At 41.5% G+C, this 57,671-nt stretch carries 61 protein-coding genes (2 of these 61 cut by a window edge); 48 read left to right on the top strand and 13 right to left on the bottom strand.

Translation table 11 applies throughout. The annotated features are described in order from the left end of the window. A protein-coding gene (gene lpdA / locus VK097_RS07450) for a dihydrolipoyl dehydrogenase (protein ID WP_324211175.1) crosses the window boundary here: on the top strand, nt 1-1,017 show its 3' portion. It extends 390 nt beyond the left edge of the window; only the last 1,017 of its 1,407 coding nucleotides appear in the window; its start codon lies beyond the left edge, outside the window; it ends in the stop codon at nt 1,015-1,017. Between the two features lie 263 nt (nt 1,018-1,280). Here the strand turns inward: lpdA and VK097_RS07445 are convergent, their stop codons facing one another. Both VK097_RS07445 and VK097_RS15420 read right to left on the bottom strand, forming a co-directional pair. Continuing rightward, nucleotides 1,281-2,903 (bottom strand): glycine betaine uptake BCCT transporter, encoded by a 1,623-nt coding sequence (locus tag VK097_RS07445; protein ID WP_324211264.1) that lies wholly within the window; start codon nt 2,901-2,903, stop codon nt 1,281-1,283. Between the two features lie 21 nt (nt 2,904-2,924). Then, on the bottom strand, nt 2,925-3,167 hold the full coding sequence (locus tag VK097_RS15420; RefSeq protein ID WP_414672166.1) for a BCCT family transporter: 243 nt from the start codon (nt 3,165-3,167) through the stop codon (nt 2,925-2,927). 266 nt (nt 3,168-3,433) lie between these two features. Here VK097_RS15420 and VK097_RS07440 point away from each other — a divergent pair, with 266 nt between their 5' ends. The 4 genes from VK097_RS07440 (at nt 3,434) to VK097_RS07425 (ending at nt 6,259) form a co-directional block, all read left to right on the top strand. Continuing rightward, a complete protein-coding gene (locus VK097_RS07440; protein WP_324211174.1) occupies nt 3,434-4,321 on the top strand; it encodes a polysaccharide deacetylase family protein in 888 nt (295 codons plus the stop codon). A gap of 467 nt (nt 4,322-4,788) precedes the next feature. Next, a complete protein-coding gene (locus VK097_RS07435; protein ID WP_324211173.1) occupies nt 4,789-4,893 on the top strand; it encodes a GapA-binding peptide SR1P in 105 nt (34 codons plus the stop codon). Nucleotides 4,894-5,014: 121 nt separating this feature from the next. Further along, nucleotides 5,015-5,971 carry an NAD(P)H-dependent flavin oxidoreductase gene (locus VK097_RS07430; protein ID WP_324211172.1) on the top strand — a complete coding sequence of 319 codons (957 nt, stop codon included), beginning with the start codon at nt 5,015-5,017 and terminating at the stop codon, nt 5,969-5,971. Between the two features lie 18 nt (nt 5,972-5,989). Continuing rightward, nucleotides 5,990-6,259 carry a UPF0223 family protein gene (locus VK097_RS07425; protein ID WP_324211171.1) on the top strand — a complete coding sequence of 90 codons (270 nt, stop codon included), beginning with the start codon at nt 5,990-5,992 and terminating at the stop codon, nt 6,257-6,259. Between the two features lie 241 nt (nt 6,260-6,500). On the opposite strand, the gene VK097_RS07420 is transcribed toward VK097_RS07425, so the two are convergent. Next, nucleotides 6,501-7,118: a YktB family protein gene (locus VK097_RS07420; protein WP_324211170.1), complete on the bottom strand. Its 618-nt coding sequence runs from the start codon at nt 7,116-7,118 to the stop codon at nt 6,501-6,503. Nucleotides 7,119-7,444: 326 nt separating this feature from the next. On the opposite strand from VK097_RS07420, the gene VK097_RS07415 reads away from it, so the two are divergent. Both VK097_RS07415 and VK097_RS07410 read left to right on the top strand, forming a co-directional pair. After that, on the top strand, nt 7,445-7,639 hold the full coding sequence (locus tag VK097_RS07415) for a YkzI domain-containing protein (RefSeq protein ID WP_324211169.1): 195 nt from the start codon (nt 7,445-7,447) through the stop codon (nt 7,637-7,639). A 204-nt stretch (nt 7,640-7,843) separates the two neighbouring features. Continuing rightward, nucleotides 7,844-8,653 carry an inositol monophosphatase family protein gene (locus VK097_RS07410; protein WP_324211168.1) on the top strand — a complete coding sequence of 270 codons (810 nt, stop codon included), beginning with the start codon at nt 7,844-7,846 and terminating at the stop codon, nt 8,651-8,653. A gap of 13 nt (nt 8,654-8,666) precedes the next feature. Here VK097_RS07410 and VK097_RS07405 read toward each other — a convergent pair whose 3' ends face one another. Further along, nucleotides 8,667-8,837, bottom strand: a complete 171-nt coding sequence (locus tag VK097_RS07405) for a DUF5325 family protein (RefSeq protein WP_324211167.1) — start codon at nt 8,835-8,837, stop codon at nt 8,667-8,669. 156 nt (nt 8,838-8,993) lie between these two features. On the opposite strand from VK097_RS07405, the gene VK097_RS07400 reads away from it, so the two are divergent. Next, nucleotides 8,994-9,299 carry a YlaH-like family protein gene (locus tag VK097_RS07400; RefSeq protein WP_324211166.1) on the top strand — a complete coding sequence of 102 codons (306 nt, stop codon included), beginning with the start codon at nt 8,994-8,996 and terminating at the stop codon, nt 9,297-9,299. A 294-nt stretch (nt 9,300-9,593) separates the two neighbouring features. On the opposite strand, the gene VK097_RS07395 is transcribed toward VK097_RS07400, so the two are convergent. Beyond that, the gene (locus VK097_RS07395; RefSeq protein ID WP_324211165.1) at nt 9,594-9,797 is read right to left on the bottom strand and encodes a YlaI family protein; all 204 of its coding nucleotides are present in this window, start codon (nt 9,795-9,797) and stop codon (nt 9,594-9,596) included. 135 nt (nt 9,798-9,932) lie between these two features. Between VK097_RS07395 and VK097_RS07390 the strand changes: the two genes are divergently transcribed. Then, nucleotides 9,933-10,232, top strand: coding sequence for a YbyB family protein (locus tag VK097_RS07390; protein WP_324211164.1), 300 nt, complete (start codon nt 9,933-9,935; stop codon nt 10,230-10,232). A gap of 106 nt (nt 10,233-10,338) precedes the next feature. Here the strand turns inward: VK097_RS07390 and VK097_RS07385 are convergent, their stop codons facing one another. Together VK097_RS07385 and VK097_RS07380 are read right to left on the bottom strand one after the other, a co-directional pair. After that, nucleotides 10,339-10,941, bottom strand: coding sequence for a YhcN/YlaJ family sporulation lipoprotein (locus VK097_RS07385; RefSeq protein WP_324211163.1), 603 nt, complete (start codon nt 10,939-10,941; stop codon nt 10,339-10,341). Nucleotides 10,942-11,053: 112 nt separating this feature from the next. Beyond that, nucleotides 11,054-11,551 carry a molybdopterin-binding protein gene (locus tag VK097_RS07380; RefSeq protein WP_324211162.1) on the bottom strand — a complete coding sequence of 166 codons (498 nt, stop codon included), beginning with the start codon at nt 11,549-11,551 and terminating at the stop codon, nt 11,054-11,056. A gap of 162 nt (nt 11,552-11,713) precedes the next feature. Between VK097_RS07380 and VK097_RS07375 the strand changes: the two genes are divergently transcribed. From VK097_RS07375 to pyc, 3 genes are all read left to right on the top strand, one after another. After that, nucleotides 11,714-11,995: an Fpa/YlaN family protein gene (locus tag VK097_RS07375; protein ID WP_324211263.1), complete on the top strand. Its 282-nt coding sequence runs from the start codon at nt 11,714-11,716 to the stop codon at nt 11,993-11,995. A gap of 328 nt (nt 11,996-12,323) precedes the next feature. Next, a complete protein-coding gene (gene ftsW / locus VK097_RS07370) occupies nt 12,324-13,529 on the top strand; it encodes a putative lipid II flippase FtsW (protein ID WP_324211161.1) in 1,206 nt (401 codons plus the stop codon). Next, nucleotides 13,496-16,939: a pyruvate carboxylase gene (pyc, locus tag VK097_RS07365; RefSeq protein ID WP_324211160.1), complete on the top strand. Its 3,444-nt coding sequence runs from the start codon at nt 13,496-13,498 to the stop codon at nt 16,937-16,939. The genes ftsW and pyc overlap by 34 nt, the downstream gene beginning before the upstream one ends. A gap of 25 nt (nt 16,940-16,964) precedes the next feature. On the opposite strand, the gene VK097_RS07360 is transcribed toward pyc, so the two are convergent. Further along, complete coding sequence (locus tag VK097_RS07360) at nt 16,965-17,882, bottom strand: COX15/CtaA family protein (protein ID WP_324211159.1); 918 nt, start codon at nt 17,880-17,882, stop codon at nt 16,965-16,967. Between the two features lie 596 nt (nt 17,883-18,478). On the opposite strand from VK097_RS07360, the gene cyoE reads away from it, so the two are divergent. From cyoE to VK097_RS07325, 7 genes are all read left to right on the top strand, one after another. Then, nucleotides 18,479-19,420, top strand: a complete 942-nt coding sequence (gene cyoE / locus VK097_RS07355; protein WP_324211158.1) for a heme o synthase — start codon at nt 18,479-18,481, stop codon at nt 19,418-19,420. A gap of 62 nt (nt 19,421-19,482) precedes the next feature. Further along, the gene (coxB, locus tag VK097_RS07350) at nt 19,483-20,538 is read left to right on the top strand and encodes a cytochrome c oxidase subunit II (protein WP_324211157.1); all 1,056 of its coding nucleotides are present in this window, start codon (nt 19,483-19,485) and stop codon (nt 20,536-20,538) included. 34 nt (nt 20,539-20,572) lie between these two features. Then, nucleotides 20,573-22,426 carry a cytochrome c oxidase subunit I gene (gene ctaD, locus VK097_RS07345; RefSeq protein ID WP_324211156.1) on the top strand — a complete coding sequence of 618 codons (1,854 nt, stop codon included), beginning with the start codon at nt 20,573-20,575 and terminating at the stop codon, nt 22,424-22,426. Nucleotide 22,427: 1 nt separating this feature from the next. Next, nucleotides 22,428-23,051 carry a cytochrome (ubi)quinol oxidase subunit III gene (locus VK097_RS07340; RefSeq protein WP_324211155.1) on the top strand — a complete coding sequence of 208 codons (624 nt, stop codon included), beginning with the start codon at nt 22,428-22,430 and terminating at the stop codon, nt 23,049-23,051. Nucleotides 23,052-23,054: 3 nt separating this feature from the next. Then, the gene (gene ctaF, locus VK097_RS07335; RefSeq protein WP_324211154.1) at nt 23,055-23,378 is read left to right on the top strand and encodes a cytochrome c oxidase subunit IVB; all 324 of its coding nucleotides are present in this window, start codon (nt 23,055-23,057) and stop codon (nt 23,376-23,378) included. Between the two features lie 203 nt (nt 23,379-23,581). Then, nucleotides 23,582-24,505 (top strand): cytochrome c oxidase assembly factor CtaG, encoded by a 924-nt coding sequence (gene ctaG / locus VK097_RS07330; RefSeq protein WP_324211153.1) that lies wholly within the window; start codon nt 23,582-23,584, stop codon nt 24,503-24,505. Nucleotides 24,506-24,731: 226 nt separating this feature from the next. Then, a complete protein-coding gene (locus VK097_RS07325; protein WP_324211152.1) occupies nt 24,732-25,187 on the top strand; it encodes a DUF420 domain-containing protein in 456 nt (151 codons plus the stop codon). Nucleotides 25,188-25,220: 33 nt separating this feature from the next. Here the strand turns inward: VK097_RS07325 and ytvI are convergent, their stop codons facing one another. Next, nucleotides 25,221-26,279, bottom strand: a complete 1,059-nt coding sequence (ytvI, locus tag VK097_RS07320) for a sporulation integral membrane protein YtvI (RefSeq protein ID WP_324211151.1) — start codon at nt 26,277-26,279, stop codon at nt 25,221-25,223. 300 nt (nt 26,280-26,579) lie between these two features. After that, complete coding sequence (locus VK097_RS07315) at nt 26,580-26,945, bottom strand: YugN family protein (RefSeq protein ID WP_324211150.1); 366 nt, start codon at nt 26,943-26,945, stop codon at nt 26,580-26,582. A gap of 148 nt (nt 26,946-27,093) precedes the next feature. Here VK097_RS07315 and VK097_RS07310 point away from each other — a divergent pair, with 148 nt between their 5' ends. The 10 genes from VK097_RS07310 to VK097_RS07265 all read left to right on the top strand — a co-directional run bounded on the left by VK097_RS07310 (nt 27,094) and on the right by VK097_RS07265 (nt 33,124). Then, nucleotides 27,094-27,522: a CBS domain-containing protein gene (locus tag VK097_RS07310; RefSeq protein ID WP_324211149.1), complete on the top strand. Its 429-nt coding sequence runs from the start codon at nt 27,094-27,096 to the stop codon at nt 27,520-27,522. Nucleotides 27,523-27,755: 233 nt separating this feature from the next. After that, a complete protein-coding gene (locus tag VK097_RS07305) occupies nt 27,756-28,814 on the top strand; it encodes a CAP domain-containing protein (RefSeq protein WP_324211148.1) in 1,059 nt (352 codons plus the stop codon). Between the two features lie 91 nt (nt 28,815-28,905). After that, nucleotides 28,906-29,301 (top strand): YlbD family protein, encoded by a 396-nt coding sequence (locus tag VK097_RS07300; RefSeq protein WP_324211147.1) that lies wholly within the window; start codon nt 28,906-28,908, stop codon nt 29,299-29,301. Nucleotides 29,302-29,311: 10 nt separating this feature from the next. Beyond that, nucleotides 29,312-29,545, top strand: a complete 234-nt coding sequence (locus tag VK097_RS07295) for a YlbE-like family protein (RefSeq protein ID WP_324211146.1) — start codon at nt 29,312-29,314, stop codon at nt 29,543-29,545. A 58-nt stretch (nt 29,546-29,603) separates the two neighbouring features. Continuing rightward, complete coding sequence (locus VK097_RS07290) at nt 29,604-30,038, top strand: YlbF/YmcA family competence regulator (RefSeq protein ID WP_324211145.1); 435 nt, start codon at nt 29,604-29,606, stop codon at nt 30,036-30,038. Nucleotides 30,039-30,095: 57 nt separating this feature from the next. After that, nucleotides 30,096-30,371 (top strand): YlbG family protein, encoded by a 276-nt coding sequence (locus VK097_RS07285; protein WP_324211144.1) that lies wholly within the window; start codon nt 30,096-30,098, stop codon nt 30,369-30,371. Between the two features lie 816 nt (nt 30,372-31,187). Further along, the gene (gene rsmD, locus VK097_RS07280; protein ID WP_324211143.1) at nt 31,188-31,736 is read left to right on the top strand and encodes a 16S rRNA (guanine(966)-N(2))-methyltransferase RsmD; all 549 of its coding nucleotides are present in this window, start codon (nt 31,188-31,190) and stop codon (nt 31,734-31,736) included. Nucleotides 31,737-31,750: 14 nt separating this feature from the next. Continuing rightward, entirely contained in the window at nt 31,751-32,227 is a 477-nt protein-coding gene (gene coaD, locus VK097_RS07275; RefSeq protein ID WP_324211142.1) for a pantetheine-phosphate adenylyltransferase, read from the top strand. A 147-nt stretch (nt 32,228-32,374) separates the two neighbouring features. Next, nucleotides 32,375-32,761 (top strand): VOC family protein, encoded by a 387-nt coding sequence (locus tag VK097_RS07270; RefSeq protein ID WP_324211141.1) that lies wholly within the window; start codon nt 32,375-32,377, stop codon nt 32,759-32,761. A 162-nt stretch (nt 32,762-32,923) separates the two neighbouring features. After that, nucleotides 32,924-33,124 (top strand): hypothetical protein, encoded by a 201-nt coding sequence (locus tag VK097_RS07265; RefSeq protein ID WP_324211140.1) that lies wholly within the window; start codon nt 32,924-32,926, stop codon nt 33,122-33,124. Nucleotides 33,125-33,313: 189 nt separating this feature from the next. Here the strand turns inward: VK097_RS07265 and ylbJ are convergent, their stop codons facing one another. After that, complete coding sequence (ylbJ, locus tag VK097_RS07260) at nt 33,314-34,519, bottom strand: sporulation integral membrane protein YlbJ (protein WP_324211139.1); 1,206 nt, start codon at nt 34,517-34,519, stop codon at nt 33,314-33,316. A 202-nt stretch (nt 34,520-34,721) separates the two neighbouring features. Here ylbJ and VK097_RS07255 point away from each other — a divergent pair, with 202 nt between their 5' ends. Further along, a complete protein-coding gene (locus VK097_RS07255) occupies nt 34,722-35,744 on the top strand; it encodes a SepM family pheromone-processing serine protease (RefSeq protein ID WP_324211138.1) in 1,023 nt (340 codons plus the stop codon). A 92-nt stretch (nt 35,745-35,836) separates the two neighbouring features. Here the strand turns inward: VK097_RS07255 and VK097_RS07250 are convergent, their stop codons facing one another. Beyond that, entirely contained in the window at nt 35,837-37,048 is a 1,212-nt protein-coding gene (locus tag VK097_RS07250; RefSeq protein ID WP_324211137.1) for a nucleotidyltransferase, read from the bottom strand. A 232-nt stretch (nt 37,049-37,280) separates the two neighbouring features. On the opposite strand from VK097_RS07250, the gene VK097_RS07245 reads away from it, so the two are divergent. The 4 genes from VK097_RS07245 (at nt 37,281) to VK097_RS07230 (ending at nt 39,849) form a co-directional block, all read left to right on the top strand. Then, complete coding sequence (locus tag VK097_RS07245) at nt 37,281-37,808, top strand: YceD family protein (RefSeq protein ID WP_324211136.1); 528 nt, start codon at nt 37,281-37,283, stop codon at nt 37,806-37,808. A 38-nt stretch (nt 37,809-37,846) separates the two neighbouring features. Continuing rightward, nucleotides 37,847-38,023, top strand: a complete 177-nt coding sequence (gene rpmF, locus VK097_RS07240; protein ID WP_135108195.1) for a 50S ribosomal protein L32 — start codon at nt 37,847-37,849, stop codon at nt 38,021-38,023. A gap of 486 nt (nt 38,024-38,509) precedes the next feature. Next, nucleotides 38,510-39,277, top strand: coding sequence for an enoyl-CoA hydratase/isomerase family protein (locus VK097_RS07235; RefSeq protein ID WP_324211135.1), 768 nt, complete (start codon nt 38,510-38,512; stop codon nt 39,275-39,277). A gap of 89 nt (nt 39,278-39,366) precedes the next feature. Further along, nucleotides 39,367-39,849 carry an RsfA family transcriptional regulator gene (locus VK097_RS07230; RefSeq protein ID WP_324211134.1) on the top strand — a complete coding sequence of 161 codons (483 nt, stop codon included), beginning with the start codon at nt 39,367-39,369 and terminating at the stop codon, nt 39,847-39,849. Nucleotides 39,850-40,000: 151 nt separating this feature from the next. Here VK097_RS07230 and VK097_RS07225 read toward each other — a convergent pair whose 3' ends face one another. Beyond that, the gene (locus VK097_RS07225; RefSeq protein ID WP_324211133.1) at nt 40,001-40,474 is read right to left on the bottom strand and encodes an N-acetyltransferase; all 474 of its coding nucleotides are present in this window, start codon (nt 40,472-40,474) and stop codon (nt 40,001-40,003) included. Between the two features lie 175 nt (nt 40,475-40,649). Here VK097_RS07225 and VK097_RS07220 point away from each other — a divergent pair, with 175 nt between their 5' ends. The 14 genes from VK097_RS07220 to ftsA form a co-directional block, all read left to right on the top strand. Beyond that, nucleotides 40,650-41,030, top strand: a complete 381-nt coding sequence (locus VK097_RS07220; protein WP_324211132.1) for a DUF3397 domain-containing protein — start codon at nt 40,650-40,652, stop codon at nt 41,028-41,030. A gap of 98 nt (nt 41,031-41,128) precedes the next feature. Further along, on the top strand, nt 41,129-42,754 hold the full coding sequence (gene bshC / locus VK097_RS07215) for a bacillithiol biosynthesis cysteine-adding enzyme BshC (RefSeq protein ID WP_324211131.1): 1,626 nt from the start codon (nt 41,129-41,131) through the stop codon (nt 42,752-42,754). 281 nt (nt 42,755-43,035) lie between these two features. Further along, on the top strand, nt 43,036-43,467 hold the full coding sequence (mraZ, locus tag VK097_RS07210; RefSeq protein ID WP_324211130.1) for a division/cell wall cluster transcriptional repressor MraZ: 432 nt from the start codon (nt 43,036-43,038) through the stop codon (nt 43,465-43,467). 26 nt (nt 43,468-43,493) lie between these two features. After that, entirely contained in the window at nt 43,494-44,474 is a 981-nt protein-coding gene (gene rsmH, locus VK097_RS07205) for a 16S rRNA (cytosine(1402)-N(4))-methyltransferase RsmH (RefSeq protein ID WP_324211129.1), read from the top strand. Next, nucleotides 44,471-44,848 carry a cell division protein FtsL gene (gene ftsL, locus VK097_RS07200; protein ID WP_324211128.1) on the top strand — a complete coding sequence of 126 codons (378 nt, stop codon included), beginning with the start codon at nt 44,471-44,473 and terminating at the stop codon, nt 44,846-44,848. The genes rsmH and ftsL overlap by 4 nt, the downstream gene beginning before the upstream one ends. A 16-nt stretch (nt 44,849-44,864) precedes the next feature. Then, nucleotides 44,865-47,051, top strand: coding sequence for a penicillin-binding protein (locus VK097_RS07195; RefSeq protein WP_324211127.1), 2,187 nt, complete (start codon nt 44,865-44,867; stop codon nt 47,049-47,051). Nucleotides 47,052-47,193: 142 nt separating this feature from the next. Beyond that, nucleotides 47,194-49,128, top strand: a complete 1,935-nt coding sequence (locus tag VK097_RS07190) for a stage V sporulation protein D (RefSeq protein ID WP_324211126.1) — start codon at nt 47,194-47,196, stop codon at nt 49,126-49,128. Nucleotides 49,129-49,368: 240 nt separating this feature from the next. Continuing rightward, on the top strand, nt 49,369-50,838 hold the full coding sequence (locus tag VK097_RS07185) for a UDP-N-acetylmuramoyl-L-alanyl-D-glutamate--2,6-diaminopimelate ligase (RefSeq protein WP_324211125.1): 1,470 nt from the start codon (nt 49,369-49,371) through the stop codon (nt 50,836-50,838). A 2-nt stretch (nt 50,839-50,840) separates the two neighbouring features. Next, a complete protein-coding gene (locus VK097_RS07180; protein ID WP_324211124.1) occupies nt 50,841-52,211 on the top strand; it encodes a UDP-N-acetylmuramoyl-tripeptide--D-alanyl-D-alanine ligase in 1,371 nt (456 codons plus the stop codon). Between the two features lie 39 nt (nt 52,212-52,250). Beyond that, nucleotides 52,251-53,231: a phospho-N-acetylmuramoyl-pentapeptide-transferase gene (gene mraY, locus VK097_RS07175; protein ID WP_414672165.1), complete on the top strand. Its 981-nt coding sequence runs from the start codon at nt 52,251-52,253 to the stop codon at nt 53,229-53,231. Next, nucleotides 53,228-54,577 carry a UDP-N-acetylmuramoyl-L-alanine--D-glutamate ligase gene (gene murD / locus VK097_RS07170; protein WP_324211122.1) on the top strand — a complete coding sequence of 450 codons (1,350 nt, stop codon included), beginning with the start codon at nt 53,228-53,230 and terminating at the stop codon, nt 54,575-54,577. Before mraY ends, murD begins: the two co-directional genes overlap by 4 nt. 119 nt (nt 54,578-54,696) lie before the next feature. Continuing rightward, nucleotides 54,697-55,809, top strand: coding sequence for a stage V sporulation protein E (gene spoVE, locus VK097_RS07165; RefSeq protein WP_324211121.1), 1,113 nt, complete (start codon nt 54,697-54,699; stop codon nt 55,807-55,809). Between the two features lie 240 nt (nt 55,810-56,049). After that, nucleotides 56,050-56,850, top strand: a complete 801-nt coding sequence (locus VK097_RS07160; protein ID WP_324211120.1) for a cell division protein FtsQ/DivIB — start codon at nt 56,050-56,052, stop codon at nt 56,848-56,850. A gap of 196 nt (nt 56,851-57,046) precedes the next feature. Next, nucleotides 57,047-57,671: the 5' portion of a cell division protein FtsA gene (ftsA, locus tag VK097_RS07155; protein WP_324211119.1), read on the top strand. It continues 656 nt past the right edge of the window; 625 of the gene's 1,281 nt are visible here — the first part of the coding sequence; it begins with the start codon at nt 57,047-57,049; the stop codon falls past the right edge of the window.

The raw sequence follows: 57,671 nt of genomic DNA, 5'->3' as shown, positions 1-57,671 counted from the left end.
GATGAAAAAAATTCACAATCGTATACATTCAATAACTGTATTATTGGAACCGGTTCGACACCGATTGAAATTCCAAACTTCAAATTCTCAGATCGTGTATTGGACTCCACCGGTGCATTGAACCTTCAGGAAATCCCTGAAAAGATGGTTGTTGTCGGTGGCGGTTATATCGGTATTGAACTCGGTACTGCCTATGCAAATTTCGGTACAGAAGTAACGATTCTGGAAGGGACAAAAGAAATTCTTGGCGCGTTCGAGAAACAGCTTAAACAGCCTGTTAAAAAAGGACTAAAAAACAAAAACGTCAATGTGGTTACCAAAGCAATGGCTAAAGGTGTTGAGGAATCGGAAGACGGCGTGAAAGTCACGTATGAAGTCGATGGCAAAGAAGAAACCGCTGAAGCGGATTATGTTCTCGTAACAGTCGGACGCCGTCCAAACACAGAAGAAATTGGACTTGAGCAAGTCGGCATCGAAGTAGATGATAATGGACTTATTAAAATTGATAAGCAATGCCGTACAAGTGTAGATAACATTTATGCCATCGGTGACATTGTTGAAGGGCTGCCGCTTGCACATAAAGCGTCTTATGAAGGAAAAGTGGCCGCAGAAGCTATAAGCGGTGAAAAATCAGAAATTGATTATCTTGCCATGCCTTCTGTTGTCTTCTCTGACCCTGAACTTGCCAGTGTCGGCTATACTGAGAAAGAGGCGAAAGATGCCGGCTATGAAGTGAAAGCTTCCAAATTCCCATTCGGGGCAAATGGCCGGGCATTGTCACTGAATAGCACAGATGGCTTTATGAAATTGATTACCAGAAAAGAAGACGGACTCGTAATTGGTGCTCAGGTTGCCGGGCCAAATTCCAGTGATGTTATCGCAGAAATCGGACTGGCAATTGAAGGTGGTATGACAGCTGAAGACATTGCACTTACAATCCATGCACATCCGACACTTGGTGAAGTGACGATGGAAGCGGCGGATGTAGCATTGGGAACGCCAATCCATACGATGTAAATAACAAAAAAACAAAACGGGTTGAATGAAGACCTGATAATTAAGCCACGTCCTGTTTTTACGCAACAGGACGTGGCTTATTGTTTATGGTTTCAATTAAGCGATTGAGATGTGAAAGGAAGAGATTTTGGAGCAGGAACTGGAGGCAGTCATGGATTCAGAAAAGAATAAAACAGTCGGGACTTCCAGCTTATAGTGGAAGAACTTTCATTCATGAAAAAGCTGTCCAGAAATGGAGACCCATTTCTGGACAGCTCTGTGCATTAAGATTCTCTTTCATCTTCAGCATCAGGTAGTGTTTCTTCAAATCCTTTACGCATTCTTTTGAGTTCTTTTTGTTGTTTTTCCCGGAACTCCGGATCATGCTCGCGCTGCTTTTTTTCCATCTGCAAAATATCATACTCGCTTTTTAGTGCTTTGAAGAGCGAAATACACATAAATATCATCAAAATCGCGAACGGAAATGCAGCAATCAGCATGGCCATTTGGAGCGCCGACAGCCCGCCGGACCACAATAGAACTGCAGCGATTGCAGCAAGGATAATACCCCAGATGACCTTAACTGCCATGCTTGGGTTTAATCTTCCTCCCGTGGTGAGCATGCCAAGCACAAACGTACCGGAATCGGCAGAAGTGATGAAAAAGGAGGAAATCAAGAGCACTGCAACACCGACGACAACAGCTGCCATAGGCTGTGACTCAAGAAATGCAAATAAAGCTACTTCATTGCCCATTTCATTCATTAACTGATGGATAACGCCGCCTTCAGCTCTATCCATTTCCAATCCGGCAATACCGAAAATAGAGAACCAGACAGCACTGAATATTACTGGTACTGCCGTTACCCCGAGGACAAATTCACGGATAGTCCTTCCTCTGGAAACCCGGGCAATAAAGGTCCCGACAAATGGTGACCAGCCGATCCACCAAGCCCAGTAAAAAAGTGTCCACGCATCAAGAAACTCCCTGTCACCGGTAAATGCGTTCATACTAAATGTCATGGTTGGAAGATTTTGCAAGTAGTTACCCATGGTTGTTGTAAACGAATCAATCATTTTTACAGAAGATCCGAGAATGAACACAAAGAGCATTAATCCGACGGCAAGAACAATATTTGCCCAGCTCAGGTATCGGATACCCCGGTTAATGCCTGTTGTAGCAGAAAGAAGAAATAATATCGTAACAATCAAAATGACAATCAAATTAGTTGTTAGTGTATTTGGAATGCCTTCAAAGGTATAGCTTAAACCGGCTGTAATCTGGGTTGCACCAAGTCCAAGAGATGTTGCAATACCAAATACAGTGGCAAAAACGGCCAGTGTATCAATAGCAATCCCCCAACCGCCTTTAGACCGGTCACCAATCAGTGGTGAAAAAGCGGAGCTAATCAGAGCAGGCGCCCGGTGACGGAATTTAAAATAAGCCAGTGTCAAAGCAACTACAGCGTATGTAGCCCAAGGATGGAATCCCCAATGGAATAAGGTGTATTGCATAGATTCTTCTGCAGCAGCTGCCGTTTCCGGATCAGCAGAAGGCGGTGAATAATAATGTGTTACAGGTTCCGTCACGCCGTAGAATACGAGACCGACCCCCATACCCGCTGTGAATAGAAATGCGAACCAGGTAAAATAACTATACTCCGGTCTGTCATCGGGTTTTCCAAGCCTGATTTTTCCATATGGTCCAAAAATCAGAAACAATGCGAACAAAACAAATGCTGTTGTAGATAATAAATAAAACCAGCCAAATGACTCTGAAATAAAACCGTCAACTAAACCTAATACGTATTCAACATTTGATGGAAAAAAAGCTCCCCAAATGATAAATACAGATACTAATGCAAGAGATACCCAAAAAACAGCTGTAATTTTTTTAGAATTAATAATAAGACCTCCCTATATTTTTTGTCAAAAATCACGAAGTATAACATAAAACAAAAACGGCTTCATGTCCGGTCTTCCAAGTTTGATTTTGCCGTATTTTGAGAACATCAGGTATGTCGAAAAGATCACAAATCCTGAATCACCAAAAAGGTAAAACCAGCTGAATTTATCAACTAAAAATCCTTGGTGGACATTTGTTGCCTCATTCATGTTCGAATTCGTATATATCCTCCATATAATGAAAATGATTGCGTCCATGGAGGGGATACAAAAGACGTTTGTGATTTTTTTTCATATCCTTTGCTCCTTTCTATGTAATTGTTCGGATCATTTCAGTTTGGCACAATTCAGTATTAAAACATAATAACAAATAGAATTCAACCAAAATATAGTTTTATTCTCCCCCCTCATATAGAATTCATACTGTATACTTATACCCAGACGGAAAGTTAATAAACCAAAATATATAGTCAAGTTTCTGTTTTATACTGTACAATAGAATCAGCAACTGGAAAATATAAGGAGGCAGATTATTGAAAAACAAGCTATGGCTTATCCTTGCAGTAACATTATTAATGACTGCCTGTGTAGACATGACATCAGGTGCAAAAGAGGAAACCGAACAGAATAATGACCATGAAAAGACAGAGGAAACGGAAAAAGACACTGTTGAAACGAGCAAGAATAAGTCGGAAAATAACGCAAATGAGGAAAAACAAATAGAAGAAAAGCAGGGGAACAAGAAAAAAACAGCTGAACCGGTTTATAAAATCGATGAGGAGACCTCTTCTGTCGTACCTGTAAATGAACAGGGGAATGAAAAAATAGTACTGCTGACAATCGATGATGCTCCTGATACATATGCAATAGAAATGGCAAAAACATTAAAAGATTTGGATGCAGGTGCTATTTTTTTCGTGAACGGCCATTTTCTTGACACACCTGAAGGGGAAGAGAAATTGAAAAAAATCCACAATATGGGTTTTGAAATTGGTAATCATACGTATAACCACGCATACTTGCCGGACGTGTCGACCGGGAAGCAAGAAAAGGAAATTGTGAGCCTGAATGATAAGATTGAAGGTATCATCGGGGAAAGACCGCAATTTTTCAGGGCGCCAAATGGTGCCAATACTGACTTTACGAAACAGGTTGCCAAGGACGAAGGTATGGTAACGATGAATTGGACGTACGGATATGATTATTTTGAACCGTATATGGATGCCGAGAAGCTTACCGAAGCTATGGTAACGGGTAAAGGTCCGGAAGTTGATGTTTCACACAGTCTGCTGAACCCGGGGGCCAATCTGCTGATGCATGACCGCGAATGGACTGCAAAGGCATTAGAAGATATTGTAACAGGGCTCCGTGATAAAGGATATGAAATTGCAGATCCTGCCTTGCTTAAGACAATAGAATAAAGAGAAACAGCCAGCTGATCACATGCAACTGGCTGTTTTTAACATATAACAACAGCTGACTGATCATAAATCATTCAGTGGGGAAAAACATCCCACTGAATGAAGTTTCGCTTTATCCCGCATGTAATGGACAGTAATCCGTCAAAATACGCCGGCTAACTGCCCCTAAATGTCCGATTCTGCTCAACTAACATTCAGTGGGGAAAAACATCCCACTGAATGAAGTTTCGCTTTACCCCGCATGTAATGGACAGTAATCCGTCAAGATACGCCGGCTAACTGTCCTTAAATGTCCGATTCTGCTCAACTAACATTCAGTGGGGAAAAACATCCCACTGAATGAAGTTTCGCTTTATGATCAAAACTTAAAATTTATAATGTGATATACTAATTAACAATTGACACGTTCAATATGACATACTATAATACTATTATACTAACAGATGAACGAGAAAGGGATGTTATAAGTGGGTACGATTATATGTCAGGATTGCCAGGGTGTTATCGAACATTTTAATGATGAAAAAGTAACAACATTTTACGGAAAGTGTCCAGCATGCGACCAAAAATGAATACGTTTTCAACTAAAAGCTGTATTTATTCCTGCAGCTTTTTTCTTTTTGTCATTTATCAGGTTGTATTAGCCATCCTGCATCATTATTGATATGATAATAAAGAAAAGGGGGATTTATGATGAAATGGGAGACGGAGATAACAGAACTATTACATATTGACTATCCGATTGTTCAGGGCGGACTTGCTTATCTTGCTTATGCAGATTTGGCCGCCGCTGTCTCTAACGCCGGGGGACTTGGGCAGATTACAGCTATGAGTCTTGGCACCCCTGATGCCTTACGTGATGAAATTCAGAAAGTGAAAGCACTGACAGACAGACCATTTGGTGTGAATTTTGCTATCGGTCAGCACGGCAGAGCTTATGAACATATGGTGCAAGTGGCAATTGATGAGGAAGTGCCGGTTATATCCGTAACGGGCGGTAATCCAAAAGGTGTTCTTGATTTGGTAGAAGATTATCCGATCAAAAAACTTGTATTGACGGCAGCACGGAGACAGGCAGAAAAAGCGGCGGAGCTTGGGGCAGATGCTGTCATGGTTGTCGGACAGGAAGGCGGGGGACACCTCGGCCGTGGAGATGTCGGAACGTTCGTGCTGACGCCGCAGGTTGCTGATTCAGTATCGGTTCCGGTAATTGCCTCAGGCGGTATTGTGGATGGACGTGGTATGATGGCGGCGCTTGCGCTTGGAGCAGAAGGAATCGAAATGGGCACAAGGTTTATTGCTACGCAAGAGTGCGTTGATGCACATGAGAAATACAAAAAAGCATTGCTCGATGCGGATGAGAATGCAACCGTCGTGATCAAACGTTCTCTTGGGACACCTGCAAGGGCATTGAAAAATCCATGGACCGATGAAATATTGGAACTTGAAAAGCAATATGGCGATTATGAGTCATTAAAAACGCATATCAGCGGTGAAGCAAACAAACAGTATATTTATAAAGGGGAAGAGACAGCCGGATTTGGCTGGGCCGGTCAGGGCGCCGCAAGGATCCGCAGCATCCCGACAGTGGAGGAACTGATTCAATCTATGATTGATGAAGCTGCGGATATACGCAGAAAATGGTCTTGATTGAGGTGAATAACAACAATGAATTACCATTATCCATTGGATGATACATGGTCAAAACAGGAAGTCATAGACGTCGTTAACTTCTTTTCATTAGTGGAGCAAGCATACGAAAAACAAGTAAAAAGAGATGATTTTTTGGCAGCGTATCAAAAATTCAAGCAAGTTGTTCCGGCCAAAAATGAGGAAAAGACTTATTTTAGAGAATTTGAGCAAGCATCGGGATATGCAAGTTTTGCGGTTGTTAAAAAGGCGAGGAACAGTGAGCAGCAAACAATTAAAATGATGTAAACAATAAGGGATTGGGATAAAAGTATTGAATCAAAGAAAAATCCGAACTATGATTCAAAATTCGACAGTTAGATTTCGAATCAGTTCGGATTTTCTTTTTATAGTATATGGGATTCCACCTAAACCAGCGAAGTATCTTTCCGCAGCGGTGGTTCAGATTTATCCTAACGTTTTACTAAAATATTTCGGTTATTACTCGTCTTTAATGTTGAATGTTTAAGTTATGTCCCAGCCCTTTTTTCTACCCCATTGATATTTTATAAAGGGGTGTGAGTGTTTTAAATGTGTTCTTGGCTTCTTTTAAAAATGCTTTGCCATCAGATAGTATGGGGTCATCCGGCTTGAAGTATCTTCCGATCAGGAACTCTGCTTTTTTTACATTTTGCAGTCGTGTGAAAGCTTGTTCTAAATCAATTTCCGAAAGGCTTGTTGCGTCTTTCCTTGTATGATCAAGTGAAACGGCATAGTCATCAGGCACCGACTCACGGATATCATCTATATGATTAAGAAACGAGTTGGCAATCTCCTGTTTCCCCGGCATTTCATAAATATAGGCAAGCCACATGAACAAATGATCATCCCACAGACCAATTTGAAAGTGCGGGTGTTTTTTATAGCCGCGTTTATTGTGGCAAAATGCCATCCACGTATCATTCGGCGGGTTCTTGGTTCTTCTGGCGTGCTGTGCAATATGTACATACATGTCGTTTCCGGTCATATTCGACATATCGTCGAAAAGTCCTTCACCGATTGCTTTGAATTTAGGCTGAATATTTTCCCGTATGGCTTCCATACGTTCCTCGAGGCCATCAATGGTAAATATATCGAAATCTTTCGTCGAAAACCCTGCAAATTCCATTCATACCATCCTTTCAATCATTATTGACAGGCCGCCCCCCTTAACCGTGCGGATCCCAAGTAGAGGATCAGCTCAGCTGCCCGTAGAGGTCCGATTCGTTCAATTACCATACAACGGGAAAAAAGCGCCCTACTGTATCAAGTTCACTCTATAATCATTATTATTAGGCAAAAACATCATCAGGTCAAGCGCATACGCTTCGACGGAAATGTTTTAAAATTTTTAAAAAGGGGCATTAACTAAGTAAACGTTTTCCGTTGTTTATGAACAATAAACGGCATGAAAGCATATAGATAAAAAAAGTGATCTGAAAGGTTGTGGGTAACATGAAATATGTTATAGAGGACCTGAGAAAAGAGATAGATCGGAAAAAGCTTCCTGTTATCCGTATTGAAATTGATTATGAACTCATGACGTTATATGATGCCATACAGGCGAACGATAAAGTCCAAATCATTAAATCAAAAGAAAAACTGAAACAGCTGCGTCTGCAGCTGATGGGAATTGCAGATGATGCGTAACGACTGTCTAAAAAGCTTTTATTTATTTTTCTGGAACACTCTGCCGGCAGATTATCGGAGGTACCCCAAATTTACATACTGCCGGTTCATGTATTTTTGGGCTCTGTTTTTTCAGAATGATAATTATACCAGTTACCCAAAAATATGATTCTTCCCCTCCAATTTGGTATGATGGTAACAGATTTAATAATTGGAGGCATACAGATGAACTTGACAATTCGCGATAAACTTTACGAGCAGGCAAAAGAATGGGTGCTCGAAGCAGGTAATACAATCAGGGAAAAAATAAATGATCCGCTGACAATTAATACGAAATCAGACCGGAATGATCTTGTAACTACAATGGACAGGAATACAGAGTATTTTTTTATGACGAATATCAAAAAAACGTACCCGGACCATCTTATTATCAGTGAAGAGGGTTATGGTGATGAATTGCAATCACTTGACGGTACTGTGTGGATAATCGATCCAATTGATGGGACGATGAATTTTGTTCATCAGAAACGAAATTTTGCGATATCCGTGGGGATTTATCATAACGGCGTCGGCGAAATCGGATTTATCTATGATGTCATGGCTGACAATTTATACAGTGCGAAGCGGGGAGAAGGTGCTTTTAAAAATAAGATGGCACTGTCACCACTTTCTGACCAAAAAAGCATTTATGATTCCATTTTAGGCCTAAATCATTTTTGGCTTTGTAAAAATCGTCTGGTCGAAGAAGACGTCATCCAGGAACTGGTGAAGACCGTAAGAGGTACAAGGACTTTTGGTTCTGCAGCGTTGGAGTTCGCTTATGTTGCTGAAGGTATCATGGATGGATATATGACCATGGGGCTCGATCCATGGGATATTGCAGCAGGGATTGTCATTGTGAATGAAACAGGAGGGAGGACAACGGATGCATTCGGAGGCTCGCTTGATTTGCTCCGGAAAAGTTCTGTTTTAACCTGCAATCCGGCTATACAGGAAAAAATCGTTAACGAGTATATGGAAAAAGGAAAAAAGTGACTTCACACCGAAGTCACTTTCTTTTACGTTTTAATGATATCCCGTAGCCCATAAAAGCGACACCAAGTATAATAAATAACAATACGAGCCAAATATTGCGAAAAGCAATCGCGATCCCGACAAGTACAAACATTAATATAACCAATGTTGCCAAAAGCAGCATAGGCAGGTCGAGTTTCTTCATCATATACACCCCAATTTCCTTTAACCAGTATATAACACAGGGGATTTTTATTCAAAATTTGTCGATTTTACAACTGGCGAGCCGATGAAAGATTTAGTATGATAGATAAAGTGAAGAGTAGTATTAATTTTAATGTTGCAGTAACGGAGGATACAGATGGAAAATAGTTTCAGTCTGGTATATGAGCTGATTGTTAATTATCGGGACAGTATTAATATTTATTGGGTATTTTATGTAATCAACCTGATTCTGGCAGGTATTGCTTATAAACTTGGTTTCGCTAAAGATCTGCCTGTTTTGAAATCAGTTCTTGTTTATATGATGCTTGCAGCAGGAATGCTTATCTTAAATTTGTTCAGCATGGTCGGTTACCCGATTACGGACAGTCTGGTAGTTATTTGTCTTGTTCTGGGCATTTACCGCTACAGGCTTCATCGTGAACGAAAAGCGAAACAGGCCTAAAGGGGCTGGGACAAAACTAAAATGTTCAATACTAAAAACGAACGATAGCCAGGGGATTCCAGTAAAATGCAGGTATATGTTTTAACTACCGCTTCGGAAAAATACTACGCTTTCCGGAGGCGGCTGATGAGCATCCAGTCTCCGTATTTTTCCTACGCTGGTTTACGCGGCACCCCATGTTACAACAAAAAGAAAAATCCGAACTGATTCGAAAGCTATCTGCAGAAATTTGAATCATCGTTCGGATTTTGCTTTACCTTAAATGCTTTTGTCCCAGTCTCTTTAATTTGATTCTTAGATCAAATCCTTTTTCTTTTTCTTTGCATCATATAACTTAAAGCTTCCTGTAGCATGCCGTTCTCTCGTTTTATTATCAATCCGGTCGTAGCACCCGGAGCATAAGTACATATAAATTCTGCGGTTGCGCAAGCGCTTGGCCTGCAATGAGTCATCTTCTAATTCATTTACTTCGTCGCATAATACACATTGTACTTTCATTTCTTCTCACCTCTGAAATCTGGATCCTCTTATAATATAACATGATAGAAATTTGTATGAAAGTGAATGTTTGGCGGGGAGGTAAGCTGGGAATAAAATAACTAGTGTTAATATCAAATAAAAGGGTGGTATCGAATGAAAAAACGCTATATTGCTTCAGCCGCAGGGGCTATAGGGGCAGGAATCACCGGATATTTGCTGCGAAATGAGGAGAACCGGAATACATTCAAATCAAAAGTAATAAACAGTGCCGAAAAAATCAGGAATATGAATAAAGAAGATCAACTCGATTCCACATTTGAGGATGCGGGGGCGCCAGATCAGGCAGAATCAAAAGCCCCGGCACAGCTTGAAAATTCCAAAATGGTTTCGGAAGGATCACAGTTCGGTGTGAACTATTACAATAAAGTAAAAGAAGATGATGACGAAAATTGAATTCATGAAATAAACAGGTGCTTTCCCGGCATACATACGCGAGAAAGCACCTTTTTAGGAAATTGGTTCATCATTTTTCATCCTGAACAATTTTCACATTTGTTTACTATTCCTGATTTTGCTGATTGGATTGGTCTTCTTCAACATCATCCAGCTGCTTTTCCTTATCTTCGGGAATTGATTCTTTATTTTGATCACCTTCATCCGGGCGATCTTCGTTAATCGGGAAGTCGGGCATATATCGGCCCACAATGGCTGATAATTCGTCTATAAATCCTTGCACAGGGTACCCTTGCGCTATTTTATCACCCATTGTTCGTATACGCTCAACAACATCACCGTCAGCTACTACCACGGCAGTTTTCCCATACGGGTCCTTTTGCAATGCCTCAAGCACCGAATATTTTACAGTGCCAACACGTGAGCGGTCCAGATCTTTATCGACATCAATCCCAACAACGGCGTATGGACCGGCAACAACAGAGGCTGCATCTTGGACATCCGGGACATCGCTCGCAACATTTGCTAAATGGGAAGCGATCTCGTTATTGGTCAAGTCCTGCTGTTCAACCGGATCAGAATCTTCCACTTGGATAAATCGGTCATTATCGTCTTTCTCCTCGGGCAATGATTGTTCATTTTGGTTCTGCTGACAACCGATCAAAAGTGTAAAACTCAAAAAAGACAGTATTCCTAAGCGTAGCAGCATGTATACTCCTCCTTTATCATAAACACGGAATATCTGTCTTATTAGTTTGATTCATCATTAACAAAATATACGAAAAAAGCTGTTCATTCCTCAAGTATGAACAGCTTGATAATCAATTTACAATAATTTTTTGAATGCCTTTAATGGGATTTTCCTGGTTAGAACCGTCTTTGTAAAATAATTGAACCGGACCTTTTTCTTTCAGCGGTTTGCCGTCTATGGCGAATAACAGGTAACTATTTGCAAGTGTACGCAGCGGAATAGTATTTTCGCCATCCGCTGTTTCAAGTGTGACACTATTGGCACCTTCCTTAACCTCAGCATAGCTTAAGAAATCTGTTATTGGCATAACATAAGAATTTTCCAGGATTTTCTCCCGATCTTTTCGCGATATACCTTTATTGGTTTTGTTAATGGGCGGTTTTAGATTTTGTTGGTAAACCTCCTGGCTGAAGCGGTCGGAAGCATCTGCAAGTTCATCTTTTTTGTCCTTTTTCTGTATGTCTTCTGTAAACGCTTCTTCAAGTAATATCTTCCGGTCATCAAAAATCCATACCGTCGGATCCAGTGTTATTGTGTATGAAACATTACCTGTTATTTGAACAATCATGTATAATCACCTCTTTAATGACGTATTCTTACCAAGAATAGCAGACAAGCTTTAATTTTTCATCATAAAAAGATGCATTTATGCTGAATTTTATTTGCAATTTCATGGTACAAACGGTAATATAAACTATAAGGTAGTCTTGTTAATGGAGGGATATTATTGATTCCTGAGGTGACAGAAACACATCGTGAAAAAGCTTATGCCCTTCTTAAGGCAGATGCTGATAGGATACACAAGCTCATAGAAGTGCAGATTGAAAATTTAACAATGCCACAATGCCCTCTATATGAAGAGGTTCTGGATACACAGATGTTTGGACTTTCAAGAGAAATTGATTTTGCCGTACGACTGAATTTAATCAACGAGAATGAAGGTAAAGCGCTTCTCGAAAATTTGGAAAGGCAGCTCAATAGATTACATGAAACAGCGCAAAATTCTGTGTGACGGTTTTTGTGTAATGCGGTAAAAACTTTGCCTGGTAGGATGTCGGCAAGGTTTTTTTATTTAAAAGGCTGTGAAGTTCGGCAGATGGACCAAAAGATGGGTTACGCTAATACGCATATATGTTATACTAAGCAAAACTTCTGTTCATCTGTTGCTATCCGCATGCAACGGGCAGCAGGGTTCCCGCTTTAATCATTTGCAGCGCTGACATGTAAAAGACAAGTGGAGAATCAGTTCCCCGTGAATGGGCGTTATATTCAGCGGGTATAGGATGCCGCGTTGAATGAAGTTTACACAATAAGATTACATATTTCTGGGGAGAAGTAGGATGTTTAAGAAATTAAAAGGTTATGATTTCACGCTGATGATCACACCAATACTCCTTACAGCGTTTGGAATTGTCATGATCTACAGTGCAAGTATGGTTTTAGCAGTGGTGGAAGGACAGGAGAGCACCTATTACTTGGTGAGACAAATTCAATGGTTTTGCCTGGCGATGATGGGGTTTATCATGACAAGTATATTCCCGTATAAGTATTATCAGAAATTGATCAAAGTCATAGTGCTGGGCATTGTTGCCCTTCTGGCAGGCGTACTGATTTTCGGGAATACTGTCAATAACGCAAGATCATGGTTCGATTTTGGACCACTCAGTCTGCAGCCGGCTGAATTTGCTAAATTGGGCCTGATTATCTATCTTGCATCTGTGTATTCCAAAAAACAGGAATACATTAATGAGTTTAATAGAGGTGTGTTACCGCCATTAATACTGACTGCAGTGATATTGGCACTGATTGTGCAGCAGCCTGATATCGGAACAGCTGCGATTATTTTTATGATTGCTTGTTCAGTCATATTCAGTTCAGGAATCCAATTCAAACATCTGTTTATCCTTGCATTTGTAGGCTTAACATTAGTGGCATTTGCTATCCCCAGTATGGTAACAGACGAACGTATCAGCAGGTTTGCCGGTGCTTATCAGCCATTTGAAGACCCGGGGGATGACGGATACCATTTAATCCAGTCTTATCTGGCAATTGGTGAAGGTGGTCTGATCGGTGAAGGTCTTGGTCAGAGTGTTCAGAAACTTGGGTATCTCCTGGAGCCGCATACCGATTTTATTATGGCGGTCATTGCTGAAGAATTGGGATTTGTTGGCGTGACAATAGTTGTCGGGATGCTGGCAATCATTGTTTTGCGGGGGCTCTTTATCTCCAGGAAGTGTTCTGATAGTTTCGGTGCTTTGCTGGCAATCGGCATATCATCAATGATAGCAATCCAGACGTTCATTAATTTAGGAGCTATCAGCGGACTTCTTCCCATTACGGGTGTTCCGCTGCCGTTTGTCAGTTACGGCGGGTCATCATTGCTTGTCATGATGATCGGTATGGGAATCATGAATAACATTGCAAAATCAGTCAATCAGAACGAACAGGAGCCTGCAGGAGTCAATAAGCAAGGTATAGAAAACAACACAGTTCGCAATAGAGGAGGAAGAACATGGGAGAGAGAAAACAGATCAATAAGGTTTTAGTTGCAAATCGCGGAGAAATCGCAATTCGTGTTTTCCGTGCATGTACAGAACTCAATATTCGAACAGTTGCAGTTTACTCAAAGGAAGACACCAGTTCATATCATCGCTACAAAGCTGATGAATCGTATTTGATAGGTGAAGGGAAAAAACCGATCGATGCCTATCTCGATATTGAAGGTATTATTGAACTTGCAAAAAATGTAGGTGTAGACGCCATTCATCCAGGGTACGGTTTTCTTTCGGAGAACATTGAATTTGCCCGCCGCTGTGAAGAAGAGGGCATCATTTTCATTGGTCCGACAAGCGAGCATTTAAATATGTTCGGTGATAAAGTTAAGGCGAGAACACAGGCAATCAATGCAGACCTGCCGGTTATCCCCGGCTCTGACGGCCCCGTTTCCTCATTGAAGGAAGTCGAGCAGTTCGGTCAGCAACATGGCTATCCAATCATCATTAAAGCGTCACTCGGAGGCGGCGGCCGCGGTATGCGTATTGTCCGAAATGAAGAGACTTTGCCTGAAGCGTACGATCGGGCCAAATCAGAAGCAAGAGCATCCTTTGGCAGTGATGAAGTATATGTGGAAAAACTGATTGAAAATCCGAAACATATTGAAGTTCAGATTATAGGTGATACCCATGGCAACAGGGTTCATTTATATGAACGGGATTGTTCTGTACAACGGCGCCACCAGAAAGTTGTGGAAGCTGCACCGAGTGTTTCTCTGTCAGAAGCATTCAGACATGAAATTTGTAATGCGGCTGTAAACCTGATGGAAAATGTCGACTATGTAAACGCGGGTACTGTCGAGTTTCTCGTCACCGATGATGCATTTTATTTTATCGAAGTTAATCCGCGCGTTCAGGTTGAACATACAATCACAGAAATGATTACAGGTGTCGATATTGTACAGACACAAATTAAAATAGCAGAAGGTCAGAATATTCATGACACGTCGATTGGCATCCCGCAGCAGGACGAGATTACAACGCTGGGATATGCCATTCAGTCCAGGGTCACCACCGAGGATCCGTTGAATAATTTCATGCCGGATACGGGTAAGATCATGGCCTACCGCACAGGTGGCGGCTTTGGTGTGCGGCTTGACGCAGGCAATGGATTTCAGGGTGCTGTTATTTCACCACACTATGATTCGCTATTAGTCAAAGTATCAACCTGGGCACTGTCCTTTGACCAGGCGGCACAAAAAATGGTCAGAAACTTAAAAGAATTCCGGATTCGCGGCATTAAAACGAATATTCCGTTTCTGGAAAATGTCATTTCACATCAGCAATTTTTATCAGGTGAATACAGCACTACTTTTATTGATCAGACGCCTGAGCTGTTTGTTTTTCCAAAGCGAAAAGACCGCGGAACCAAAATGCTGACTTACATTGGACACACAACTGTGAATGGTTTTGAAGGGATTCCTAATAAAGAAAAGCCTTCATTGGTCACACCGCCGATACCAGAGATCGACCAGCGGGAGGAAATACCTTCGGGAACAAAGCAGATTCTGGATGAGCACGGACCGGATTATCTGGCTGATTGGCTAAAAGAACAACAAAGGGTTATGCTGACCGATACAACGTTCCGCGATGCGCATCAATCATTGCTTGCAACCCGGATCAGATCAAAAGACTTGGTCCATATTGCAGAACCGACTGCCCGTTTATTGCCACAGCTTTTCTCAGTAGAGATGTGGGGAGGTGCAACGTTCGATGTTGCTTACCGCTTCCTTAAAGAGGACCCATGGCAGCGGCTTTTGAAGTTGCGTGAAAAAATGCCTAACGTTTTACTGCAGATGTTATTGCGCGCAAGCAATGCGGTCGGCTATAAAAACTATCCGGACAACCTGATTAAAGAGTTCGTTGAAAAGAGTGCAACAGCCGGAATTGACGTATTCCGCATTTTTGACAGCCTTAACTGGGTGGAAGGCATGAAACCGGCTATTGAGTTTGTGCGTGAAAATGACAAAATCGCCGAAGCTTCTATGTGTTATACAGGTGATATTCTTGATGTCGGGCGCACGAAATATGACGTTGATTACTATAAGAACCTGGCTAAGGAACTTGAACAGTCAGGAGCGCATATTCTCGGCATAAAAGATATGGCAGGGTTATTGAAACCTGAATCAGCCTATCAGCTGATCTCTTCATTGAAGGAAACAGTGGATGTACCGGTTCACCTGCATACACATGATACAAGCGGAAACGGCATTCACATGTATTCCCGAGCTATTGATGCAGGGGTGGATGCAGTTGATGTTGCCAATTCCCCAATGGCCGGAATGACGTCCCAGCCGAGTGCCCAGTCGCTGTATCATGCACTGGAAGGAACAAGCCGTCAACCTGAACTAAACATCGACTCTTATGAAAAATTATCCCATTATTGGGAAGGTATACGCGATTATTATCAAGATTTTGAAAGCGGCCTGAAGGCACCCCACACAGAAATATACTTTCATGAAATGCCCGGCGGACAATACAGTAACCTAAAGCAGCAGGCAAAAGCAGTCGGACTGGAAGAACGCTGGGATGAAGTGAAAGCAATGTTCAGACGCGTGAATGAAATGTTCGGTGATATTGTTAAAGTGACGCCTTCCTCAAAAGTGGTTGGTGATATGGCACTGTTTATGGTGCAGAACAATTTGTCCGAAGATGATGTTTACGAACGCGGTGAAACGATTGATTTTCCGGAATCAGTGATAGAATTTGCACAAGGTTATATCGGACAGCCTTATCAAGGTTTCCCGAAAGAGCTGCAGCGGATTATTTTGAAAGGGAAAGAGCCTATAAACGTCCGTCCGGGTGAGTTGCTCGATTCGGTCGATTTTACAAAGATGAGGGATTCACTCTATAATTCACTCGACAGGCCTGTTACGGATTTTGATTTGATCTCATATGCTCTTTATCCTAAAGTGTTTATGGATTATCATAAGTTCTACGAAACATACGGTGACATTTCCGTTCTGGACACGTTAACGTATTTCTACGGAATGAAGCTGGATGAGGAAATTGAAGTTGAAATAGAACAGGGGAAAACACTCTTTGTTAAACTTGTTTCCATTTCCGAACCACGGTCTGACGGTACACGTGTCATTTACTTCGAATTAAACGGCCAGCAGCGCCAGGTTGTTGTAAAAGATGAAAGTGTAGAGTCCCAAGTAAAAACAAGACCGAAAGTGGATCAGAACAATGAGAAGCAAATAGGCGCTTCAATGCCCGGCACAGTCGTTAAAGTGATTTGTGATAAAGGCGAAAAGGTCCAGAAAGGTGACCATCTTCTGATTAATGAGGCCATGAAGATGGAAACCACCGTTCAGGCTCCATTCTCCGGTGTCATAAAGGATGTTTACGTTAAAAACGGCGACACAATAGCAGTGGACGATCTTTTAATAGAATTTGAGTAATAAAAAGGGTAGCGGAAATTTTCCGTTACCCTTTTTCGTATTTGGCACTTCTTGATGACAGTAAAATGAAGTAACTGAGCATTGCAAAATAACATGAGATGATGAATGCGTGCATTAATGTAATCCACAGGTTCAGCATAGTGAAGATGATCATCGCTCCGAAGAATACTTGAAGTGTGATTAACGAAGCAGTCGTGATCCATCCCCAATTCATTACACGATTCTTCCCGTAATATTTTATCATTTTAACGGCCATGGTGACTGTCCATATAAACAGGACGGCGGCCATTAATCTGTGTCCCATCTGAACCCACTGTTCGAAGCTGTAATCTGCGAGTGCCAGCGGTGAATTATTGCTGCAGAACGGCCATCCGCTGCAGACCATATTCGCTTCAACATGCCGTACCAATGCACCAGTATAGACAACGATGATGGTGTATATGCTTATGGCATAAATTTCAGTTCGGTGCTTTTTTTCAATAACCAGTGATTTTGCATCGAATTTTGTATCGATCTCAAAAATCAGAAGCATCAGCAGAAATACTGCTGCGAACGAAATGAGCGAAATTCCAAAATGGGTTGCCATAATAAAGTCGGATTGATTCCACATTACTGCCGCTGCCCCGATTAGCGCCTGTAAAATCAGAAAAAATGACGACATGAATGCAAGGAATTTCACTTCACGTATATGCCCAATAAGTATCCAGGAAAGGATTGACAATGCTAAAACAACAAACCCCATAATGCCGGAGATCAGACGGTGGCTGAGCTCAATCACGAGTTCAGGTGTCACTTCTTTTGGGAAGAGCTGACCTTCACAAAGCGGCCAGCTTTCTCCGCATCCAAGCCCTGATCCGGTCTTGGTGACAAGTGCGCCCCCGATTAAAACAAACATCATCCCCAATGAAGCAACTACAGAGAGCAATTTTAGACTTCTAATCATTAAGATTGCCTCACTTTTTGTCAAGTTTTGCTGTAACACTTATTTCTATAATATCATGTTTCAGCCGCATCGACCAAAATTATTGACCTTACCATATAGCATCACGAATTATACCACATGTAACGAGCACTCGCCTCAAAATTTTGATGATACAGTCTGATTCTGTTCAATTAAAACCAGTGGGGCAGAAGAACCTTCCGCTGATTGAAGTTTCACTTTATTCCTGATTTGACTATAAAAATGTAAAAAACCCTTGCATTGTAGGTCGTTCTTTGCTAGAAATAATACAGGGGATATTTGTTTGGCTTGGTACCTTCACACCCTATTGCCATGGGAAAACCGCACATATTGTAAGTTATCAGTTAAAGGCTTTTAAGCCTTTCATTTTATTTTCAGCATCTTTTTCACAAATTTGTCACATTCATAATACTTACGGAGAGCCCGGATACAATGCAGTAAGATAGATTGTATTCAAATTCCATGGTACAATTGGGTCAGTTTGAAGGATACTTTTGTAAATTCTTAGCCATGATAAGTATAATGCCTGTCATTTATTAATGCCTTTTGTTGGGATGAAAAGGGGGGGATAATTATATATGGATAAAGTGGAGACGACCTCTTCACCAATTATTGACAAATCCGTTGATACAAGGAAAAAAATCATGACATTTTTTGCAGATTTTAAATCACTGACAAAAATGGGGATCGTGAACTCAAATTTAATTACAACATTTGCCGGCTTCTGGCTGGCTATCTATTTCACAAATGCCTCTTTTATGGCTAATTGGGAAATTTTTTTGCTGACGATTGCGGGCAGTGCACTGGTAATTGCAGGCGGGTGTATGATGAACAATTGGTATGATGTCGATATTGATCCGGTTATGTCGAGGACGAAAGAACGTCCGACAGTCACTGGGAGCATATCACTCAACCGTGTTCTTGCAGCAGGTGTTTCATCAACCGCTCTGGGGCTGATTCTTTTGATGTTCACTACAATGGAAGCTGCTCTGATTGCATTCTCTGGCTGGTTTGTATATGTCGTATTATATACAATGTGGTCAAAACGCAAGTATACATTGAACACAGCAATCGGCAGTTTTTCCGGCGCAGTTCCGCCATTAATTGGGTGGGCAGCTGTTGACCCCGGACTTCACACGATGGCTTTTATTTTATTCCTGATCATGTTTATTTGGCAAACGCCGCATTTTCTTGCATTGGCAATGAAAAAAAACAGAGAATATAATGCCGCTGGTGTACCAATGCTACCTGCTGTATATGGTTTTGAAATTACAAAACGGCAAATAGTCGTCTACATCGCATGTTTGCTGCCATTGCCATTTTTTATGGTTTCACTGAACACTGTATTCCTAGTGGTTGCCACATTATTGAATGCAGGATGGCTTGCGCTCGGTATCAGCGGGTTTTTTACGAAAAATGATCTAAAATGGGCAAATATGATTTTTATCTATTCATTGAACTATTTGACGATACTATTCTTAATGATGGTTATCGTAACATTAGAACTCCCCTTCAGTTAAGCTTGTTTATTCGTGTTAATACAATATGCAGATTTTAAAAGGAGAAAGAGAGGTATGGATACATGAAAGGTTGGATGGGAAAAATCCGGGCATTTTGTCTGTTAGGGTTAACAGCACTCGTGCTTTCAGCATGCGGTAAAGAGAATTTGACAGCTCTTGACCCAAAAGGTTATGGAGCGGAGACGTCATTTAATTTGATTATCCTGTCAACCATTGTAATGCTGTTTGTGCTTGTTTCCGTAATGGTTGTGTATACAATCGTGTTAATTCGTTACCGTAAAAAGAAAGACCAGGAAGATTATATTCCTAAACAGGTAGAAGGTAACAAAACATTGGAAACTGTATGGACAGTTATTCCAATTATCCTGCTGCTTATTATTGCGGTGCCGACTGTAACGGCTACATTCGACTTAGCCGATGACTCAGCTGCAAGTGACAGTGTGAACGTCCAGGTTACCGGCAACCAATACTGGTGGCATTTCAATTACGAAGGCAAGGAAATTCAAACAAGTCAGGATCTTTATATTCCTGTTGGCGAAAAAGTATACCTGAATATGAAATCTTCGGATGTCATTCATTCGTTTTGGGTACCGACCATCTCAGGTAAGATGGATGTGAACCCTGAAAACGAAAATACGATGTATATCGAGGCTTACGAAGAGGGCGTTTATTGGGGGAAATGTGCAGAGTTTTGCGGCCCATCCCATTCACTCATGGACTTTAAGGTTATAGCCGTTAGTCAGGAGGAATTTGACCAATGGGTACAAGACATGCAGAATGTTGACCCTGAAGCAGAGCCACAGGATGCTGTTGCTCAGGAAGGGCAGGCATTGTTCCAGGAGAAGAATTGTATGTCCTGTCACGCAATTGGCTCATCACCGGCTCAAATCGGTCCGAACTTGACCAACTTTGGCGATCGGTCCAAACTGGCAGGAATTGAGGAATTGAATAAAGAAAATCTGAAACAATGGATTATGGATCCGGAATCCATCAAACCCGGAAATAAAATGACCGGTAATTATCCGGATGTTTCAGAAGATGAAGCAGGTAAAATTGCGGAGTACTTATTGCAATTACAGCCATCAGATATCACACCTGAAAGTGCAGGTAAAGAATAATAGGGATGAAAGATTATAAAGGGAGGTTAATACTGTGAGTACAGTAGCTGCTCAAAAAAGAGGTTTCGGTGCTGTTTTGTGGGATTATTTGACAACTGTCGATCATAAGAAAATTGCACACTTGTATTTATTCGGCGGAGGATTTTTCTTTCTGCTTGGCGGACTCGAAGCCATGGCTATCCGCATCCAGTTAATTCAGCCTGAAAATGACTTTGTCAGTGCAGGCTTTTATAACGAACTGCTTACGATGCATGGAACAACGATGATTTTCTTGGCTGCCATGCCTATCTTATTAGGTTTAATGAATGCGGTCATGCCATTGCAGATAGGGGCGAGGGACGTTGCATTTCCATTTCTGAATTCATTGGGACTCTGGCTCTTTATGTTCGGAGGGCTTATGCTGAACGTCAGCTGGTTCCTGGGTGGCGCACCTGATGCCGGATGGACTGCATATGTGCCGCTGTCAACCACATCGCCGGGACACGGTGTTGACTTTTATGTAATAGGGCTGCAGATTGCAGGTGCAGGTACATTGATGGGCGGTATAAACTTTTTGGCAACCATTGTTACCATGCGTGCACCTGGTATGACATATATGCGTATGCCACTATTCTCATGGACGACGTTTATTACAAGTGTATTGATTTTGTTTGCTTTCCCGGCATTGACAATAGGATTATTCCTTCTCATGTTTGACCGGATGTTCGGCGCAGCATTCTTTGATGTTGGTCTAGGCGGAAATGCCATCATCTGGCAGCATTTATTCTGGATATTCGGACATCCGGAAGTGTACATTTTGATACTGCCGGTGTTTGGTGTGTTCAGTGAGATTTTTGCGACATTTTCTAAAAAACGGTTGTTTGGTTATACCGCAATGGTATTTGCAACGATGCTGATTGCCTTTTTAGGATTTATGGTTTGGGCTCACCATATGTTTACCGTTGGACTGGGACCTGTAGCGAATTCTATTTTCGCAATCGCTACGATGGCAATTGCAGTTCCAACCGGAATCAAAATATTCAACTGGCTGGCGACCATGTGGGGCGGCCAGGTTACCATTAATTCGGCAATGCTCTGGGCGTTAGGCTTTATCCCTACGTTTACAATCGGTGGTATGACCGGAATAATGGTTGCGTCTGTTGTTGCTGACTATCAGTATCACGACACGTATTTCGTAGTTGCCCACTTTCACTATGTAATTGTCGGTGGAACAGTTTTTGGTATCTTTGCCGGTCTGCATTACTGGTGGCCAAAAATGTTCGGACGTATCCTGAACGAAGCTATGGGCAAGTTGACTTTCTGGACGTTTTTCATCGGGTTCCACTTAACATTCTTTATCCAGCATTTCCTGGGACTCATGGGAATGCCTCGACGTTACTGGGTATTTTTAGAAAATCAGGGACTTGATCTAGGTAACCAGATTAGTACGGTTGGTGCCTTCTTTATGGCGTTCGGTGTGACTGTATTTCTTATTAATGCGGTGTACACAGCGGTTAAAGGCGAAAAAGTCGCTGAAGACCCATGGGATGGCCGAACTCTTGAATGGATCACAGCATCTCCACCGCCTCATTATAACTTTAAACAAATACCACTTATCCGCGGATTGGATGCGCTGTGGGTTGAAAAAACGGAAGGTAAAGGCAGACCAACACCTGCAGAACCATTGGGTGATATCCATATGCCAAATTCATCGTTCCTGCCGTTTATTATGTCTCTTGGGTTGTTCATAGCCGGATTTGGTTTCATCTATCAGGTGGACTATGATTGGGCATATATCCTGTTATTTGGCGGCATGGCAGTCACGTTAGGCTCGATGCTAACCAGATCATTGAAAGATGACCATGGTTACCATATACCAAAAGATGAACTTGAAAGCGAGGCTGACTAATATGAGTCATGATCATACCTTAAATCCGGAAACGATGCCAAATGAACCGGAAAAGGCTACACAGGAAGGACAAAACAAATTTATCGGCTTCTGGTTCTTTCTTGGTGGTGAAACGGTACTTTTCGCTTGCCTATTCGGCACATATATTGCATTGAACAGTTCAACAGCCGACGGTCCGACAGCAAATGACCTGTTCGGACTGGAGCTTGTTTTCATCATGACCATTCTGTTGTTGACAAGTTCTCTGACAAGTGTTTACGCCATGTACCATATGAAAAACAATGACTTTAAGAAAATGCAGTTATGGCTTGGAATAACTGCCGTTTTGGGCCTTTCCTTTTTAGGATGTGAAATTTATGAGTTTACACATTATATAACGGATTATGGTTTCACATTCCGTTCATCTGCATTCGGATCTGCCTTCTATGCACTGGTAGGCTTCCATGGCGGTCACGTAACATTTGGCATGGCATGGCTGATTGGATTGATGATCCGGAACGCAAAACGCGGATTGAATTTGTACAATGCACCTAAGTTTTATGTATTCAGTTTATACTGGCACTTTATTGATGTTATTTGGGTGTTTATTTTCACAGTAGTATATCTGATGGGAAAGGTGGGTTAATGGATGGCAGACAGCACCAATTCCAACGAAGTTAATCCATTCCAGAAGCAAAAGAACAAAGAAGAGATGCAAAAACAACTGATTTCTTTTGCATTGATGATTGCATTCACAATTATCGCCTTTATTATTGTTGCAACGGGTATGATGGACAGCATGTTTGTCATCCCTGTCCTGCTCATCCTGGCAGCTGTGCAAGTAGGATTCCAGCTGTATTATTTTATGCACATGAAGGAAAAAGGACATGGTATGCCGGCATTAATGATGTATGGCGGACTCTGGGCAGCACTTCTCGCATTGGCGGCACTGGGAGTTATCACCTGGTGGTAAGTGTTTCAAAAGATCGGGAGCTATTCCCGGTCTTTTTTAATGTTTAAATATATTTTTTTCAAATTGATATTGTAATGAAGGGCAGGCGCAGGGGTTTATTTGTTCGCAAATTGTCACATAATGGTTGGATGTCCTGCGGTAAAATACGTTATAATATAATATACTATACGAAAATAAACATCCGTGTATGGAGTGAATGATTTATGTGGCTCAATCTGCAAATTTTTGGTTTTCGTGCGCTATGGAGTCCGTACTATTTATTATTTGTGTTGGGACTTGCCTTGATATACTATCTGATTACCGGACCATATCGTCATAAGTTTGGCGGCAGTGGAAAGGAACGACCGTCAGGAAAGCAACAGTTCTTTTTCTACGGCGGCATGGTTTTGTTATACGCTGTGAAGGGTGCGCCGGTTGATTTGTTATCCCATATCATGCTGACAGCCCATATGATGCAAATGGCGATTTTTTACATTGTATTTCCCATTTTCATTATCAAAGGGATACCGACATGGTTTTGGGAAAAAGTTGTTAATCGACGATTCATTAAACCGGTGTTAAAGTTCTTTTCCATACCTCTTATCTCACTGTTATTATTCAATACACTGTTTTCGTTATATCACTTACCGGCTATTTTTGATTTTGCAAAGTCATCACAATCGGCACATTCATCCATATCCGTCATAATTCTGATAGCAGCATTTATCGTTTGGTGGCCGATATTGAGTCCTTTAAAGGAATTCGATCGGATGCCGCCATTGGGCAAAATTTTCTATATTTTTGCAAACGGTGTGCTAATCACTCCTGCATGTGTACTGATAATTTTTGCTGATACGCCGGTTTATGCTGCTTATACACAGGAAGGGGCATGGCTTCAGGCACTGTCACTTTGTGTTCCAAGTGGTGTATTGCAGGGTTTGAGTTCAGCTATATCAGGTCCTGAAATGTTCTCACCGATGACAACAATGCAAGATCAGCAATTAGGCGGCATTATCATGAAGATTATGCAGGAGATAACATATGGAATCATGCTGGGAAGAGTCTTCTTCAGCTGGTTTACCAAGGAAAGTCTGCAGGTTGATCCACTGCCTGCAAATACGAATGAACCGAGTACAAACGAACAATGACTGATGAAGACAACGGATTAAGCAGTGAAATCCATGTTTTTATCCCGCATGTAACGGGCAGTAAGTCTAAGTCCCCATCTCAAAAATTCAAGTTTACAAGGAAGTTTAGGTGCGGAGGCAATTTCCGTAAATGCCCGATTCTGTTCAACTCAACAATCGGTGGGGGGAAAGCTTCCGCTGATTGAAGTTTCACTTTATTTAACAGAGAGAGAGGGATTATGTATTTATGCCATTTCTACCCACAATTAGTACGTTTTTTATTGTAACAAGTGCTGTACTCGTTGCAATCGGATGGAGCTTTATTATAAAGGGAAAAGCCAAAGCACATAAGCGAACAATGCTAGCGGCTGCCGTGAGTGCACTGTTATTTTTTATCATTTATGTATCCAGAACCATTTTTATTGGGAATACAAGCTTCGGAGGGCCGGAGGAAATCAAGATTTACTATACAATCTTTTTGATTTTCCACATCATTTTGGCAACAACAAGTGCAATATTTGGTGTCGTTACCATCACATTAGCATTAAAAAGGAAAATACGCATTCACAGAAAGGTTGGCCCTGTTACAAGTATCATGTGGTTTTTCAGCGCCGTGACAGGGGTTATGGTATATCTGTTGCTCTATATCATTTATGACGGCGGCAAAACGACCAGTATGATTAAAGCGATATTGGGGGGATAAAAAAGTGTGCCTGACTTAATTGTCGGGCACACTTTAAATTTTTACATTCCATTTTATAATGCCTGCCTCTCGTGCTGAATTGAATGCTATTAGGAACAGCGGTCCAAGTATAAATCCAAGCAGCCCCAGCAATTTTATCCCGAGAAACATGGCTATTAAGGTTGCGAGCGGAGAAAGCCCGATATGCTGACCCATGACCTTAGGCTCTACTGTTCTTCGGATAGCCAGCAATATGATGGCGAGGACAGCCAATTGGCCCCCTAATACCACATTGCCTGCTATAAAGGCGAAAACTGCCCACGGTCCCAGTACGGCAATCGAACCGATAATCGGGATGAAATCGACCAGCCAAATAAACAGTGACATAATTACGGCCACATCCGGTGTAAACAATAATAACCCAATGAGTGTAACAACAAAAATTATAATACTGACAAGGAACTGCGCTTTAAAAAAACCTAACATAACATCCGAAAGTCTTCTGTTCATGAACGAAACTTTTTCAGCGGTTTCTTTTGTCATCAGCTTATAAAATTTTGATTTAAGTACTGGCAGTTCGAGCATAAACAAAAATAAGGCAATCAAATAAACGATAAAACTGATCAAATATTGAGGGATATCAGCAACAATCTGTGCCACCCTGTCGATGGTAATGGTTTCTTTTAAGGTGCCACTCATCGAAGTGAGCTGTGATTCAATTGTAGTGGTGACCTGATCATAAAATTCTTTCGGAAGATTTTTCGTATATTGCTCAAAGCCGGATTCCCATTTTTCATAAGCATTATTCAATTGAGTCACATATGAAGGCATATCCTCAACAAAATTGACAACTTGTGTGACGGCTTTTGTTACAACCAGTGATCCGCTGATTCCCAAAAAAACCAAAAACAGAAGAAAAACTATAATGACAGTTGTCTGTCTGCCGGTTTTAATTTTCTTCTGGATAAATCGGATGAGCGGATTCAAAATTAAAGCCGTGATTAAAGCAAGAACTAACGGAATAGATATCGGAAGCACGAAAAAGAAAAAGAGAAGAAGAAAGATTGCTAAAAAAATAAGTGTCCATTGGCGTTTAGTAATCGATCCAAGCAATGTAAATGAAGATCTCCTTTCATTCATACGTCAACTGAAGGATGTATGTTAGTTAAAACGAACCGGATCTTAACGGATGGCTTGGGGGTCCTGTCGCCCGTTAAGGCGGGATGAATAGTACCATGCGCTGTTTATATACATTCTGCTTAAAAATTATAAGTTTTCACAGAAATCTCTTTTTCCAATACAGATAACACGGTTTTGTCGGTATTTCCGCTAAGAAAAAACCAACCGCTTACTCTTATGAAGCAGTTGGCAGGGCGTCACAGACATTCAAAAAGTAACGGGCTTTTTGAACCACTATTTTTTATATTTATTAATATCTTCATTAACCTTTGTTACCAGGCTGACGGCGCGGTCCACCAGATTTTCCGGAAATTTTTCATCTTCGCCGTATTCGACGCCATGTGGATAATAATGCTTGCCGAGAAGAGGTGTTTTCAGCTGAATAACTGCATTCCCCCGGTCAACATCTCCCTCGACTGCATAGCCTTGTATACGAATATAATATGTAATGTTCTTTTCCTTGGATCCAATTTTATAATCATATGTCACACGTTCATAATCCCATTGTCCGCCACGGATGAAAGCGTGATTTCCCATCAGACGGTCCAGTGGTGTTATATCTACAATCGCTTCTTCAATTCCAGTATTTTCTAGTCTCATTTTATCCACCTCGCAAAAATATCCTAACACTTTTATAATAATAAAAATGTGTTTAACTTGCAATCGAAAAGGGATCAAATAATCGTGAAAGATATTTACTTATTTGGGAAAGATTAAAATGTACAGATCATTTAAGGAGGTAAATTCAATGAAAAATGTGCAAGATGTTATGAGTACAGATATTGCTGTTTGTCGAAAAGAGGATACCCTGTATGAAGCAGCATCGAAAATGAAGGAAAGGGATGTAGGGGTGATTCCCGTTTGTTCCGAAAACAAAGAATTGATGGGTGTTATCACGGACCGGGATCTGGTATTGAGGGGATATGCCGAAAAAAAGCCTGATACGACAACAGTACAGGATGTGATGAGTGGGCAGCTTTATCATGTATCACAGGATACATCGGTACAGGAAGCGGCTGACATGATGGCACAGAAACAAATTCGCCGTCTGCCGATTGTTGAAAACGGCAAACTGGCTGGCATTGTTTCTCTGGGGGATCTTTCACTCGAAGATAAATCAAACGAAGCAGCAGGAAGTGCACTTGAGGATATTTCAGAAAGGCCTGAAATTCACTGATATGGCAAATAACGGACACCAATCTCCATAAAGTCGGAATTGGTGTCCGTAAATGCCCGATTCTGCTCAACTAACATTCAACGGGGAAAATCGTTCCGTTGAATGAAGTTTCGCTTTATGTAGTATAATGGAAGCAACCGTTTGAGGGCGGTTGCTTTTGTTCTGATTCATACATGTATTGACTGATTGACACATATAGATATTTTAACGTTTTAATAGAAGGGGAAGCGGATATGCGGTTAATTCGAATAACGGTATTATTGGCAATAGTTATCGGGGCTTATTATATAGTGGAAAAAGGCTTCATAGAAAATGATCCCGACAAAATCTCCAGTGTAGGTTTTGACCATAGGGAAAACAAACTTGAGTCAAAGGAGATACCGGATAAGCGCTCGGTCGTTCCATTACAGGGTGATACGTTTCAATGGATGAACAAACCAGTAGATCAATTGGAGAAATCCTTTGGGGAGCCATCGCGCAAAGATCCGAGTGCTTACGGATATGAGTGGTGGATGTACTCGGACAAAAAGGGAGAATATATACAGTTTGGAATTCAAGATAATCACGTTAAATCGATTTATGCACTTGGCAGTGATTTATCATTGGGACCTGCTGAAATTGGACAAACCTATGACGCTGTTAAAGATCAGTTTTCTTTTAAGCGCGAAGTTACCTATAATAATGATTCTTCCTCTTATACATTCCGGCTGACCGATAAGGAATTGCAGGAACGCCCTTTGGTTAAAGTTTCTGACGATATTTTCCTGCAAATTTATTTTGATACATTTACGGATAAAGTGTCAGCTGTCAGGATGATGTCTGCTGATATTCTGCTGCTTCATCGTCCGTATGAAATTCAGTATCACGGGAAACTGACGGAAAAACCGGATTTCTCTAAGGAACAATGGGCAAAAATTGAGGAGGGGGCAGAACAGCAAATCTTCCATATATCAAATGTTATCCGCAGCCAGCATGGAAAATCAGATTTAGCATGGAATGAAACTGTCAGTAATGTTGCCTATCTTCACAGTGAAGATATGGCAAAAAATAATTATTTTTCGCATTATGAACAGGATGGCGACGGCTTAAAAGAACGGCTGGCTGCAAAAGATGTGCTCTATCAGTCTGCAGGCGAAAATATAGCCGCTCAATACCCTGATGCACCGGCAGCTATTCATGGGTGGCTGAATAGTGAAGGGCATCGTGAAGCGTTGCTGAAGGACGAATTTACACACTTAGGAGTGGGTGTCCATCAGCTTCATTACACTCAAAATTTCCTCCAAAGGCAATAAGGCCATTTAAGACTAATCGGTTACCGCGCACAGTATTTGCCTATTATTCATAAAATATCAGTAACTGATAATGTTACTGAGGTGAGTCGTTATGAGTGACAATCTTCATCCAAGTGTCCGGGAATTCAAAGCATTTTTACAGAAGCATCCCAAATTGGTCGAAGAAGTCCGGAAAAATGGCAGAGGTTTTCAGGAGTACTATGAGAAATGGGCTTTACTTGGAGAAAATGATCAGTTTTGGGATCAATACAAAGCTAATGTCTCCGATAATCCGGATAACAGATCTAAACAGGGGAAAGCAGAGATTATGGAACGACTGATCCAAATGTCGGAAAATATAGATCTGGATAAATTACAAAAGCAAGTGGATAACGTTAATAAAACGATAACAACTGTTCAGGGTATGCTCGGACAATTCCAATCAAATAAAGAGCCTTCGCAGCGGCCATTCAGAAATGACAACTTGTTTAGTGCGTTCAAGGATTAGAGGTGATACGATGCAGATACAAGTATATCAATATCTAAAGCAATATCCTGAATTGGCTCATTTTGTCCGGCTGAACCCTGTGTGGTATCGCTATTTAACGCGAGAACCTCAAAAGGTGCGGGAATTGGAAAGAGCGTCGAAAGCGTTTTACGGCAAAACATTCTCCCAGCAGATTGGTAAAATTGGCAGTCATGTACAGATGGTCAATACACTTATCAATCTTGCCGGTGCCATGAAAGACTGAGTGTTTCGCTGTTTTAATCTCCCGAATTCCATGATAGGATGGTGGTGGAGGTGAAATTATGATAGGAACTATCGAGTATGCAGACATCCTGGACCACTCAGAGATACTAAGTGATATGGTCTTAAAGTCTGACGTCATGGAATCCTATGAAGATGCCCGAAAAGCTCTTAATGAAGATCCAGAGGCACAACAGCTGATTAAAGCGTTTAATGATATAAAAGAACAATATGATGAAGTGCAGCGCTTTGGCAGATATCATCCTGATTATAATGAGATTATGAAAAAGGTGCGTTCGTCAAAGCGTAAAGTGGACATGAATGAAAAGGTGGCTGCATTTAAAGTCGCTGAACGTAACTTACAGAAGATGCTCGACGAAATAAGCGAATATATTGCTTTTAGCGTAAGCGATGACATTAAAGCGCCCAAAGACGGTGCTGCATTGACGGATCATGGGTGCGGTCACGGCGGGGGCTGCGGCTGCAAGGTCTCTTGATGTTGCAATCAGATTCTGGTAAACTGATTGCAAATGGAAGGATAGCGGGGATGTTTGATGAGAACGAAACGTCAAGGGCTGATTGTCTGGTTTCAGCATATGAAAAATATAAAACATATTAAACGGTACGGTCACTTGATTTATTCGTCCAAAAAGCTTAAATATGCGGTTATTTACGTTGATCAGGAAGCCTTGGACAACGTTGAATCCAAGTTGCTGAAACTGCCATTTGTATCAAAAGTGGATCGTTCGTATAAACCTTTTGTGCGTACCAATTTCGAAAATGCCAAACCGGATAAAGCTAAACAATATGACTATAAGATGGGCATTTAACCTTTGCGGTGATACATACCAGGACCGCAAAGGTTTTTTGTAGTTATTCCTGCATACTTTGATGTCTTCCATTACAGTTAAATAAACTGCGTACATAGTGTAAGTTTTCTTCCATTCTGAACACGATAAGTGTTTTAAGACGCTCCGGCAATATATTTCGCTTTCCATGGGCACGGCCTCAGCCTCCTGAAAAGCAAATACCGCTTTTCTGCGGGGTCTTCGGACACGTGCTGTTCCCATAGGAGCCTTCGTATATTGCCTCCTCTAGCTATGAAGTTCTGCATATGAAATATTGTAGTTCATGAAATCAATGTTTAGTGTTTTGCTCCAACTAGAACACCATGCTGAGCTGCGGAAAATGCGAGACCGCGATAAAGATAAGAACTAAATTAGCACAATACTAGCGTAGGAGATACAAGCACTCAAATAAACTTCCAATGTCCGTCTCAGCTTATAGGAATTGCTAAATAAAATTTCAATTTTAGCGACATCTTTTGAAACAAATCGGAATAAAAAAAGAAAAACCTGCAGAAATATTTCTGCAGGTCCCTTTGTTTTCATACCAGAAAACAAAAAGGCAAAGGGAGAGGAGAAACCGGAGGAAGAACTTATGGGGAAGTGTAAGTCTTCTCCGAGTTTTGAAACAGCCAAGCAATTTTGAAGCTGTTTCACTATGTTATTATGGACAGAAGAGATTTTTATATACATAATTTGCTTGTGAAATATAGATATTTCATGCTGGACTTCGTACCAATTAATCATTGACGCTTGCGATTTTATTTTGATAGCTTTATTATAATTTATTGAGGTGGTAGTATGCGTGTGATTGCCGGATTCCATAAAGGACGCCAATTGGAAGCGGTACCGGGAAAGACAGCCAGACCTACATCCGATAAAGTGAAAGAAGCCGCTTTTCAGATTATGGGCCCGTTTTTTGAACAGGGTGCTTGTCTCGATTTGTTTGCCGGCAGCGGTGCTTTGGGAATTGAAGCATTAAGCAGGGGTATGGAGAAGGGAATATTTGTTGATGAACATCCTAAAGCTATACATACAATTCAAGATAATATCCGAACTCTGAAGTTGGAAGACAGTACTGAGGTGTTTCGCACTGATTCCTTCCGTGCATTGAATGCTGTTGCCAAAAGGGAGCTGCAGTTCGATCTTATATTGCTTGATCCGCCTTATAAAAAGGTGAATTACGGCGGATTGCTGGAATCGATTGAGCAGCTTTTGAAGGAGAATGGCATGATTTACTGTGAACATAACGCTTCTGAACAATTACCGGTGGAAATTGATAATTTATATGTTATGAAACAGGAAACTTATAATGACACGACAGGCATTACCATCTACAAAAGATTATAGAAGGGGGGTTGCAATTGACCCGATTAGCTATCTGTCCGGGGAGTTTTGATCCCGTTACATATGGACATCTTGATATTATTGAGCGCGGTGCAACTGTTTTTGATCAGTTGATAGTTGCTGTTTTCGATAATCATTCCAAGGCACCGCTGTTTTCTGTTGAGGAAAAAGTGGCTTTACTGAAACAAAGCACTGAACATTTGCCGAATGTGTCGGTCGATACGAGTAAAGGGCTGCTGATCGATTATGCAAGAAAATATAACGCAGATGCCATATTGCGCGGATTAAGAGCAGTCAGTGATTTTGAATATGAGATGCAGATCACTTCAATGAACAGGAAGCTGGATGATGACATCGAAACATTCTTTATGATGACCAATAATCAGTACTCTTTCCTCAGCTCAAGTATCGTTAAAGAAGTAGCCAAATATAAGGGTGATATTTCTGATTTGGTACCGCCTCCTGTTGCGGAAGCGTTACGATCAAAGTTTTAAATGGCTCATATAAGAAAAAGTAGATGGAGAAAAGCGTAAATAATTAGCATACCAAATCACATAAGATTTGGTATGCTAATTTTTATTGATATAAAATAATGCTGGACATGTGGGATGAGTTCAATTTTTTTATGTGGGGTGTTAAAGATGGAATTTCGCGAATTTGGTTTGATTTTATTTGTAGAGCGTTACGAGGAGTGTATCAGATTTTACAAGGATGTCCTACAATTGGAAGTGAGAAATGAAAAAGAACCACTGGTCACCTTCGAACTTCCAAACGGCTATTTAATGGTTGAACAGGGAGGCGTTGGATCAGCACAAGAAAAATCCAGAAAACAGAATCCTACTGTACTTCGCTTTGACGTTAGTATTTTAGCTTCTGTTGTCAAAAATCTTGAAGCACGTGGTGTTCATTTTTCAAAAAGAAGTTTAGCCTTTGACTGGGGTACCATTGCGGTTTTTAATGATCCAGATGGAAATCGTATTGAATTGGGAGAAATCAACAGTTCGAGTAGTTCATACACCAATAAGTAAAATGTTCGGTAGGCATAGAAATTATAATCTGAAGCAACCGGGCGCTTTTCTTGAATAAGAAGGTTCCTGAAAGAAGAGAGATTTTTTCGAGCGAAGAAAGGACTTTCGTAAGCAAGTAGAAGTTATATTGAAGGACACGTTAAGAAACTCGGGGGAGATACAATGATGAAAACTGTGAAGGGACAATTTATATTGTCTACAATAACTGCCATTCTTTTTGTTACTGGTTCATTTTTTTATATTGAGTTTGCTGGTGAAGAAAGGTTTTTGTTTACTCGGATTCTCTTTTACTTTGCTATGGTCATATCTGTTTACAATGCAGGATTATTAACACAAAAATATATTCAAATAAAACAGAAGTAATGTGTTCAATCATCGGAGCACTTTTGCCGAAGAATGAAAACAAATAAAAGAAACAGCTCAGTTTATATGTGAGCTGAGCTGTTTTATCTTTAATGATAGAAGGCCGAATCAGAAAAGGTGCTAATTCATAAGATGATCATACTGATATCACGTTAAGTGCACTACTTCGTGTGTCGGCAGGATCTTTTCTTATATTTTTCGCAGTCGCCTGATTATGATCAGTACAGCAAATAATAACGCTGTCAACGTTATGAGCGGCCCAAATTCAGATAAGCGAAGCAAAAAGTCACGCCATGACTCTTCCTGACCGCTGCCTGATACCGGAACGCCTTTAAAGTCAAACGAGGTCCGGTTCAGATATAAAGGTGTATAAAATAATGCTGTCAAAATAGCAGCAAATAAACCATGGAAGATTCTTGCAAAAAAGTATGGGGCAAACCGGATATCTGTCGGCGCGAGGATGCTTGCCACCTGTGCCTGAACCGAAAAGCCATTGAATCCCAGCACAAAACTGACAACAATTATTTTTTCCAATAGATTGGCGGTTTCGTCTTGTGAAATTAAATTGGCACCAAGGGTTATTTCGAATAACCCGGATAATAAAGGCAATGCCAGCTCGGCTGGTAGTGTAACAATCTGCAGAACATATTGGAAAAGTGATGCAATTATCGGTGTTACACCTGCTATATATAACAATTTTGTGAAGACAGAGAAAAGGATAATGAATCCGCCGACCATGACCAAGGTCTGGATTGAGTTCAATACGGCATCCCCGACAATTTTTCCAAAAGGTCTCGGATCATTAACCCTGGTTTGATGCATTTCCCGGAAGGCTCTGATGATCGACACCTTTTTCTTAGCCGGTTTAACCTTTTTTTCAGCATTCCGCCCGTAAAACCGCATACATACTCCCACAAGTGCATTACCGATATAATGGGAAGCACCCAAAATGACGCCAAGCTTCACATCATAAAAAAACCCGACCGAAACAGCACCGAAAATAAATAATGGGCTTGAGGCATTTGTAAATGATACAAGCCGTTCTGCTTCAATTTGCGTCAGCTGTTTTTCTTCCCGGAGCCGTGCTGATATTTTCGCTCCTGTCGGGTAACCGCTTGCCATGCCCATTGCCCATGCAAAACTTCCAACGCCAGGCACATTAAATAATGGACGCATAATTGGTTCACAGAGCACACCGATAAACTTCACGAATCCAAAGCCTATTAACAGTTCAGCCGTTATAAAAAACGGCAATAATGACGGGAACACAATTTCCCACCACATGTTCAATCCGCGTATGCTCGCTTCTAATGATTGATCCGGATATTTAATAAGCGAAAGTGCGATAAAAGCAGTTGTCCCCGCCAGTAATATCGTTTTGATTTTTTGTAGCAATCGAAAGCCCCCTTAAGGATGGCTGATCCTGTACTTCTTTTTTCGATAGTAGTAAAATAATGCTAGTTTCTTTTATATAAAATGACACCAAATAATTGGTACGAGTCTATATCAATATACGCGCATACATGATGTTTTTATGACATACACTTTTGACATGCAATCGAATGAGCGTACAGGTAAGATGGAAAGGAGTTTTTTGGTGAGATTCACGAAAAAGCATATTATTGCTTTAATCTTAGTTATCGGGATAGCATTTTTTATTTCAGCGTATAAATTACCTTATTATATATATAAACCAGGTGATGCAGATGCTCTTAACCCGATTGTGGAAGTGAAAGACGGTTACCAGAGTGAAGGCGATATGCATCTGGTTACAATCCGCGGGGGACAGGCCACACCTGTTCAGTATTTATGGGCAAAAATCCTGCCGAATCAGGATATCCTGCCACTTAATGAGGTGAGACCGGAAGGCGTGTCCGAGGATGAGTATTTTCATGCACAACTGCAAATGATGGAAAACTCTCAGGAGGCTTCAACGGTCGTTGCTTATGAAGCAGCCAATGAAGACATTTCGATTGATTACAATGGGGTCTACATTGTTTCTGTTGTCGAAGGAATGCCGGCGGAGGAGGTCCTGCAAATGGGTGACCGAATCGTTGGAATTGACGGCAGTTCAATCGATGAATCCAACGATTTGATTGAATACGTAGAAAATAAACAAGCGGGAGACACGATAACAGTAGACGTAGTTCGCGATAAAAAAGAATTTGAACAAGAGATCACACTTAAGAAATTCCCTGAAATGGAAAATAAGGTAGGAATTGGTATTCAGCTTGTTACTGACCGAAGTGTAGAAGTTGACCCGGAAGTTAACTTTTCCAGCGGCAATATCGGCGGGCCGAGTGCAGGGCTGATGTTTTCATTGGAAATATATGATCAGTTATCCGAAGAAGATTTAACAAAAGGCTACCAAATTGCCGGAACCGGAGAAGTGGACTACCAGGGGAACGTACTCCGGATCGGCGGAGTTGATAAAAAAGTTATTGCAGCAGATCAGGAAGGATGCGATATCTTTTTTGCAGCAAATAACGAGGAAGCTGAAAATTCAAATTATGAAGTGGCTTTAAAAACAGCTGAGGAGATTGGTACAGATATGCAAATTGTTCCTGTCCAATCGTTTGATGATGCATTACAGTACCTTCAGAACCTTGGGCCTTCCTGATGTGAAAAAAGCATGGAACCCTTTTATTCCGCCTTAACGTGCAGTAATCCCGCCACTTAACACCCCATAAAGGTGTTAAGTGGGCAGGTAGTTCAAATCATGATGGGCGGCTGGAGTTCCTGATGATAAAATGCTTGTCTCTTTTTAGGGGGGATAATGCTGTAATAGGCATGGCTTGCTTTCTCTTCAATTGACAGCAGCAGGCTCTCAGTCCCGGCAAGTGTTGAAATAAGCGGAACGTCCATATCCTTTTTCCGGGCATTCAAGTATGATTGCCCGGTTTTTGTCATACCTAACAGTCTTACATATGGAACGGTTTCATCGCTTACAAATTGCTGGACGTCATCTTTGGTAGTATTTGTTAAAATATGCGCAAATACACGCTGAAGTCTTGTCCAAGTATATCGTTTTGTTTTAATCTTTTTTATCCATTCATAAAAGGATGTGGTATCCCGGGCGGTTTTTTTAATGCGATTTTCCAGTCCTTCATCAACACCATGAATAGCAGCAAGTTCGTCTTCGGACATTGTCATAACGCGGTAATGGATAAGCTGAAAATAATTCTCCCATGAATGCCAGACGGCTGCCTGTTGTTTATACGCGCGCAGCTGCTGAATTGTTACTTCAGGGAGGGCGCTGGCAGCCGTTTCGGATATGTCCTCTTTACCTATAAGTTCTTTGCGTATGCTTGTAGCACTTGCAATCGAACCGGTAATCGCCTGATCATGGTAAGCATTCTTAATACGGGTGATGGTCAAGGGGTCTATTGGCAGCTTATCATCCAAAATCGCTTTAACATAGCTGAATCCGAGAATATTGTTAGGTTTGGTCAAATCCATTTCTGATGCGGCTAATCCTATTTTTTGGTAGGCGTACCGGCTGGCTTCGGGAAAAGAAAGACCGAGATGCAATTTTTCCTGAAGGGTTGTTTGGTAGACAGACTGCTTTTGCTGAAGCACATCATAACTATTGGTGAAGCGGGATATATCCCCGGATTCACTTCCGAAGCAAATGTTTGAAACGCCAATTTCATGTAATGTTTGGACAGAACCCCGGGCAAATAAATCACTGCTCTGAACGGCATACACATACGGGAGCTCCAGCACGATATCGGCGCCTGCCGACAACGCTGCTTTGGTTCGGTGAAACTTATCAATAATGGCTGGCTCGCCGCGCTGTAAAAATGATCCGCTCATAACAGCAATCAGACAATCCGCTCCGGAAGCTTTCCTTGATGCTTCTATATGGAAAGCATGTCCATTATGAAATGGGTTATATTCAACAATTAAACCGCAAGCTTGCATGTATTCCAGCCCTTTCTGAATTCTTTCATTGTACCCCGCATATAAGTAGAAGTATATATGCGAGTAAAACACTGTTTTAGGATTAAGGCTTATTGTATCAAAAAAAGTGTTGTGGTGCATGGTTCGTTGTTGCTAAAAAGGGAATACTGGCAATAGAGCATATGTAAAGAAAATATATTGACAAAAAGGTATTTTCCTTTTAAAATTACTCTTGTTGCCTTGAGGTGATACTATGAAATTTTCAGTAGCTCAAATTAAAAGAAATGCAGGTTATGAACCCTTTGCTTTTGATGATCAGGTTGATGTTTCCGAACTGGAAACGATGAACAATGATATTCGAAAGATCGGCTCTGTTCACGTTAGCGGAACAGCGATGGATCAGGGTGATGACATTATTTTCACATTTGCAATAGATGGCACAATGATTTTACCATGTGCCCGCACATTGGTGGACGTGCCCTATCCGTTTCAAATAAGCGCAACCGAAATTTTCACAGAGTCACCATATGAAAAAGATGACTCAGATGATGATATTCATTCAATTGATGGGGAAGTACTTGACTTAAATCCATTAATAAAGGAAAATATTTTATTGGAAGTCCCTTATCGTGTGTATTCAGATGATGCAGACGCTTTAAGCCGGGCTCCTTTTGAAGGAGCAGGCTGGGAATTAATTTCAGAAGACAAAAAAGAGCAAAAACCAGACCCACGTTTTAAAAAACTGGAATCTTTACTGGAGGATAAAAAGGAAAAGGAATAGAATCTTCCATTCCTTGCATGATTGAAGGGGGTGTAAGCATGGCAGTACCAAAAAGAAGAACATCCAAAAAGGTGAAAAACCAGCGTCGTACGCATAAAAAATTGCACGTACCAGGCATGGTGGAATGCTCGAACTGCGGTGAGCTGACTAAGCCGCATCATGTATGCAAATCATGCGGGCATTATGATGGCAGAGAAGTCGTCGCAAATGATTAAATTGAACTCGTAGGTTAATTCTAAACAGATCACTGTAACAGTGATCTGTTTTTGTATACATATGCTTGCTTGATTCATAAAAGAAATTATGATTGGAGACTGTTTTCTAATAACTTGTCATTTTTGACACAAGATCCATAAACTGTGACGTATTGACAGGATTGATTTCCGCTTTGGGCAGTTGCTTTCCGCGGGCAACGCTTAGCTTCCTCGGAAGCTAAGACCGCTTCCTGTTCAGATCTCAGCTGCCCGCGGAAAGCGCAGTGATTTTCCCGGAACGGTATTATAGTACTCAAACATGTTCGCATAATACGTCGCAGTTTATCCCGCATCTAGTGGACCTTAAATGCCCGATTCGTTCAACTAACATTCAGTAGAGAAAAGCGCTCTACTGAATGAAGTTTCACTTTACCTCAACTGTAAAGATTAATTAGCTGTAATATTTACGAAAAGAGTCTATTTGTAAAAGGAAGGGAAAACACATATATGACTGATTTGGTTCAATACAGAACGGATGAAAAGGGCTATGGTGAAATTCTGCTGAACCGCCCGGAAAAGATGAATGCCATTTCTAAAGATATGACACGTTCGTTTTTAAATGCACTTGAAACTGCCAAACAGCAGCAGGTGAAGTTTTTGGTCATTACAGCTGTTGGTGACCGGATGTTTTGCGCCGGTGGAGATTTACAGGATTTGCATGGTGATTTGAGCACCGAAGAGGCTTTTACTGTATTATACCCGATGAAGGAAGTGCTTTATGAACTTGTGTCTTTTCCCGTTCCAACCGTATGTTTATTAAATGGGGATGGAATCGGTGGCGGCTGCGAAATTGCGACAGCATGCGATATCCGGATTGCCAAAGCAAATACCCGGTTTGGATTTGTCCAGACAAAACTGGGAATCACACCTGGATGGGGCGGTGGAACTCTTTTGTACGAGAAAGTTCATTCCAGTTTCGCATTTCAATGGCTAATGGAAGCGGCATTGCATCGGGCAGATTATCTGCAAAAGCATGGCTGGATTCAAAAAATTGCCGGTGATGAAGAATGGAACGACCGGGAATCTCTTTTAAAGCCATATCTAACAAAGTCGCTGGAACAAATGAAGATATTAAAAATGCAATATCAGAAGAAGCTATCTATTTTGCTGCTTTCTGAACAAATGAACGATGAGGTAAGAAATTGTGCTGAATTATGGGAGACAAAAGAACATAAGGATGCGGTCCGGGAATTTATGTTTCGAAATAAAGAATAGATAATATTTTCTAAGAAAATTGACCGTGAACGATTCTATCACACCTACCTTTTGCATACATTGATAGCAAATGCATAAGGAGGGATGTTATGAATGCAACACGGCAGGATGCATGGACGAAGGACGAAGATATTTTATTGGCAGAGACCGTTCTTCGTCATATAAGAGAAGGGAAAACCCAGCTTGAAGCATTTAAAGATGTCGCAAAGCAATTGTCCAGAACATCCGCGGCATGCGGCTTTCGCTGGAATGCCTCTATCCGCAAACAATATCAGGATGCTATTGAAAACGCCAAAAAAGACCGGAAACAGAATAACCGGCAAAAGACGCTGGTTCAATACGACACAACAGGTAATGGAGAGCCGGATCCGATTGATACGGCTATTTCTTTACTGGAAAAGATGCGCAATCATTCCAATGGTGATAAGCAGTTATTCCATAATGAAGGAGAAGTAACACAACAGCAGTTGATAAACGAGAATGAAGCACTGAAAGAACAACTGAACCGTTATGAGCAGGCGTGGACTGAAATGGGAAAATTATGGGCCTGGGTATACGAGCCGCGGAAATGAAGGAGAAAGACATGAATGATTGGAATATGCCATTCATGTCTTTTATTTTAGCAGTTAAAAAGCATAAATCCTTTCTTACTGCATATGTGCAAGGCTGCTGAAATCAGCCAGGTTATGTCGGGTTATTAAATCAGCGGCCGGATCGATCGATTCAGACTCCTTTTTCTTCGACCCCTTCAGGCATCCATATCAGCGGATTTTCCCCAAGGTCTCTTTCCATTTCGTATTTTGCTTTTTGGAATCCCATTTTTTCCCAGAATCCGTGTGAGTTAATCCGCGGATTTGTCTTGATCGGCAGCTGGAAACTCTTGGCGAAATCAACCAGGGCCTTTCCGTAATCTCTGCCGCGATAGTCCGGTAAAACCTCAAGTTTCCACAGCTCCAAATAATCCTGCGGCGGTTCAAAATAGGCATCATATTTTGCGCTGACTTTATATAAACTCATTCTGGCGATCAGATTACGGCCAACATGAATTCCATAAAAAGGCGATTCGCTGTTATTCTCAACGATATTATTCTGGAGATCTTCCATCATGGAAAGTTCCTGGTTCCCGTATTCTTTAAATCGTTTAAATTGCTCCAATGTTTTATAATTGATCAAGAGTTTTTCGACTTCATTATTCATTTTATCTTTCCCCCTTCGAACTTAAGTATTTAGAATTTCTTTATTTTTAATTATAATATAAAAAAGCCGGAAAGGGAATGAAAGAAAATAATCCACAGCAAAGGGTAATTTATTCTGTTACCATTGTATCAATAACCGGTTCACTGGAGAATAGAAAAGGGGTAAATGACGGGAAATGATATTGAATTTAGTTGCTTATTTCATTGGCTTCATCATTATGCTTCCGGTACTTGCAACATTGATTGTTTATATTATTGGCAGAAAAGTGTACAAACATAACTGGAAAGCAATTCATGCTGCCGTGAGCTGGACAACACTTCTTTACATTATTGCTGTCATAACGATGTTTAAAACCATTTTCGGGCATTCATTCTTTGGAATAATTCTATTAATTTTACTGACGCTGATTACAGCTATTGTGGTTATTCAGTGGAAAATCTATACAGAAGTTGCGTTTAAAAAAGTGTTTAAAGTTTTCTGGCGTATCTGCTTTTTGCTGTTTTTACTATTGTATTGCTTGCTTGTGCTGATGGGGATCGTTCTTCGTTTTTTTTAACAAGAAGAGACGTAAAACAGATTGAATGCAATCCACTCTTGTTTTATGTAAAATGTGTTATGGACATATATGATAACAATTAAAGGAGCATGCGACCGATGCGGATCACGCCAATTACATTACAAAAACAAAATGCACTAATAGATGATTATCGAAACCACCGGTCCGGGATTTTGGAGCATTTTGACTATGATCCATACCTGGAATCAACATATCAGTCCAGAGAAAAAACATTGCAGAATAAACACATTGACCGTGAAAACCTGACAGAAGCATTAGTCACAATGAACAGGCGATGGGATGCTCCTCAATCAACGTATCTTAATATAGAGCGGTTGAAGAAAGATAACAGTGTGGTTGTTATTGGAGGCCAGCAGGCGGGTCTTCTTACAGGGCCGATGTATACCATTAATAAAATCATATCAATTATCCAGTTTGCCAAACAGCAGGAGTCCAAACTTCAGACACCGGTTATTCCGGTTTTCTGGATAGCCGGTGAAGATCATGATTTTGCTGAAATTAATCATATTTATTTGCCTGAACATAACACTATGAAAAAATACAAACTGCAGCAGCGGATATCCGACAAACGCCCTGTTTCAGATATTTCAATTGATCAATCGGCGGCAGGTGAATGGATTGATCAGCTATTTGCGGGGCTGGCCGAGACAGAACATACGAAAAAATTGTACCGGACAATACGGGATTGTTTGCGGCAGTCGGGTACTTATGTGGACTTTTTCGCCCGGGTTATTTATCAATTGTTCGATAAAGAAGGTGTTGTTCTTGCTGATTCCGGAGATTCCTCGATGCGTGAGATGGAAAAGCACCATTTTGCGACTCTGATTGAAAACCAAAAGAAAATCAGTTCAGGTGTTTATACGGCATTACAGCAGCTGAAGCAAAAGGGGTATGCTGTTTCACTGGAGGCAGAGCCTGATGATGCACATCTTTTTTATCATGATGGTAATGACAGGATACTGCTTACACGAGATGATGAAGGGAACTGGAGAGGCAAACAGCGGGAAGTTCTTTTAACAACAGAAGAGCTCTTGGAGACAGCACAAAACGATCCATCAAAACTAAGCAATAATGTGGTGACAAGAACGGTTATGCAGGAATGTCTATTTCCGACACTGGCATTTATCGGCGGCCCGGGTGAAGTTGGTTACTGGTCTGTTTTAAAGCCTGCTTTCCGGGCGGCTGATATGGAGATGCCGCCGGTACTGCCGCGGTTATCCTTTACATTTCTTGACCGTCGCGTGGAAAAATCATTGCAGAAGTATGCCATCGATGGGGAAAATGCTATTAATCACGGTGTTGAATCCCTTAAAATCAAATGGCTTGCCAACCAGTACGGACCACCGGTTCAGAAAGTTGCTTCTGAAATCAGGCAGGCTGTTGATACAGCGCACAAGCCATTAAGGGATATAGCCAGAGGAATACGTTCTGATTTAGGTGAATTGGCTGATAAAAATCTGTACTATTTGAATGAGGATATTAAATATTTGGAAGAGCGTATTATGAAAGGGCTGGAAGAAAGACACACAGAACATTTGAATGAATTCGATCTGATCCAAAACACGCTTCACCCTAAAAATGGGCTGCAGGAGAGAGTATGGAATCCATTAGTCTGGTTGAACGAATATGGTCCCGAATTTATCAGCGAACTTACAAACCAGTCATATTCATTCCTGGCCCCGCACCATATTGTTTATTTATAGCATGATATACTTTAATGTACAGAGATTTTAAACGCCCCACCTTCCTCCACTTTTTCAGAATGAGTGGAAGAAAGGTGGGGCTTTTTTTATGGCAAATATTCCAAACAGGCGTGATAGCGGTGTTTGTCCGCGGTATGAGGAGTTGTAAATGCAGGCTTATGTTCAGTGAGGTATAGCGCATTAGGCCTATTTTTAAAATTAACGGAAAGAATTTTAAAAAATAAGTGGTGAATTGTGGGGGAATGTGGTAACATGGGGTATAAGAAAGTGGGGCGTACTCTATGTTCATGGGTGAACACCAGCACAATATCGATACAAAGGGACGAATTATTGTGCCCGCCAAGTTCCGTGAAGATCTTGGTGACAGCTTTGTCGTCACCCGTGGGCTTGATAAATGTTTGTTTGCGTACCCAATGGATGAATGGAAATTGCTTGAGGAAAAGTTGAAAAAACTCCCATTAACCAAGAAAGACGCCCGTGCTTTTACAAGGTTTTTCTTCTCTGGAGCAGTTGAATGTGAAGTGGACAAGCAGGGAAGAATAAACATTCCCCAGCCATTACGCCAATACGCCGGGCTGGACAAGGAATGTGTTGTTATTGGTGTATCCAATCGGGTTGAATTCTGGGCCAGTGAAAACTGGGAGGATTATTTCAATGACTCCGAAGAATCCTTCGGTGAAATTGCCGAAAACCTGATGGACTTTGATATTTAAACGTGGTAAAGACAGGATGAAAGTCTATGTTTAATCATTACAGTGTATTAGAAGAAGAAGTGCTGGATGGGATGGCTATCAAAAAGGAAGGTACATATGTGGACTGTACCGCCGGCGGTGGCGGTCACGCCGAACGCATTGCTTCCAGGTTAAATGAAAATGGATTGCTGATAGCATTTGATCAGGATAAGGAAGCGCTGAAGGCAGCTGAAGATCGATTGCAGCCACTTAAAAAACGCACACTTTTTATTCATGCGAACTTTAGAGAAATAGAGGAACAATTAGCTTCGCATCAAATCGGACAAGTTGACGGTTTTCTGTTTGATCTTGGTGTTTCATCGCCACAGTTTGACCGTGGCGAAAGAGGTTTCAGCTATCAGCATGATGCCAAACTTGATATGCGTATGAATCAGCACCAGCCATTGGATGCCCGGGAAGTGATTAATGAATGGCCGTATAATCAGTTAGTGAAAATCTTTTTCAGCTATGGTGAAGAGAAATTTTCCAAGCAAATCGCCCGAAAAATTGAGGGTGTCAGAAAAGAAAAACCAATTGAAACGACGTTTGAATTGGTTGAAATCATTAAAGAAGCAATTCCTGCACCGGCCCGGAGAAAAGGAGGACATCCGGCAAAACGGATTTTTCAGGCATTGCGGATTGCAGTAAATGATGAGCTGACAGCTTTTAATGACGCGCTTCACCAGGCGGCACGTGTTGTTGATATCCATGGAAGAATTGCCGTCATAACGTTTCACTCATTGGAAGACAGGCTTTGTAAACAGGCATTTAAAAAATGGAGTACAGCAAAACCGGTGCCGAAAAATCTGCCGGTAATACCGGAGAACCATCAGGCACCATTTCAAGTCGTTAATAAAAAACCGATTGTGCCAAGTGAAAAAGAACTTAAGGAGAACAGACGATCACGCTCAGCCAAATTGCGTATTAGTAAAAAAATACAAGAGTGGGATGAAGAATTTTCATATAAAGAAGGGTGGAAAAAATCATGAGTGAAAATCTTGCCCGTAAATGGGAACAGTCGTATTTGCCAAACGAAGAACGACAAGAAAAACAAAAAGCTATTAAGGTTCACAAGAAGAACTGGATTACAAAAGGTGAAAAAGTGTTATATTCTGGGGTAGGAGCTATGCTGATCGCAGCGAGCATCTACGTTGTGTCATTTGCCTCTTCGACAGACACATTGAACAGGGAATTGCAATCACTTGAACAATCCGTGCAGCATCAGAAAGTTACCAATGAAGGGCTGGTCTATGAGAAAAAGCAGTTAAGCAGACCTGAGCGCATCACCAGAATTGCAAAAGAAAATGGCTTGAAAGTACAGGATGCACGGGTAAAACAAGCAACAGCATTTAACAACAACTAGGCAAGGCGGCTATATGATGAAAAAAAACAAAAAGACACACATTATGTCCGGGATTTTGGTTATTTTGTTTGTCGGTATGTTTCTGCTTATTTCCGGAAGGTTCTTATATATTCAGGCAACCGGGGAGATTGCCGGCATTTCACTTGAGAAATGGGCTGAGGAAAAACGGACTGCATCTTACACCCTTGATGCGGAACGGGGAAAAATTTACGGCCGCAGTGGCATGACATTAGCATATGATCGCCCCACCTACAGAATCCAGGCAATTGTAGGAGAATCACATACACAAAACAAAGAGGAGCCGCTTCATGTAGTAAATCCGGAAAAGACTGCAGAGACGCTGGCTCCTTTATTAGATGCTGATAAAAGCTATCTGCTGGAACAAATGAAAGAAGGCATTCAGAAAAACCAGTTTCAAGTAGAATTTGGAAGTGCCGGTAAAGAACTCTCTCAGGACACGAAGGAAAAAATTGAAGAGCTTGACCTTCCGGGCATCAAATTTCAGGAAGAACCAATCCGTTATTATCCAAACGGAATGTTCGCATCTCAAATCATTGGATTCGCTCAGAAAAATGATAATACAATCAAGGGCATTACCGGAATCGAAAAACAAATGAATGAGTTCCTGAGTGGAAAAGATGGGTCTATCTCGTATCAGCGTGATCAGTATAATGATAAACTGTTAAACCCGGAGGAAGTGGTCAAACAGCCGAAAGACGGCGGGGACGTTTATTTAACGATTGATCAGAAGATACAGACATTGCTTGAGGATGTCATGACGCAAATGGATGAGACCTATGAACCTGAACGAATGACGGCTGCCGTAATGGATCCGAAAACCGGTGAAATTCTGGCGATGAGCAACCGTCCAAGCTATAATCCCAATAATCCGTCCGATGTGGAAAATTGGTATAATGATGTGATAGCTACCCCTGTTGAACCGGGCTCAACAATGAAAATGTTCACATGGGCTGCTGCCATTGAAGAAGGTGTCTATAATGGGGATGAATGGCTCGAATCAGGTACATACAAAATAAGTGACCGTGTCGCTCCAGTTAGAGATCATAATGGCGGCGAGGGCTGGGGTTCCATTACGTATAATGAAGGGTTTACCCGTTCATCCAACGTTGCCGCTGCTAAACTGGTTTGGGAGAAAATTGGGACTGAGGAGTACCTGGAATATTTACATGGATTCGGTTTCGATGAAAAAACGGGAATCGATTTACCAGGTGAAGAAACAGGGCAGCTCGTTTATAACTATCCACGCGATAAAATTACCACAGCTTTTGGACAGGCAAGTACGGTCACGCCAATCCAGCAAATGAAGGCTGCATCGGCAATAGCAAATGACGGAAAAATGGTCAAACCATACGTCATATCCAAAAAGGTTGATTCGGCCACCGGCGAGACAATTAAAGAAAAATCACCCGAAGTGACCAGTAAGCCAATTTCAAAAGAAACTTCCGATCAGGTGATGGATTTATTGGGAACGGTCGTTTCATCTGAAAATGGAACGGGGAAAGAATATAAACTTGATGATTATTCTGTTGCAGGCAAAACCGGTACAGCCCAAATTACTGAGGACGGCAAATATTTAACCGGACACGGAAACTATACGTACTCGTTTCTTGGGATGGCTCCCAGGGAAGACCCGCAGCTGATGATGTATGTATCGGTTAAACAGCCCGATCTTGAAGCTACGGAGAACGGTTCGGCTCCTGTGTCATTCATATTCAAAAATGTCATGGAGAACAGTCTGCATTATTTGAATATTGAACCCGACAAGGAAGCAAACAAGCAGATTGAACCAGTCAAGCTGCCGGAAATGAAAGGCAAAAAAACGTCCAGTATTCAACAGGAACTTAACAACAAGGGCTTGAATGTGTCGGTTATCGGATCAGGAAATACTATCGAAAAAGTGAGTGCTGCAGAAGGCGAAGAATTGCTGCCGGGAGATCGGATTATCCTCATCACTGATGAACCGGAAATGCCTGACATTACCGGGTGGTCATTAAGGGATGTTATGCAGCTGTCTAAATTAATGTCGCTGGATGTTGAACCAATCGGAAATGGCTATGTCACCAATCAAAGCATTAAGAAAGGGACACCACTCAAAAAGAATGATTATTTAGGTGTCGAGCTTCAGCCGCCTGGGTCTGATGCCGAAGAGACAGAGCAATCAAGCGAAGAATCAAGTGAATAACGGAAGCGACTATGAGTGTGCCACGCCCGGTTTTTAGAGGCGTGGTTCGCTATTTTGGCATGATATGCAATGTTCTATTCTATTTTCAGCATTCATATAGTGAATACAAGCCTACCTATGAATATGAAAAGGGGTATAGAATATGAAACGCGTATCTTCTGTAACTGTACGTAAGCGTATGATTGCTGTTTTTCTCATCGGCTTATTATTCTTCGTCATAATAGATGTCCGGCTGGGCTTTGTTCAGTTTATGATGGGAGATGAACTGATGAAGCGTGCTGATGAGTCCTGGAGCAGGGATATTACGTTTGAGCCTGAACGCGGAAAAATATTGGACAGGCACGAAGAAGTACTGGCGGAAAACGTGTCCGCACCATCTGTCATTGTTGTTCCAAAGCAGGTGAAAAAGCCCCAGGACACAGCTGGAAAAATCGCCGACATATTGGAAATTTCCGAACAGGATGCATATGATTATGTTACGAAAGATGCTGTTTATACAAGGGTGCATCCGGAGGGCAGGAAAATAAGCGAAGAACAGGAAGAAGCGTTCCGGACATTGAATATGGACGGGATTTATCTGGCAAAAGATTCAAAACGCCATTACCCATTTGGAGATGACCTATCGCATGTATTAGGTTTTGCTGGTATAGATAACCAGGGTTTAATGGGTCTTGAACTGTTTTACAATGATAAATTGAATGGGGAAGAGGGAAGCTTGTCGTTTTATTCTGACGCTAAGGGGAAAAAACTTGAACAAATCGCCGATGATTATGAAGCCCCGACAGACGGTTTGAATTTAAAAACAACGATTGATTCCAAAGTCCAGACAATCATGGAACGGGAACTGGATCTTGCGGTATCACAATATAATCCTGATGGTGCCATGGCAATTGCAGTAGATCCTGATACTGGCGGCGTGCTTGGGATGTCATCACGGCCAAACTTTAACCCGGAAAATTACCAGAATGTTGACCCGGAAATATATGACCGTAATTTGCCGATATGGAGCACTTATGAACCAGGGTCGACCTTTAAAATTATTACACTGGCAGCTGCACTGGAAGAGAATACGGTAGATCTTGAAAAAGACAAGTTTCATGACGACGGCGACATATCAGTAGGCGGGACAGAACTGCATTGCTGGAAGAGCGGCGGACATGGTCAACAGACTTATCTCGAGGTTGTGCAAAATTCCTGTAACCCCGGCTTTGTACAAATGGGAACTGATCTTGGCAAGGAAAAGCTGTTCAGTTACATTAAAGATTTCGGGTTCGGAAAAAAAACAGGCATTGATTTGCGTGGTGAAGGGAATGGAATATTGTTTGAACCTGAAAATATAGGACCGGTTGAGCTGGCGACAACTTCATTTGGGCAGGGTGTATCCGTTACACCGATTCAACAGGTCATGGCTGTTTCTGCCGCGGTTAATGGCGGTCAACTATATAAACCGTTTATTGCAAAGGAATGGATTGATCCGCAAACCGGTAAGGCAGTGGAAAAGGTGGAGCCGACATTGAAGGAAAACATCATTTCAGAATCCACATCAAATGAGGTGCGTCATGCGCTTGAAAGTGTCGTTGCTGAAGGAACCGGCCGTCCTGCGTATGTTGACGGTTACCGTGTTGGGGGTAAAACAGGTACCGCCCAGAAAGTCGGACCAGATGGCAACTACTTGAAAAATAATTACATCGTTTCATTTATGGGGTTTGCCCCTGCTGATGACCCGGAAATCGTGGTTTATGTTGCAGTGGATAATCCGAAAGGCACCTCTCAATTCGGAGGTGTTGTCACAGCGCCAATCGTTGGAACTATTATCGGAGACAGTTTGCGCGCAATGGGAGTTGAACCAAGAGAAGACGGTCTGGAAAAAGAATATAAATGGTCGGATAAGCCGAAAGTTGAAGTCCCGGATTTAATTGGTCTGAACAAACAGAAATTAACAGAATATCAGACGAATTTATCGATTGAAACAAGCGGATCCGGTGAGTATATCATCGATCAGGCACCAGAGCCTGGGACAAAAATTGAAAAAGGTGAAAAAATAAGAATTTATTTATCTGACAAAAACCCTTCGTGAACCGGCCAAATTTTTGCTATAATGTAAAAGGCTTAACTGCTAACATAATGGAGCGTAAAGTGAAACTTATGTCAGTAGAACAGAATCGGGTATTTCAGGTCAGTTAACCGTCGTTTTCTGGCGGGTTGCTGACCGTTATATGCGGGAAAAAGCAATCTGACAAGAGCCGAACCATTAATCGGCTCCGCAGCTATTAAACTTGTAACATTAGACTAACATTGCAGAATAGGGTGTTTGGAAATGAGATTATCAGAGTTACTATCTGTTTTACCATTTTATAATGCATCAGCAGAACTTAATGATATAGAGATAAGCGGTGTCGAGACCGATTCCAGAAACATTGAAAAAGGAAACTTGTTTATTTGTATCGAAGGTTTTACAGTCGATGGTCATGATTTCATCGGTCAGGCCGCAGATAATGGTGCTTATGCCGTGCTGACGGAAAAGGAAGTTAGTGCTTCAGTTCCAGTGATTCGAGTTGATGATACATCAAAAGCAATGGCGATGCTCGCTTCAAAGTTTTATGACTATCCAACACGCCAATTTCCGCTCATCGGTGTTACCGGCACAAATGGCAAAACAACGGTTACTTACCTGCTGGAGTCGATTTTTCAGCAGTACAAGCGAAAAACGGGTATCATTGGCACCATCCAAATGAAAATAGGACAGGAAGCTTACGCTATACATAACACAACACCTGATGCGCTGTATTTACAGAAGACGTTTCATCAGATGAATGAACAGGATGTCGATGCTGGTATTATGGAAGTATCCTCTCACGCATTGGATATGGGGCGTACTCACGGCTGTGATTATGATATCGCGATATTTACGAATTTATCACAAGATCATTTGGATTATCATCCGGATATGAGCGATTATTTACACGCAAAAAGTCTTTTGTTTGCACAGTTGGGGAACACCTATAATGAAGGACAGAAAAAGTTTGCAGTTATAAACGAAGACGACCCGTACAGTGCATTTCTAAAAAAAAGCACCGCACAGCATGTTATTACGTATGGCTGTCAAGATGGAGCACAGGTAAGGGCAAAAGACATCAATCTTGAAGTTACGAAAACAACATTTACCATGAATTCGCCAATTGGATCTGTAAAGATAAACAGCAGCTTAATAGGTAAATTCAATGTTTATAATATGCTCGCGGCAAGTGCTGCTGCCATAAGTGCTGATATACCGCTTGAGGTTATTAAGGAAGCACTTGAAAACATGCAGGGTGTGAGCGGAAGGTTTCAGCCAGTCGAAGGAAGCCATGAATTTGCAGCAGTTGTTGATTATGCACATACCCCAGATTCACTGGAAAACGTGCTGCAAACAATTAAAGGGTTCGCTGAGAACAATGTCTATGTTGTGGTTGGCTGCGGCGGCGATCGTGACAAGACAAAACGTCCTTTAATGGCTTCGATCGCACTCAAATACGCTGATGAGGCAATCTTTACTTCCGATAACCCCCGTACAGAGGATCCGCAGGCAATATTGGATGATATGACGGAAGGACTGGATGGAACGCATTATACGGTGATTGAAAACCGCAAAGATGCCATCTTTCATTCCATAAATCTCGCCGAAAAAGGCGACATTGTGCTGATTGCGGGCAAGGGACACGAGGCGTACCAGGATATCGGCCGGAACCGTTATGATTTTGACGACCGAGAAGTTGCCAAAGAGGCAATTCTGGCTAAGGAGAATTAATGATGTTGTTTACAACTGAATGGCTTGCATCCGTATTTGCAGATTATAAGGGTGCAGCAATGGACGGGATTGAAATAGCCGAGGTTGCGACAGACAGCCGAAAAAAATTAAATAAATCATTGTTTATTCCTTTAGCCGGTGAGAACTTTGACGGCCATAAGTATATGAAGGATGCCTTTGACCAAGGGGCTGCAGCTGCTCTATGGGATAAAGAAAAGGATCTGCCGGAATTTTTGCCGGCCGATTTCCCGGTGTTTTTTGTCGAGGATACGTTGACGGCGATGCAAGAACTGGCAAAGGCTTACCGCGAAAAGGTCGGACCGGTTGTCATTGGCGTAACAGGATCGAATGGCAAGACAACGACTAAGGATATTATTGCTTCAGTCGTCGCATCATCATTTAAAACACACCATACAGAAGGCAATTTAAACAATCAAATTGGCGTTCCGCTTACCATTTTATCGATGCTGCCGGAAACAGAAGTACTAGTCACGGAAATGGGCATGAATCATTTTGGTGAAATTGAAACACTCACAAAAATAGCGAATCCTGATTTTGCCGTGATTACAAATATTGGTGAATCCCATATTGAGTATTTGGGATCAAGGGAAGGTATTGCTCGGGCAAAACTTGAGATCATTAAAGGAATGACAAAAGACGGTTATTTATTGATTGACGGCGACGAACCATTATTAGGGCAGGTACATCAGCGAAACAACGTTATCAAATGCGGGTTTGATACCGGTAATGATGTCACCATTAAAAATATAAACATTTCACAGCAGTCGACACAGTTCGAACTTTCTGATGGCGAGAACTATACGATTCCATTGGTTGGAAGTCACCATGCACTGAATGCATCGTTTGCCATAACAATCGGCGAGTTGCTTAAGATAACAAAGGACAATGTGAAACAGGCATTGACAGGAATGGAATTGACTTCGATGCGGTTTGAACTGATGGATGGCAAAAACGGTTCATCCATTATCAATGATGCATATAATGCTTCACCAACGTCTATGAAGGCAAGCATAAACGCTGTAAAACATTTGGGCGGATTTCGGCAGAAGGTACTCGTTTTAGGTGATGTGTTTGAGCTTGGTCAAAACTCAAAACCGCTTCACCGTTCGGTTGCAGACAGTATTGATGAATCGATGACAGCTGTATTGACATTTGGAGAAGATGCAGATGAGATTTCGTCAGCTGTTCATAAACAGCATCCAGAGATCGACAGCCGGCATTTCACATCAAAGGAAACGCTCATAGGTACTCTGAATACGTATATCTCAGAGGGAACGTTAATTTTATTTAAAGCATCACGGGGCATGCAATTTGAATCATTTGTCAAGCAAGTTATTGATCCATCGAAATAAACATGGACGGTTGCTTCAAGAGGAGGAGAAATAGTGAATATGTACGTATTAATCATGACAATCGCAATAGCCTTTCTGATTACCGTCCTTTCATCACCAATTTTCATCCCTTTTTTACGACGTTTGAAGTTTGGGCAAAGCATCAGAGACGAAGGTCCGAAATCACATATTAAGAAAACGGGGACCCCGACAATGGGCGGTATTATGATTGTCATCAGTGTTGTTGCAACTGCAATTATTATGGTTAGCAAATATAGTGCTGGATCGATCGGCTATGAGTTGTGGCTGCTTATTTTTGTCATGGTTGGATATGGATTATTGGGTTTTATGGATGACTTTATTAAAGTGGCCATGAAGCGGAATCTCGGACTGACATCAAAACAGAAGATGGCAGGCCAATTAGTTATTGCGTTTATTTTTTATTTTATTTTACACTATAACGATTATGCCACCTACATTCAAATTCCGGGTACATCCATACAATGGGAGCTCGGCTGGGGGTATGCATTGCTGACTGTATTTATGCTGGTTGGCGCATCCAATGCCGTGAACTTAACGGATGGACTGGATGGCTTGCTTGCCGGTACCGCAGCCATAGCGTTTGGTGCTTTTGGCATTCTGGCATGGTACGGTTTTCCGCAAAATGAGATAACCATCTTTTCACTGGCGGCAGTAGGTGCACTGCTGGGTTTTCTCGTATTCAATGCACACCCAGCCAAGGTATTTATGGGTGATACGGGATCATTGGCTTTAGGGGGGAGTCTTGCCGCTATAGCGATTTTGACAAAGCTGGAAATCATTCTGGTTATTATCGGCGGGGTTTTTGTCATTGAGACGCTTTCGGTCATTATTCAGGTTATATCCTATAAGGCAACCGGCAAGAGAATATTTAAAATGAGCCCGCTTCACCATCATTATGAGCTGCTCGGGTGGTCTGAATGGCGTGTTGTAACCACGTTTTGGCTTGTAGGTCTGGTGTTTGCGGCGCTCGGTGTTTATATAGAGGTGTGGATAGTTTGAAAGAATTAAGAAATTTTCCTTATGCTCATATACTTGTGCTGGGGCTGGCAAAAAGTGGTACAGCTGCAGCCAGGCTGTTACTGCAAAATGGCAAAAATATCCGTGTGAATGATAAAAATGCCAGCGATACTGATGACGCTGTGGATGAATTGAAATCAATGGGTGCTGAAGTGATTACCGGTTCCCATCCGCTTTCTGTGTTGGATGGAATGGAAATTATCGTTAAAAATCCGGGAATACCTTATGATACACCTCTGCTGCAGGAAGCAAGCAGACGTGATATTCCAATTATTACCGAGATAGAACTAGCCGGCAATCTGTCAGAAACAGCTATGATCGGGATAACCGGTTCCAATGGCAAAACAACGACAACAACACTGACGACCGAGATGCTGAGGGCAAGTAATCAGGGAGCACAAATTGCCGGGAATATTGGTCATGTAGCAGTAGAGGTTGCTCAATCTTTGAAAAAAGACGAAAAAATGGTTCTGGAGCTATCCTCCTTTCAATTAATGGGTGTCAAAACATTTAAACCGAAAATAGCTGTGCTGCTAAATATTTTTGAGGCACATCTTGATTACCATAAAACGTTTGAGAATTACAAAAATGCTAAATGCAATATATTCGCCAATCAGACAGCTGATGATTATCTTATCTATAACGCGGACAATCCAACTGTGACAGAAGCTGTCACAACTGCAAAATCAATCAAAATTCCATTTTCACTAAAAAATAGATTGGAAAACGGCGCGTGGACAGATGGGAATAACCTCTATTTTAAAAACGAAAAAGTAATTGAAAAGAAGGACATTGCACTGACAGGCGATCATAATCTGGAAAATATCCTAGCTGCCATCTGTGCAGCAAAATTGAGTGGTGCTGCGAATAAAGGCATACACAGTGTGCTGACGAATTTTTCAGGGGTCAGACATAGGCTTCAATTCGTTGGCAATTTTCATGGACGGTTGTTTTATAATGATTCTAAAGCAACAAATATGCTCGCGGCTCAAAAAGCGTTATCTTCATTTAAACAGCCTGTCATCCTGATTGCAGGAGGGCTTGACCGCGGAAATGAGTTTGATGATTTAAAACCCTATTTGAAGAATGTGAAAGGCGTTGTGCTGATCGGTGAAACACAGGATAAACTTAAGCGGACAGCACTTGAAGCGGAAGTTTCCGCCATAAAAATGGCCGGCAGTATGAATGATGCTGTCAACCAGGCATATCAAATGTCGGAGCATAAGGATGTCATACTGCTGTCCCCTGCCTGTGCAAGCTGGGATCAGTACCGAACATTTGAGGAACGGGGTGACATGTTTATAAAAGCTGTGCATACACTATTGTAGGGGCTTGTCCACTGCAATAATGTATGCCATGTTGCAGCTTTAGTACTTCAGCTGGATGTCACTATTTTCATTACGAATTAAAGCCCCTCTTCCAACCAATCTGGAAACGGGGTGTTTTTTTGTTTCGAAAGTCGTTTAAAATTCGCTATGCACCGGACTACACTCTATTGGCTGTTATATTACTGCTGTTGGTTGTCGGCGCTGTTATGGTTTACAGTTCGTCATATGTCTGGGCCGAATATAAGTATGCGGACCAATTTTTTTACCTCAAACGCCAGCTGTTGTTTTGCGGTGTAGGGCTTGTTGGAATGTTCTTTTTTATGGCGATCCCTTACAGCACGTGGAAACAATACAGCAAAATCATTTTGTTTATCTGTTTTTTGCTCTTAGTGGCCGTGCTAATTCCGGGAGTCGGTATGGTACGCGGCGGGGCTCAAAGCTGGATTGGCATTGGTGCATTCAGTGTCCAGCCATCTGAATTTATGAAACTTGGTCTAATCATCTTCCTGGCAGTATACTTGTCCGTCCAGCAAAAATATATCACGTCTTTTAAAAAAGGCTTTTTACCATCGCTTGTTTTAGTATTTACGGCATTTGGACTTATAATGCTTCAGCCCGATCTCGGTACTGGTGTTGTGCTGGTGGGGACGTGTATGGTGATGATTTATATTGCCGGGGCCAGATTACTCCATTTTTTTGGACTGGCTGCTGTAGGTCTTGTCGGGTTTCTGCTGCTGATATTATCAGCACCGTATCGTATCAGCCGGATAACTGCATTTATCAATCCGTGGGAGGATCCATTAGGGGATGGTTTCCAGATTATCCAATCATTGTATGCTATCGGACCAGGAGGTTTGATGGGACTTGGTTTAGGGGAAAGTATTCAAAAATACTTTTACTTGCCTGAACCGCAAAACGATTTTATATTCGCTATCATCGGCGAGGAACTTGGATTTTTAGGCGGCACTTTTGTAATAGTGCTGTTTGCGCTTCTGTTTTGGCGCGGTATGAAAGCGGCACTCGAAGCACCGGATGCTTATGGACGCTTTTTGGCACTCGGTATCGTATCTATGCTGACTATTCAGGTGATGATTAATATCAGTGTCGTGATCGGTCTGATTCCGGTTACGGGCATAACACTGCCGTTTTTAAGCTACGGCGGTTCATCATTAACATTAACACTTTGTTCGGCGGGTATTTTACTGAATATCAGCAGGTATTCAAAAATTTAGCCCGCTTTGGGCAAAAATTTTTGAATATGGGACAAGTTTACTACGTATTCATACGAAATGTGTGATATAATCCAAATAACAGTCGGAAAACGGCATTGACAGGTGCCGTTTTCTTCTTGGCAATTAAGAAAGTATAATTACTTTTTTATGGCATAAGTGCAACTAGAGCTTTCGTCATTAGAGCTTGGGATCAGCCGTTTTCTAAGCAATTTATAACGTTAAGATAAGGGAAGAATAGAAATGGGGAAAAAGAATGTAGTTTCAATTGAAGATCGTATACCAACGTTGAAACAGGAACGTAAAAAGAAGGCAAATCGCCGTCTCATATTTTACCTTTCTATTTTTTTCTTGTTAATTTCCATAATTGTTTATCTTCAGTCACCGCTAAGTCATGTGAGAACAATTACGGTTTCCGGCAACTCATTTGTATCGGATGAAAGGGTGATTGAGCAAAGCGGTATTGCCAAAGGCAAGAATATATGGACAGTTAATGAGGCTGAAGCAATACGGGTTATAAAAGAAAACCCGGTAATTGATGAAGCTGACGTTAACGCGAAGCTTCCCTGGACAGTCGATATCAATATTACTGAATTCAATCACGTCGGCTATGCAGTACAAAATGATAGCTATTATCCCATATTGGGAAATGGTAAAGTTCTTAAAGATTTGGAACAGAAGGCAACAGGCGGTGAAGCCCCATTGCTGATCGGTTTTTCAGATGATGAGTATTTGAAGGCAATGACTCAGGAACTGAAAAAACTGCCGAAAAGCATTTTGGAACTGATATCGGAAATCCATTGGCAGCCGAGTGATGATAATGAACGTAAAATCAAGTTGTATATGAATGATGGATATATAGTTGACGGCACCATCAGAGATTTTGCCGATAATATGAGTGTTTATCCATCAATCGTTTCACAGCTGGATAAGGAAAGCAAAGGGATTATACATATTGGTGCCGGTGCCTATTTTGAGGAATTCGCCACTTCGGAGGAGAATAACTCTGAGGAAGAAGAATCCGGCAACGAAAATGAAGAATAGATAATTTCCTGAATAAAATCGCGAAAATAAAAGGATTAACGATTTTTTAATCGAATTACCCAATATATATTTTCTTTTTTTGCTAATTCCTTTAAAATAAGAGATTATAGGCTTTAATAGAATAAAAGAGAAAAAACCATCTGATTTAATAAAAAGGCAATATATCAGATGCTTCTGAATCAGGAGGTGCCTTTCCTTGAACAACAGCGAAATACTAGTGAGTCTTGATATAGGTACATCAAAAATCAAAGTGATAATTGGCGAAGTTTTGAACGACTCTCTGAATATTATAGGAGTCGGTACTGCAAATTCGAATGGCATGAAAAAAGGTGCAATTGTTGATATTGACCAAACTGTTCAATCGATACGGAATGCGGTGGAACAGGCTGAACGAATGGTAGGTATGCAAATTGACAGTGTCGTAGTGGGTGTTAACGGGAATCAAATACAATTGCAGCCCTGTCATGGTGTTGTAGCCGTTCAGAGTGAAAACCGGGAAATCGGTGACGAGGATATCACACGGGTGATTGATGGAGCACAAGTCGTCTCCATTCCACCGGAGCGGGAGATTGTTGATGTTATACCAAAACAGTTTATTGTCGATGGCCTCGATGAGATAACCGATCCGCGCGGCATGATTGGTGTGAGACTTGAAATGGAAGGAACGATCATTACATGTTCCAAAACCGTTTTACATAACTTGCTGAAGTGTGTGGAACGAGCCAATCTGCAGATTTCTGATATTTGTCTGCAGCCTATTGCTGCTGGCACTGTTGCGCTATCCAACGATGAGAAAAATCTTGGTGTTACCTTAATAGACA

This window comes from Lentibacillus sp. (assembly GCF_035301675.1).
GTDB lineage: Bacteria > Bacillota > Bacilli > Bacillales > Amphibacillaceae > Lentibacillus.
This window is presented reverse-complemented; position numbering and strand designations above follow the sequence as displayed.

What these genes read in the sequence shown, in the direction of transcription:
- VK097_RS07385 (WP_324211163.1), bottom strand. Translation starts at nt 10,941, where the DNA reads ATGCTGCTACGCTTAGGAATACTGTCTTTTTTGAGTTTTACACTTTTG.
- VK097_RS07235 (WP_324211135.1), top strand. Translation starts at nt 38,510, where the DNA reads ATGACTGATTTGGTTCAATACAGAACGGATGAAAAGGGCTATGGTGAA.
- VK097_RS07395 (WP_324211165.1), bottom strand. Translation starts at nt 9,797, where the DNA reads ATGAAAGTACAATGTGTATTATGCGACGAAGTAAATGAATTAGAAGAT.
- VK097_RS07190 (WP_324211126.1), top strand. Translation starts at nt 47,194, where the DNA reads ATGAAACGCGTATCTTCTGTAACTGTACGTAAGCGTATGATTGCTGTT.
- VK097_RS07300 (WP_324211147.1), top strand. Translation starts at nt 28,906, where the DNA reads ATGAGTGACAATCTTCATCCAAGTGTCCGGGAATTCAAAGCATTTTTA.
- VK097_RS07250 (WP_324211137.1), bottom strand. Translation starts at nt 37,048, where the DNA reads ATGCAAGCTTGCGGTTTAATTGTTGAATATAACCCATTTCATAATGGA.
- VK097_RS07180 (WP_324211124.1), top strand. Translation starts at nt 50,841, where the DNA reads ATGTTGTTTACAACTGAATGGCTTGCATCCGTATTTGCAGATTATAAG.
- mraZ (WP_324211130.1), top strand. Translation starts at nt 43,036, where the DNA reads ATGTTCATGGGTGAACACCAGCACAATATCGATACAAAGGGACGAATT.
- rsmH (WP_324211129.1), top strand. Translation starts at nt 43,494, where the DNA reads ATGTTTAATCATTACAGTGTATTAGAAGAAGAAGTGCTGGATGGGATG.
- ctaF (WP_324211154.1), top strand. Translation starts at nt 23,055, where the DNA reads ATGGCAGACAGCACCAATTCCAACGAAGTTAATCCATTCCAGAAGCAA.
- VK097_RS07230 (WP_324211134.1), top strand. Translation starts at nt 39,367, where the DNA reads ATGAATGCAACACGGCAGGATGCATGGACGAAGGACGAAGATATTTTA.
- VK097_RS07220 (WP_324211132.1), top strand. Translation starts at nt 40,650, where the DNA reads ATGATATTGAATTTAGTTGCTTATTTCATTGGCTTCATCATTATGCTT.
- VK097_RS07160 (WP_324211120.1), top strand. Translation starts at nt 56,050, where the DNA reads ATGGGGAAAAAGAATGTAGTTTCAATTGAAGATCGTATACCAACGTTG.
- VK097_RS07305 (WP_324211148.1), top strand. Translation starts at nt 27,756, where the DNA reads ATGCGGTTAATTCGAATAACGGTATTATTGGCAATAGTTATCGGGGCT.
- VK097_RS07380 (WP_324211162.1), bottom strand. Translation starts at nt 11,551, where the DNA reads ATGATTGTTCAAATAACAGGTAATGTTTCATACACAATAACACTGGAT.
- VK097_RS07270 (WP_324211141.1), top strand. Translation starts at nt 32,375, where the DNA reads ATGGAATTTCGCGAATTTGGTTTGATTTTATTTGTAGAGCGTTACGAG.
- VK097_RS07265 (WP_324211140.1), top strand. Translation starts at nt 32,924, where the DNA reads ATGATGAAAACTGTGAAGGGACAATTTATATTGTCTACAATAACTGCC.
- rpmF (WP_135108195.1), top strand. Translation starts at nt 37,847, where the DNA reads ATGGCAGTACCAAAAAGAAGAACATCCAAAAAGGTGAAAAACCAGCGT.
- VK097_RS07285 (WP_324211144.1), top strand. Translation starts at nt 30,096, where the DNA reads ATGAGAACGAAACGTCAAGGGCTGATTGTCTGGTTTCAGCATATGAAA.
- VK097_RS07245 (WP_324211136.1), top strand. Translation starts at nt 37,281, where the DNA reads ATGAAATTTTCAGTAGCTCAAATTAAAAGAAATGCAGGTTATGAACCC.
- VK097_RS07410 (WP_324211168.1), top strand. Translation starts at nt 7,844, where the DNA reads ATGAACTTGACAATTCGCGATAAACTTTACGAGCAGGCAAAAGAATGG.
- mraY (WP_414672165.1), top strand. Translation starts at nt 52,251, where the DNA reads ATGTACGTATTAATCATGACAATCGCAATAGCCTTTCTGATTACCGTC.
- coxB (WP_324211157.1), top strand. Translation starts at nt 19,483, where the DNA reads ATGAAAGGTTGGATGGGAAAAATCCGGGCATTTTGTCTGTTAGGGTTA.
- ftsW (WP_324211161.1), top strand. Translation starts at nt 12,324, where the DNA reads ATGTTTAAGAAATTAAAAGGTTATGATTTCACGCTGATGATCACACCA.
- VK097_RS07315 (WP_324211150.1), bottom strand. Translation starts at nt 26,945, where the DNA reads ATGAGACTAGAAAATACTGGAATTGAAGAAGCGATTGTAGATATAACA.
- VK097_RS07225 (WP_324211133.1), bottom strand. Translation starts at nt 40,474, where the DNA reads ATGAATAATGAAGTCGAAAAACTCTTGATCAATTATAAAACATTGGAG.
- VK097_RS07430 (WP_324211172.1), top strand. Translation starts at nt 5,015, where the DNA reads ATGAAATGGGAGACGGAGATAACAGAACTATTACATATTGACTATCCG.
- VK097_RS07185 (WP_324211125.1), top strand. Translation starts at nt 49,369, where the DNA reads ATGAGATTATCAGAGTTACTATCTGTTTTACCATTTTATAATGCATCA.
- VK097_RS07325 (WP_324211152.1), top strand. Translation starts at nt 24,732, where the DNA reads ATGCCATTTCTACCCACAATTAGTACGTTTTTTATTGTAACAAGTGCT.
- VK097_RS07405 (WP_324211167.1), bottom strand. Translation starts at nt 8,837, where the DNA reads ATGAAGAAACTCGACCTGCCTATGCTGCTTTTGGCAACATTGGTTATA.
- bshC (WP_324211131.1), top strand. Translation starts at nt 41,129, where the DNA reads ATGCGGATCACGCCAATTACATTACAAAAACAAAATGCACTAATAGAT.
- VK097_RS07340 (WP_324211155.1), top strand. Translation starts at nt 22,428, where the DNA reads ATGAGTCATGATCATACCTTAAATCCGGAAACGATGCCAAATGAACCG.
- VK097_RS07295 (WP_324211146.1), top strand. Translation starts at nt 29,312, where the DNA reads ATGCAGATACAAGTATATCAATATCTAAAGCAATATCCTGAATTGGCT.
- VK097_RS07390 (WP_324211164.1), top strand. Translation starts at nt 9,933, where the DNA reads ATGAAAAAACGCTATATTGCTTCAGCCGCAGGGGCTATAGGGGCAGGA.
- VK097_RS07195 (WP_324211127.1), top strand. Translation starts at nt 44,865, where the DNA reads ATGAAAAAAAACAAAAAGACACACATTATGTCCGGGATTTTGGTTATT.
- VK097_RS07290 (WP_324211145.1), top strand. Translation starts at nt 29,604, where the DNA reads ATGATAGGAACTATCGAGTATGCAGACATCCTGGACCACTCAGAGATA.
- VK097_RS07425 (WP_324211171.1), top strand. Translation starts at nt 5,990, where the DNA reads ATGAATTACCATTATCCATTGGATGATACATGGTCAAAACAGGAAGTC.
- VK097_RS07415 (WP_324211169.1), top strand. Translation starts at nt 7,445, where the DNA reads ATGAAATATGTTATAGAGGACCTGAGAAAAGAGATAGATCGGAAAAAG.
- pyc (WP_324211160.1), top strand. Translation starts at nt 13,496, where the DNA reads ATGGGAGAGAGAAAACAGATCAATAAGGTTTTAGTTGCAAATCGCGGA.
- rsmD (WP_324211143.1), top strand. Translation starts at nt 31,188, where the DNA reads ATGCGTGTGATTGCCGGATTCCATAAAGGACGCCAATTGGAAGCGGTA.
- VK097_RS07310 (WP_324211149.1), top strand. Translation starts at nt 27,094, where the DNA reads ATGAAAAATGTGCAAGATGTTATGAGTACAGATATTGCTGTTTGTCGA.
- cyoE (WP_324211158.1), top strand. Translation starts at nt 18,479, where the DNA reads ATGGATAAAGTGGAGACGACCTCTTCACCAATTATTGACAAATCCGTT.
- VK097_RS07420 (WP_324211170.1), bottom strand. Translation starts at nt 7,118, where the DNA reads ATGGAATTTGCAGGGTTTTCGACGAAAGATTTCGATATATTTACCATT.
- VK097_RS07400 (WP_324211166.1), top strand. Translation starts at nt 8,994, where the DNA reads ATGGAAAATAGTTTCAGTCTGGTATATGAGCTGATTGTTAATTATCGG.
- VK097_RS07360 (WP_324211159.1), bottom strand. Translation starts at nt 17,882, where the DNA reads ATGATTAGAAGTCTAAAATTGCTCTCTGTAGTTGCTTCATTGGGGATG.
- ftsL (WP_324211128.1), top strand. Translation starts at nt 44,471, where the DNA reads ATGAGTGAAAATCTTGCCCGTAAATGGGAACAGTCGTATTTGCCAAAC.
- ctaG (WP_324211153.1), top strand. Translation starts at nt 23,582, where the DNA reads ATGTGGCTCAATCTGCAAATTTTTGGTTTTCGTGCGCTATGGAGTCCG.